The organism is Fructobacillus durionis (assembly GCF_900112405.1).
In the GTDB taxonomy this organism is placed as follows: Bacteria; Bacillota; Bacilli; order Lactobacillales; family Lactobacillaceae; genus Fructobacillus; species Fructobacillus durionis.
The window spans coordinates 55,117-108,493 of the sequence record NZ_FOLI01000004.1 but is presented as its reverse complement, the minus strand read 5'-3'; the positions used below and the strand labels follow the sequence as shown (position 1 = coordinate 108,493).

The following is a 53,377-nucleotide window of genomic DNA, read 5'->3' as shown; positions in this document are numbered from 1 at the left end:
ATTGTTTGTTACGAATTGACTTCGCAAATTTGTTAGATTTAGCTGTCAAAGCTAAATCTCGTTACAGATTTGTTTGTTCAAAGTTTTGTTCAGTTTTCAATGTGCTAACCCGATTGGGCAACTCATTTATTGTAACAGATGTTAGCAACTTGTGCAACAACTATTTTGATGAGTTTTGCTGGTGATTATCAAGCAAAACTTGATAACCGCTTGTCCCTCGCAAGGAACAATAATTAGTATACCGACATTGCACCGTTCGGTCAATGCTTTTTTTCAAGAAAATCGATGGATATTCTAAAGACGAATGAGGGTCAAAGACGAGTACAAAACGTTTGTTTTTATCCCCTTATTTCAGCCTTTTAATCAGCTTATCAATTTCTTCTTTCGTTTCATCCCAGTTATCGTTATAAATGACCTCTGCTTGCCCCTGCATTTCAACAGGTAACTGAAGATCCCGTTTAAACTCTGCTGAGTTCAACCGCTTTTCAATTGCCACTTCATCATCCCCACGTCCAACCAGACGTTTCTTTAATATAGAAGCATTTGAAACTGTAATGTACAAAAGGCAGACTTTATCACCCAGCTTTTCAAGGTATGTTTCCCCACCCTTCGTATCTAAAACGATACTAACCAAGTGGTTCTTCTGCCATCCCCGTTCCAATCCTTCCATGGATGACCCATAACGGTTACCAGCGTATTCAACTTCTTCAAGGTAATGGTTCTTTGGAAAAGTCGCAGGACTTTCAAAGTAGTAGTCCTGACCATCCACTTCGCCCTCACGCTTTTTCCGAGTCGTGTGTGTAATAACTTGCGGCACTTGCCACTTTTCTTCTATATAAGAAGCAACGGTACTTTTACCAGCACCAGCCGGTCCCATTAAAACGATCACGCGGTTTTCCATTGGCCATTCTCCTCTCAGCTTGCATCATTTTACCATTAAAATAATCGACAAGCCATTTCGTAACTGCTACAATTAAGTGATAAATTAGAAAAAAGTGAGAATTTTTAAACATGAACTTACTAAAACGAGCCTTCCAACGGGAATCCGTTGAAGGCTACCTTGAAAAAGACGGGCAGATGGCCCGTGTCCTTTCAACAAAGGACTTAATCGGTTTGGGTGTTGGAACCGTAATTGGTTCTGGTATCTTTATTCTTCCCGGCCACGAAGCGGCGAACCACGCTGGACCAGCCGTTGCCATCGCCTTTTTGCTAGCCGCACTCTTTTCAGGAATCTGTGGTATGGCCTTTGCGGAATTCTCTTCCGCCATGCCCGTTGCCGGTTCCGCTTATTCATATGGATCCGTTATCTACGGCGAAATTATCGGTTGGCTTCTTGGCTGGTCACTAATTCTAGAGTATTTCCTTGCCGTTTCAGCCATCGCGACCGGATTTGCCGCCTACATGAACTCCCTACTAGGACAAATGGGCATGCCACTTCCGACCAGTTTGCAAGTTGGCCCCGATCAAGGTGGGATTGTGAACCTCTTGGCCGTCCTCGTTATCTTGGTCTCAACCTTCATTTTATTTGCAGGTCTGTCACAGTCCAAAAAAGTCGAGAACGCCGGCGTTATCTTGAAGATTGCCATCATCTTACTCTTCATTATTGGTGGCCTTTTCTTCATTAAACCTACTAACTATTCTAACTTTTACCCTAAGCAATTCCAAACGGGTCTTTGGGGTCTGGGCGGTATTACCGCAGCTACGGCGTCCATCATCTTCTCCTTCCTTGGTTTTGACACGATTGCCGCCCACGCTGCCGAAGTTAAGAACCCAACGAAGACGATGTCACGGGGTATCTTGGGAACGGTTGTGATTTCTTCAACCCTCTACACACTCTTCGCCATTGTTTTGACGGGAATTGTTAACTACAAGAAGCTCGGTGTTGATGATCCCGCTGCCTTTGCTTTGCAAACCATTAAGCAGACACAGTTCTCCGTTGTGATTACAATCGGTGCCTTAATTGGAATGTTTACCGCAATCCTCGCCCTTATCTTTGCCTCATCCCGCTTGGCCTACTCGTTCGGTCGAGATGGATTGATGCCAAAGGGACTTGGACGTGTCAACAAGAATCACTTACCACAAAACGCCATCATCTTAGCCGTGGTAGTTGAAACGGTCCTTGCCGGATTCATCCCACTATCAACCCTAACCAACTTGATTAACATCGGTACCTTGACCGCCTTCATGTTCATCACTTTCGGGGTTCTCTTCCTACGTAAGCGTAAGGACTTGCAGCACGAAGGATTCAAGATGCCATTCTACCCAGTGCTTCCAGCACTGGCAGCCGGATTGTCACTCTTCTTGATTATCCGACTTCCAATGATTACCCTCAAGCTTTACGCAGTCTGGGTTGTTATCGGGTTGCTCTGGTACTTCTTCTACGGCATGAAGCACTCGGCCATCTCATCCAAGAAAAATAAGTAAACAAAAAAGCGATACCGTTTGGTATCGCTTTTTCTATGCTTATAATTCAACCGGATCCTGGTTAGCAACTAGTCGGGCGTAGGCCTCTGGTTCTAGTTCATTCAAGATTGGCTTAATCTTTTCAATGACTTGAGCGTAATCAAATTCTTCATCATAGAGAACTTGTGCTTCCTTCAAAGCATCACCCATCCGTACGTTTTCCACTGCATAGCGGGAAGCATACTGTAATAAGGCAACGGCTAAGTCTGCTTGTTCAGCGACGACTTTAGCCTCTTCTTTCAAGGTATCCAAATCAGATGAAACAATGTTGACCTGACGCTGGACGGCATCCAAGTCAACACGGGAAGCGTTGACCGCGTCGTCCAAGCGGGTCATCTCGTCTGACATAGCAAAGAAATGGTCCAAGAATAACTGAGGCAATCCGGGTAAATCCCGACGTTCCAACGAACGCTTCAAATCCTTTAATTCATCAATGTAAGCTAGCGAGTATTTCTTAGCCGACTTCAAGGCTGGTTGGAATTCTTCGATTTGTTTGTACAAAGCCACTTGGTCCTGGTCGAGTTCGCCCATCAAAGTCATCCACTTCTGCTGACGTTCGCAGGCATCAGAATAGGTCATCGTCTTATCAGACAGAGCAGAGGAAACTTCCTTTTGCCCAGCAACAAGGTCTTCAATTTCCTTAGCGTACTCCTGTTGCTTGCCCTCTTCATCGTGGGTCAACTGGAAGCGGCCCTTCAGATAGGCCAATTCAATCATCAAGGAGTGATTTTGTTCAGAAATTCGATCAAAAGCCTTTGTTATCAAATCCTGTTGCTTGAAGTAACGGTTATAGGCGTTTAGCTCAAATTCCAACTTATCATAGAGCGCCTGAATTTGCTTATTCAAGCCCAACTGTAAGTCCGTTGCTTCTTTGATTTTCAGATCCTTCAGCGCAGCTAAGGCCGCCATGCGGTCCGCATCGACTCGGTCCAAATCAGCCTGAATGGCTTCATCGTCGAAGACAACACCACGTGCCTCTAGCTTAGCCTTTCCATCAACAATTTCTTGTACTTGATCAAGGTACTTACCATTAATCGCGTTAAAAATCACTGGAACAGACTGAAGATAGTGCGTCATCTGACCGGCTTCCATGCCCAAAGCTTCAAATGCCTCCGATGCCTTCAGTGCTTCACCATCTTCGACCAGTTGCTTATATTCATTATATGAATCTTCGCCCTGCTTAACGAAATCCGTCAAAGCCGCGGCTGCTGGGCCAAAGTTCTCGGGTTCCTCCGCAATGCGCTTTAAGATAACATCACGTTCATCGTGTAATTGTTCAATAGCAGCGTGGTGACGGTCGTTTTGCTTATACAAGTTATCCAAACCGTCCTTAATGCTTGCCTGCACTTGCGCCGCTTCTTTAGTCAAAGCCAACAAGTGACGGAGGGCACGCTTTGTGCCCCAAACGTTCAAGCCACCAGTCTTCGATTCTGCACTGGCATGTTCTTGGTCAATCTTGGCAAAGAGCGTCTTCTTTAAATAGGAATATTGCCCTTGAATTGTTTCGTATTCCTTCAAGGCCTGCCCAGAAAGCGAAATCTTCCGCGCGTCCGCAATCATTTTTTCCACGTGTTCATTTATAAGAGCTTTTTTTGCCAGCTCAAAGTCGGCCACCTGCCCTGCTGCCTTGCGCTGCTCCAAAATCGCCCAGGAAACTGCTGCAAAGACGAGTAGTACAAGAATGATTCCGATGATGATCCACATTGGTTTTATCCTCTTCTCTTCAGTATATGCTAGTATCAACTTTACACTATTTCGACTAGCCTGCCCCTTTCTAGCCCATCTTTTAGACTTTTCTTAACTTTTCAATGGAATAAAAAGTCAATTTCGCCCCGCTTTACCAAGACATCGTTTGCCTTATCCCAGCAATCCTGCTATACTTATGAAAGTTGTTTATTGAGTAGCAGTAGGCAAAGAAGCGCGTCAACAACGTCTCGAATCGTTAGTAAGGGCATAGCTACTGTCCCTGAGAAACGTAAATTTTTGACGCTGCACGCATCTGGTGCTTACCCTTCAATGTACAGCAAAATACATTTTGGAGGACATATATTATGTCACGTTATACTGGACCAAAGTGGCGTGTTTCACGTCGTTTAGGTGTTTCACTTTCAGGAACTGGTAAGGAATTGGCACGTCGTGCCTACGCCCCTGGTGACCACGGACAAGGTCGTCGCGGTAAGGTTTCTGAATATGGTGTTCAACTTCGCGAAAAGCAAAAGTTGCGCTTTACTTACGGTTTGACTGAACGTCAATTCCACGGTTTGTTCAACAAGGCTGGTAAGATTCGTCAAGGTACTCACGGTACTAACTTCATGATCTTGCTCGAACGTCGTTTGGACTCATTGGTTTACCGTCTTGGTTTGGCAACTACTCGCCAACAAGCACGTCAATTGGTAAACCACGGCCACATCTTGGTTGATGGCAAGCGCGTTGATATCCCTTCATACGAAGTGGTACCTGGCCAAGTTATCTCTGTTCGCGAAAAGTCAAAGAACATTGTTCCTATCCAAATCGCTGTTGAATCAGTTGTTTCACGTCCACAATTCGTTGAATTTGACGCTGAAAAGTTGGAAGGTAAGCTTGTTCGTTTGCCAGAACGCGAAGAACTTGATGCCGACATCAACGAAGCATTGATCGTCGAATACTACAACCGTTTGGGATAATTCTTTATATCATTTGGTTGTACAAAAAAGCCAGTGCTTTCTGCACTGGCTTTTTTCTTTGCCATTAAATAGTTAGGAGCACAAAATGAAGAAACAAACTAGTTATCAAGACCTCTTTTTAAGTCAAGACTACCAAACAGCTTTGGCAGCCATCAAGAAAAATCACCAAGATGAAGCGAAGGTAAGGGACTTCTTTAACATTAGCTCCTACTACAAGAAACTCCACCAGGCCATTGCAGCCGGTTCAACTTCCGGTATCCACGCCCCTGTTCGTGGTAACTCCGGCAAGAGCCTTGGCGGTTTTTACTTCCACCACGATTTGGAAAACATTCGCGGTTATGAAAGCTTGAACCAATTCCAGGCTTGCTACCGCATCTTCAACCGTATGAAGGACGAACACCCCGACTACTCGGACGATGAAGCCATCCAAGCTTCTTTCCTCTGTCAGGAAAAGCAAAACATCACCCGTGTTGACCTAATCGAACACATCATTTTGCATTACTTCATCTTGAAGGAGCAAAACACCACTGCCGATGAAGTTCAACACTCAGGCTTCCAGGCACTTTGCCAAAAGTTGGATTCACTTAAGGATTCCAAGGCTCCTTATGATTTAAAGTTGAAGGCCGAAGTTGAAAAGCGTCAGGTTACAGATGACGAAATTCAACAATTGGTTCAGCAAATGAAGGACAAGCTTCCTAAGTAAGCTGTCCACCACTAAAATGAAGACACATAAAAAGTCGAGCCCACGGGTTCGACTTTTTCATTTACTTTTTACTTGTCCAAAAACTTCTTGATGGCAGCGCCTAAACGCTTCATTCCTTCACGGATGGTATCATCATCCACGTTTGAGAAGTTCAAACGCATCGTTCCAGATTCGCTGTCACCAGCATAGAATGGTTCACCAGGAACGAAGGCAACACCCTGCTTAGCACATTCGTTGAAGAGTGCCATGGTATCGATGTCTCCAGGAACCTGACACCAGATGAACATCCCACCTTCGGGGTTGGAGTGCTTAACACCAGCTGGGAATTCTGATTCAATCAACGATTGCATCAATTCAAAGCGGTGCTTGTACAAAGCAGAAATCTTTTCGATGTGCTTGTTCACATCGTTGTGCTTCAAGTAATCAGCAACCAAGTACTGTGAGAAGTTATCCGAGTGCAAATCGGCCATCTGTTTCATCAAAGTGAAGTTCACGATGAAGTCTTCACTGGCCACCACGAATCCCAAACGGAATCCAGGTGCCAAAATCTTTGAGAAGGAAGACATGTAAATGACGTTACCCGTCTTATCAAAGGCCTTCAAAGGTGGCACTGCTTCACCTGAGTAACGGATTGCACCGTAAGGATCGTCTTCCAAGACTGGTACATCGTACTTTTCAGCCAATTCGACGAACTGCTTGCGTCGTTCGACCGGCATGGTACGACCGGTTGGGTTCTGGAAAGTTGGAATTGTGTAAATCAACTTCACTTCAGGATGGGCCTTCAAAGCCTCTTCCAAGGCATCCATACGCATCCCGTCTTCATCCATTGGCACCGTCACAATCTTGGCACCGAATGAACGGAAAACATCAACTGTACAGAGGTAAGTTGGTGCTTCAACAAAGACCGTGTCGCCTTCATCGATGAACATCTTAGCGATTTGCTCGATGGCTTGCTCCGAACCAGTTGAGATGGCAATGTTCTTCACACCACCTTCGATTTGGCGGGGCTTCAAGAAGTTCTTGGCCACTTCGTTACGGAGGGCTGGCAAACCAGCTGCTTCCCCGTACTGCAAGGCTGCGGCGCCCTGCTTGTCAAAAACGCGGTTAGCCGAAGCACGAAAATCTTCGACTGGGAAAAGTTCGGCGGCAGGCAAGCCTCCCGCCAACGAAATGACTTCTGGGTTCGCTGCGGCGTCCAGAATGGCGCCCAACGTATCATTCTCAGTGTTTGGCAAGTGCGTTGAGTATTTAAAAGTCATAACATTACTTCCTTTTCCATTAGTATTATTAAATTCTAACACTTTTCTCATTTATTTCAAATGTATTTTGCAATCGTACAAATTGCTCATCCTTTGTACCCACCCCCTTTTTCCCGTATAATAGGAGAAAGATAAGACAAAGGAGACCGCTCATGGACGTGAACGAACGACTTGAACAAAACCAAAATGGATCTGGGCCAAGCTTAAAACCAGATGAAAAGCGCCTCTACTTAGGAAACTTCCGTGAGCGTGTCATTCTTGCAATTAAGGGATCACAGCTTGGATCAGACGCTAGTAAGGCTGTCCTTGAAGATAAGATGAAGGCTTATCCCGAGGCGACTTTAACAATCGACCAGGACCTAGCCGGTGCTGACTACATTGACTACTTACAGTTAGCTATCAAGGCCGGTAACCCTTACTCACTACTTTCAAACAACGAACGGTCTAAGCAGACAGCAGACCCTTACGCGATGGTCCTTGCTGCCAAAACAGCCGTTAACATCGACAACATTGAGATTTAATTCTTCCCTGACCGGCTCTTGCTGGTCTTTCTTTTATAGATTACGATTCAGAAAGGAGTTGCCATGCCAGCCCAAAAGCCACTAGCCTACCGGATGCGGCCAAAGAAAATTGAAGACATCGTCGGTCAGCAAGACTTAGTCGGTGAAAATAAAATCATCTGGCGCATGGTTGAAGCCAAACGCTTATCGTCCATGATTCTCTACGGACCACCTGGAACCGGAAAAACATCGATTGCCTCAGCCATCGCCGGGTCAACCAACTTTGCCTTTCGTGCCTTAAACGCCGCCACTGATTCGCAAAAGGATTTACAGGCCGTCGCAGCGGAAGCCGCCATGTCGGGTACCGTCGTGCTACTGCTCGATGAAATTCACCGCTTAAACAAGGTCAAGCAGGACTTTCTCCTCCCCCACCTTGAATCCGGAGCTATCATTTTAATTGGGGCCACCACGGAAAATCCTTATTTGAACGTTACCCCAGCCATTCGTTCCCGTACCCAAATTTTCCAGGTTCATCCATTATCGACAGCCGACATCAAAAAGGCCATTGACCGAGCCCTGGCTGATAAGGAAAACGGGTTGGGAAACTACCCAGTTGAAATTACGGATGAGGCCAAGGACCACTTAGCACAGGCCACGAACGGTGACCTCCGTTCGGCCTTGAACTCACTAGAATTAGCCGTTTTGTCAACAAAGGAAAACGACAAAGGCGTCATACCAGTTACTTTAGAAGTGGTCGAGGAAACCTCTCAAAAGCAGGCCCTCGTCGCTGACAAAGACGGCGATGCCCACTACGACGTGATTTCAGCCCTACAAAAGTCAATTCGCGGATCCGACGTTGATGCTGCGCTTCACTACACGGCACGGTTAATTGCTGCCGGTGACCTGCCCATCTTAGTGCGCCGGTTAACGGTGATTGCCTATGAAGACATTGGCCTCGCCAATCCAAACGCCGCCTTTCGGGCGGTAACGGCCATTCAAACGGCTGAAAAGCTGGGACTACCAGAAGCACGGATTCCGCTGGCCAATGCCGTCATCGAGCTAGCGCTGTCACCCAAGTCGAACGCGGCCTACAAGGCGATGGATGCCGCCCTGGCCCAAGCGAGTCGCTCAAAGGCACAAGCTATTCCTGCTCATTTGAAGGACGCCCACTACTCGGGTGCCTCCAAGCTGGGCCACGGAAATGACTATATTTACCCGCACGACTTTGAGAACGACTGGGTGGCGCAGCAGTACCTGCCAGACGCCATCAAGGACGACCGTTACTTCGAGCCAAAGGGTAATTCAACCTTTGAAAAGCAGCTCAAAGAGGTCAATGAAAATCTTAAGAACAAACAAAAAAAGGGCCTAAACCATAAGAAATAATCACGGTAAATTCGTACATGTCAAGACTGTTATTTACTGGATTTTTTCCCTATACTATAGACGAATACTTCGGTATACGCGTTGCCGCAATACCAGCTTTTTCCTTACAACCTTTTTATTCGGGCGGGAATCTCGACCAGTGAGTCAAGCCTTCTCATTTGGTAGGCTTTCTCTAGAGTGAACCACCCACCTCGATAATTTCGAGGAAAATCTGAGCGGCGATTAACGGTGCCAAGGAAGTATCGTAGGCTTGCCCTACGAGTCCACCTGCGGGTGGGCTTTTTTTATTGTTCTTTTCTTCTCAAATGGACTATACTAAAGAAAAAGAGGAGGATAACATTATGACACAGTTCTACCATGATATTCTTGTACCAATGGACGGCTCAAAAGAATCTGAGGCAGCCCTTCACCGTGCGATTACCTTGGCTAAAGCAAACGGTGACGATGCTAAGATTACCCTTGCCAACGTCATTGACACGCGTGCTATTCAGAACATCGCAGCCTTTGATAACTCAATGATTGATACGGTCACCGAAGATGCCCGTAAGATGCTCGAAGGCTACAAGTCCCAGGCTGAAAAGGCCGGCGTTACCGTCGACTACCGCATCGATTATGGTTCACCAAAGGCTCTTTTGGCACACGATATCCCTGATGAAATCCATGCCGACCTCATTGTCATTGGGGCCACTGGATTGAACGCCGTTGAACGTTTAGTTGTCGGATCAGTTACCTCTTACGTCACTCGCATTACCAAAGTCGATGTCCTAGTCGTCCGTGAAATGTGACCCTACTTCAAACACTCTATAAAATAAAAAGCAGACCTTTCGGTCTGCTTTTTTATTTTAAATTAGTTCTTGTTACCGTCTTTACCGTTAAAGGTTCCGACTTTTTCTTCACCCAATGATTCGAATGAGTAAGAGATTTCCTTTGACTTCTTGTAAGCGTCAAATCCATATTGGACAAGCATGTCGGCCAACTTAGCGTTGTCGATATCTGAGTAATCCCAGAGGCGCTTGAAGAGTGACATGTTAGTGAAGCCAGGCAATGTGTTTGGTTCACCCAAGTAAGGCACGTTGTCTTCATCAATCAAGAAGTCCATACGGGCTTCACCCTGCAAGTTCAAGGCGCGGTATGCACGCTTTGACATGTCCTTGATTTCTTCCGTTACGGCATCTGGCAAGTTGGCTGGAATTTCAAAGGCCACGGATGAGTTATCAACGAACTTTGAGTGGTAATCATACCAACCCTTTCCGTCACCACCTTGGTCAGGAACCTTGTGGGCCCCAATTTCAGAAACCAAAATCTTATCGTTACCAATAACGCCGACTTCTAATTCACGAGGTCCATTAACGGCTTGTTCAATCAAAACCTTGTGATCGTACTGGAAGGAATCCTTCAAAGCTGCTTCGTATTCCGCTTCGTTTTCAGCTCGTGAAATACCAACTGATGAACCCTGGTTAGCGGCCTTAACAAAGACAACAGAACCAAGTTGTTCTTCAACTTCAGCCCAAGTCAACTTCTTTTCGTCAAAGGCGTGCGTTACCAAGTACTTGGTATTCCGAACGTTGTTTTGCGTCAAGATTTCCTTGGTCAACACCTTATCGAATGATACGGCGTGTCCACGCAAAGCAGCACCAACGTATGGCTTGTCCAACAAACGGAACAAACCTTGCAAAGTACCATCTTCACCAAGGTTTCCGTGGACAACTGGGAAAAAGATGTCGATTTGACCAAGGTCTTCCAAGGCCTTAATTGGTGAAAGAATACCCTTTTCCTTCAATTCTGCCATGTATGAATCAACCAATGGTTGTTCATCTTCTTGCATCATGATCTTCATTGAACGGTCCGCGTCCAAGAAGTAACCGTTTTGCGCAATGGCAACAACGGACAAGTCATACTTACCAGTTGCTTCCAAAGCCTTGTAGTAGTTGTAGCAAGAACGCTTTGACACATCGTGTTCAGATGAGTTCCCACCAAAAAGTAATACAACGTGTTGTTTAGCCATAAGATTTTCCTTTTCTAAAACTGGTTCCAACCAGTGTTTCATGATAGATAGTTTTTAGTTGCTTGAGCGTAATTCCAAACGTCTTGAGGACTGGCATCCGGCCCAAAGGCCAATACTTGTTGGAAAAAGTCGACCCGAATGTATAACATCTGCCAGTTCGACCTATCCTGCTTAAAGGGCGTATTGACCAGGTCCTGCCGCCAAAGCTTCAATGCCAAGAGCAGGTAGTCACCGTATATTTTATGACGGCGACTCAACTGCAAAACATTACCAACCAAGCGGCCCATCTCACCCATCGTCAACGGCGTATCAATGGAACGCAGGTTCGTCATCAAGCAAGCTAACAGGTAGAGCTTGTCCGCTCTTTTCAAGGCCGGCTGCTCAAAGAGCTGGCCCAGAACATTAGCCAAGTGGGTGTAGGCGTGAATCCAACCATGCCCCTCTACAAAGCCTCGGGTATCCTTTTCCACCAGCATGTAAATGCCAAGCTGCTGAACAATATCAGACAGCAAGGCCTCGGATATAAAGGACTCGGTATTATCCGCGTTCTTACTTAGAAGCAGAGCCAGAACCGCCATCGAATAGGAACGATAGTAGGCGCCATCGTTTTCTTCCTCAAACAGATGGGAGAAGAGCCGGCTGTCATGAATTAATTCTCGGGTTAACCAGTCCAAGGTTTCCGAACTGATATGGTTATTTTGAATAGCGGACCCCAGGAAGAAGAAAGTCCCGCTGTCGCGAACGCTTTCATCTGTCGAAGAAAGTAAAGTCAAGAATCGGCGCAAGTCCTCTTCTGAAACATAAAGGATGCTCTGTTCATCGCCCTGCTTGTTCCAGTTCTCCTGGTACCAGGCCATCCGATTGATGGCCTCATCGGCTGATAAGACAGGCGTAATTGGCGTTGGCTCTTCGTATTCGACTTCGTCGCGAATTGCCCGTAGCAAATCCGGTAACGACTCGAAGAGGTCTCCTGCCCTTAATTGTCGCAGGAGAATATCCTGCTTTTCTGCAATCATGACTAACTGATCCATGATTCCCCCTTATAGTGAGAAGTCATTTGATTCGTTAAAAGTACGACTTTGCTGCTGGTAAGACATCGACATAATTAACCCAACTCCAATCATATTCGAAAGAAGTGAAGATCCACCCTGTGAAATAAAGGGCAATGGAATTCCAGTCAATGGCAACAAACCAATGTTCATTCCAACGTTTTCGAAAACGTGGAAGAGTACCATGACAACAACTCCAGTCGCAATGTAGGCGTAGAAGGAGTTACGGGCTTTAAAAGTCGCCTTAATCATCAAGTACAACAACAGGAAGTAAACGGCAATCAAGAAGGCCCCGCCGACAAAACCAAAGGACTCACCCATCACTGAGAAAATCATATCGGATTCACGAACCGGAACAAAGACTTTCATGTTACCAAAACCAGATCCCCAAAGCTGACCAGACCCAATGGCCTTCAAGTTCTGATAGGTCTGGTAACCGGTATCAGATGTATCTTGTCCAGGGTGCAACCAAGCATCGATACGTGCAAACTGGTAAGCCTGGAACCCAAAGCTACCCAAAATGGAACGTCCCAAAGATGAGGTAACTAAGAATAGGAGTAGGGAACCAAAAGCACCTGCAGCAGCAAGGGCTGGTCCCAAGATACGCCAAGTAACACCAGAAACGATGGTGATTCCACCTAATATGGCAATGAAAACAAGCAAGGTTCCCAAATCGTTTTGCAAAGCAATTAGGAAGGCAACTGGCAGGAATACCCCGACCATCTTACCAATTAACAACCAATCAGAATGAACCGTATGCTCTGGGTAAAGTCGGTTGTGGTTGGCCACAACCTTTGACAGCATCAGTATGAAAGCTGGCTTCACAATTTCTGAAGGCTGCAGGGAAACCGGCCCAAAGGCAATCCAGGACTTGGCACCAGCCGAAGCAGCTAAAGCACGGTTATAGAAAATAAGCACCCCAATCAGCAGGACAATTCCAATTCCATAGGCAACCGGTGCCAACCGCCAAAGTTGGAAGGCATCAAAGCGCATGATAAAAGCAATCATCCCTGCACCAACGCCCCAATAGAGCAATTGCATAATAATTGCTTTCAAGGCTGCTGATTTGCCGTTTCCATCGTTTAGAATGGCAAAATATAATGAATACAGTCCAATTAACATCAGCAGAATCATGACCAGAATCATTCCCCAGTCCAATTCGGATGCTGATGTACGATTTGAATGATGAGCAGCACTACGTTGCATCGTTCTCTCCTACAGTCGTTTCTATGTACAAAAACCCCTTGCCGAGGCAAAGGATTCTTCTAAAAATTAATAGTAAAGGTTATAAGAAGCTAACATTGCCTGGAGGGCTTCGTCTTCTGATTGGGCAGAAGCAATCACAACTTGCTTACCCAAGGTTCCGGCGAAAGTGCCCTGGTTTTCTTCAATTTGACCAATTTCGCGTTCGTCAACGAACACCTTGACCAAATCACCTTCTTTTTTCAATGAGACAGCAAAGCTCTGATTTTTCTTAGACATCAAAAACTCCTTAGCCCTTATCCATCATGTGCTCAAGCAAAGCACCAGTTCCCTTGGCAACGTTGTCCAATGGGGAATCAGCGATAAATACAGGCACTTCCAAACGGTCGGCCAAGAACTTGTCGATACCTTCAAGCAAGGCACCACCACCGGTCAACATAATTCCACGATCGATGATGTCAGCTGCCAATTCAGGTGGCAACTTTGACAAAGCCAAGTGGGCAGCATCGGCGATTTGTGCCAATGTTTCGTGCAAGGCTGATTCGATTTCGTTAGCGTTAACCGTAATCGTTTGTGGCATTCCCTGGAAGTTATCACGTCCACGAACGGCCATTGTCTTTGGATTATCTGATGGCAAAGCTGAACCAATTTCAATCTTGATTGTTTCAGCAGAACGCTCACCAACAACCAAGTTGTGTTCACGCTTCAAGTAGTTCACGATGTCGATGTTCATTCGATCACCGGCAACACGAATTGATTCTGAAACAACGATGTCACCAAGTGACAAGATGGCGATATCAGAAGTTCCACCACCCATGTCAATGACCATTGAGCCAACAGGCTTAAAGATGTCCAAACCGGCACCAATAGCGGCAACCTTTGGTTCGTAGTCCAAGTAAACCTTTGCACCACCAGCCTTTTCAGCAGCCTGAATGATTGCCTTACGTTCGATTTCAGAAATGTTCGTAGGCGCACAGATCATGATGTTTGGCTTTGACATGAAGCCCTTTACGTTCAACTTGTTAACAAAGTATGTCAACATCGCTTCTGTAATATCAAAGTCTGAAATAACACCGTCCTTCAAAGGACGAACGGCACGAATGTTACCTGGTGTACGGCCAACCATTCGGTAAGCTTCCGCACCAACAGCCAATACACGGTCAGTCTTGTCATCAACGGCAACAACGGATGGTTCGTTCAAAACCACACCTTCGCCTTCAACATAGATCAACACATTGGCCGTTCCCAAATCAATTCCAATATCTCTTGCCATGGTTAATTTTCTCCAAAATTTAGGTTACCTGAGAGAAGAAGAAACTCTTCCCTACAATCCTTTCGATTATACCATATTTGAAAGCCGGATATGGGAGCTTTCCCGTTAATCGCAAGCTTTTCTTAAGGAAAAAGTCCGACAGATACCCATCTCAAAAAATGCTTACCAACTATCGCGCCAGGGTCTGAGAACTCACCTTTCGAGCACCCGCCTGACGAAGGAGTTGGGCAGCGTGATAGAGTGTTCGCCCAGTCGTGTAAACATCGTCTACCAATAGAATATGCTTACCGGCAACCTGTCCTGCCATCCCGGCCTTTAGCTCAAAGGGCTGCCTCGTTTTCAAACGCTCCGAACGACTTTTAGAGGACTGATCAATCTTATGACTGGCTTTCACAGCCAGCAAATCAACCTTTTTAGCAAAAACTGGTAAGAAGGCCTCCACCTGATTAAAGCCCCGCTGGGCCATTCGTTCTTCACTGAGCGGAATAGGCAAAATCATATCAATCTTTTCCTCTTTAACACGCCGTCGAATCGCCCTGCGCATTTTTCCTGCAAAGATTGGTGCTAAACGGTAGTCGCCAATGAACTTATATCGGGCCATATAGTCCTTCATCTCCTCGTTGTATTGATACAGCGCCTGATTTTCTAACATGGCCATCCCCCGTTTCTGCCACTTCCGACAGTCTAGACAGTATCGTTTCTTCTTTTCCACCCGACCGCAACCAGAACAAAAGTAAGTGCCAATTTCTTTAAAATTCTGCCAGCAATCATTACATAAGCGCTCTTGAACCGGGACATAACCCGTCAGTAGGAGCAGCAAGTTTGGACGTACATCCATTTTCTTTGAACACAGCAAACATTCAAACATTTTCTTCCGCCTTTCGATTCAACTCTCGAATTTCCCTTTGTGCTCGCCGAATGCTTCCAGCAGGTCCGGAAGCAATCAAGAGGACCTCGCCCGTCGGTTTATCCTTGGAACGCCCCACACGACCAGCCATTTGAATTAAGGCCTCCTTCGTAAAAGTCGGATCATCGCCTCCCATAATGACAGCCTGTAAATCCGGTAGCGTTACTCCCCGTTCCAAAATGGTAGTCGTAATCAAATAGTCGTACCTTCCCGCCCGCATATCGGTCACCTTCAAAATCCGATTCGGATCAGTAGCATGGACGGTGGCCCCTCTTCCAATAGCCAACTGACTAACTTGCTTTTCAATTAGCGCCAAATCATCGACTGCCGGAACAAATATAAAAAAGGGTTTCTTTTCGGAATACCATTTTTCCAGGGATTTCTTTAGGGCCAAAGTCATCCGCTTCCGCCAACGGAAGTCATAGTGAATCGTCAATTCAGGTAATTTACCGCCATGAAAACGGCCTGGTAATTGATGCAAAACGAGTTCGCCACTTTTAGCCTGTGATAACATCTTCTTTGATGGCGTAGCAGTCAAATACAAAAAGCTGCCTTCTTTCTTTAAGGCCTGCTGTAAAGCACGCTCTAACATTCGATTATTGCGATAGGGGAAAGCATCCACCTCATCAATAATCATCAAATCAAACGCTTTATAAAAGCGCAGCATCTGGTGTACCGTCCCAATCACTAACTGACTGTAGCGGTAATGTTCCTCTTGTTCACCATACAAAACCTGGGTAAACACATCAAAGGCAGACTGCAAGCGCGGTGCTAGTTCCAATACCACGTCCACTCTGGGCGACAGCAGTGCTACCCGCTGTCTGGAAGAGAGAGCCCAATCAATCAGCGGAAAAAGCATCTCGGTCTTCCCCGCACCAGTCACTGCCCAGAGTAGCTGATTATTCCCAGCCCGCGCATGCTCAATTAAGCGCTGACTCAAAGTCTCCTGCCTCCCCGTCAACTTTCCAGTCCACCGCAGCTTACTGCCCGGCACAAAGTCGTTCGGTTCCGCCACCGTCAACAGCACGTCCAATGTCGATACCCGCCCCAGCGCCAAGCAATCTAAACAGTAACTCTCACCTTGAGGAAGTGCAGCCCGTCGTCGGCCCCCACAGCGCCGACAGCGGCCCAAATCCAAAACAGAAAGCACTCGAGCGCCTTCCGGCACCGGCCGATTCTTCGGCCAGGTATGTAAGCGGCCGTATAGTTCTTCTTGATTCATTCGCACGTCCATTCTCTTCTTTGATTAAGTGATGCCGACAGCCCGCGCAACTTCCAAAGGCAGCCAGAAACCGCTTTGCAGCTTCCCCAGGCAACCAATAAATACTCACAACTCTTAAGGGCTGTCCCAGCAATCAAAACTTAAAACTTCCCGAGGGCTCCCCCCAGCAATAACAACTTCAAAACTTCCAATCCTTCACTCTTCCCCGCCTTTCTCCCCTTGTTCGCCTCATGATATAATACGAACTATGGAAGACTTTTACTTACTCAAACCTCAAGAAGGTCACTGGCAGCAAACAATTAAAAAATCCGACTTTCTCATCTACCTTGCCCGGGTCAATAGCGAAGAAGAGGCCCAGGCCAAAATCGAGATGATTAACAAGGAACACTACAAGGCGACCCACAACGTTTTTGCCTATGTTATCGGTGATAACGACGAAATCAAACGCTACTCCGATAATGGCGAGCCCTCAGGAACAGCCGGCGTCCCCATGCTAGAAGTCCTGCAAAAGCAGGGTGTCCATAACGTCCTGGCCGTCGTGACCCGCTACTTCGGTGGTATCAAGCTGGGCGCCGGAGGCCTTATTCGCGCTTATGCTGGCACGACCGCTCAAGGACTCGATGCGCTCGGACTAGTTGTCCGCCTCAAGCGCGTTGTCCTCGAACTAACCGTCGACTACGCCAACAATGATGAGCTCACCTACTGGTTGAAGCAGGAAGATTATCCGCTCATCGACACGACTTTTGACACGGCCGTCCATCACCAAGTGGCAGTTGATCCCGCCACCGTCAAAGACTTCGAAGAAACCCTGACGAACCGCTTTGCAGGCCGCATTATCTTCAAGAAGATAGACGAGACCTACTTGGAAATCCCTAAAAAATAGGTTATAATAACAAGGTTCGCGCGGTTGGTGTAATGGATAGCACGCAAGATTCCGGTTCTTGCAATCCGGGTTCGACTCCCGGATCGCGCATGAAAAACATCTTTTCAGACAGAAAAAAGCAATCATCCTTCGATGATTGCTTTTTCTTTTGACTTACATTTTAATAGCCTTCCAACAGGCGGCCTTCAATTGTTCCTGTGCAGTAGCATCCAAATCATACTTACCGGCGAAGTAGCCTCGAATGGCATTGGCAACAATTCCCTTTACGATGTACATACAGAGAGTGGGATTCATCAAAGCAATGTTCCCCTCTTCTTGACCAGAAGAAATCACCTCATAGATATCCCGCATTCCTTCCACGTCAGCATCCCGAACTTCCTTCGAAATCGCTGGTGAATCGCTATAAGATTCAACAAAGAGCAATTCCTTTGGAAAATCCATTCCAAATTGAATCATGTTGCCAACGATGCAGTTGGACTTTTGAAAGGCAGTCGCATCCGCTGGGTACCCCTCAATCAGGGCTCCCCCCATGTGTCGCTCTGCCTGGCGGTAGATATCGTCAACCAGTTCTTCTTTATTCTTGTAATAGTAATAAAAAGTACTGGAACCAACGTTGGCTGCCTCAAAGATTTTAGAGAAAGTGATGGCCTGAATCCCCTCTGTCATGATTAATGACAAAGTCGCGTTCATAATATCTTCTTTTTTACCCATACGTTCTCTCCTTTGTCATTAACTAGAATGTTTATTCTATGATATCACGCTTTTTATTCACTATCTAGCTTGACAAGTAGAATAAAAGCAGATATCCTCTATATTTATAGAATATTTATTCCATAAACAAACAAGAGGTACATCACTATGATTCAATATAAGGGAAAGTTAGCACTTGTCACCGGTGCATCATCCGGTATCGGAAAAGAATTCGCCTACCGTCTTGCTGAAAAGGGCAGCAATGTCATTCTGGTCGCCCGTTCAACCGACCGCTTGATCACACTAGCCGATGAACTTGAAAAGCAGTACGGCATTACTGCCTATCCATTTCCGGCCGATCTTTCTGATCCAGCATCCATCAATGACCTTTACGAAAAGATTCAAAAAGAAAATCTAAGCGTCGATATTCTCGTTAACAACGCTGGCTTTGGTCTGTACGGTTCCTTTAAGGAAAATAGCGCAGATGAATACCAAAAGATGGTTGACCTCAACATCAACAGTCTCATCCGCCTGACCTCCCTCTTTCTGCCTGAAATGCAGGAAAAGAAGTCCGGTATCATTATCAACCTGGCCTCCCTGTTGGGCTTTGCTCCCTTCCCATACATGAGCGTTTACTCCGCCACAAAGGCCTTCGTTCTTTCCTTTACCGAGAGTCTCTGGGCCGAGAACCAAAAGACAGGCGTTCAAATCCTCGCCCTGGCCCCTGGCGCCACCAAGACCGACTTTTACGACGTAGCCGGTAGCTCTGCCATGCCAGGCGGTATCAACCGAACAGCAGCCGACGTTGTTACAACCGCCTTCAAGGCCCTGGACAAGAAGAAAATGACGGTTGTTGACGGCGGAAACAACAAGTTCATCGCCAAGCTGCCCCGTTTGCTTTCTCAAAAGACCGTAGTCTCACTATTTGAAAAGGTCGTTCGTGCAGCCAATGAAAAAAAGCAAAAGTAATTATACCCAACCATCATGCCAATGATGGTTTTTCTTTTGCTTTCAATTGCCTCGCCAGTAACCTTTCGACTCAAAGCTCACTCCCCCATCACCCCATGCCAAGCACAGTCCTGGTTATGACCGTTATGAATACCAACCGCCTGCAGCAGTGACTCCACAACCACCGGGCCCGTAAAGGCAAAGCCCACTGTCTTCAGTTCCTTACTAATGGTCTTTGATAAAGTCGTCGCAGCCGGTAGTTTTTCCCCAGCCGCTGGACCAATATCGATTACCTCATCCTCCGTAAAGGACCAGAGATAGTCAATAAAAGACCGTCCCTCATGGTGCCAGTCTTCAATGATCTGAAAGTCCTGTACCACCGCTTCAATCTTCCGCCGGTTCCGAATTATCCGCGGATCCGCCATCAAACGTTCCACGTCTTCCGCACCAAAAGCCGCCACCTTTGCCAAATCATAATTCTCGAAGTCTTCCGCTAAGGCCTTCCGCTTTTTCAAAATCGTCTGCCAGGACAAACCCGACTGAAAAATTTCCATACAAAGGTACTCGAGTGCTTTTTGTTCATCATGAACTGGCCGGCTATACTCTTTATCGTGGTAATCAACTAGCTCAGGCGCTAAAGAACCCGAGGTCACCCAGTGACAGCGTTTTAACATGGTATCTCTCCTTTTCTAGAAGGTTTCAGAACTTCTTATTGAATGATACGAAGGCAAACAAAAAAACGCTCCCATAAAGGAACGTTTTTTAATTCGAAATGAATTACTTGTTCATGATAGCTTCGCGAGCATCAGCTGACAAGTTGTAGAATGAGTGAACACCCTTGTACTTGGCAGTGTCACCGAGCAATTCTTCGATACGCATCAATTGGTTGTACTTTGCAATACGGTCAGTACGTGACATTGATCCAGTCTTGATTTGTCCGGCGTTAGTAGCAACAACCAAGTCAGCGATGGTTGTGTCTTCCGTTTCACCTGAACGGTGAGAAACGATAGCAGTGTAACCAGCTTCCTTAGCCATTTCGATGGCTTCCAAAGTTTCAGTCATAGTACCGATTTGGTTAACCTTGATCAAGATTGAGTTAGCGGCACCCATGCGGATTCCCTTAGCCAAGTATTCAGTGTTTGTAACGAAGAAGTCGTCACCAACCAATTGAACCTTCTTGCCAAGTTCCTTAGTGATTGCAGCCCAGTCATCCCAGTTGTTTTCGTCGATAGGATCTTCGATTGAGATGATTGGGTAACGGTCTGCCAAGTCTTCCAAGTACTTGATGAAGTCTGCAGTAGCAAATTCTTCCTTAGTTGACCAACGCAAAACGTACTTTTGCTTGTCAGCATCCCACAATTCAGATGAAGCAACATCGACAGCGATGGCGATGTCCTTACCAGGCTTGTATCCAGCCATTTCGATGGCCTTGATCAAGTACTTCAATGGTTCTTCGTTGTTAGCGAAGTCAGGAGCGAATCCACCTTCATCACCAACTGAAGTTGCCTTACCGTCAGCTTCCAACAACTTCTTCAAAGCGTGGAAAGTTTCTGAACCGTAACGTACAGCTTCGTGGATTGAAGGAGCACCAACAGGCATGATCATGAATTCTTGGAAATCAACCTTGTTGTCTGAGTGTGCACCACCGTTGATAACGTTCATCATTGGTGTTGGCATAACGTATGAGTTCATACCACCGATGTAAGCAAACAATGGCATTCCCAATTCGTCAGCAGCGGCACGAGCAACGGCAATTGAGACAGCCAAGATAGCGTTGGCACCCAACTTACCCTTGTTCTTAGTACCATCCAAAGCAATCATAGCTTCATCAATGGCACGTTGGTCAGTTACGTCGAACTTACCAACCAAGGCTTCAGCGATAGGACCGTTAACGTTAGCAACGGCCTTCAATACGCCCTTACCACCGTAAACGTTCTTGTCGCCATCACGCAATTCAACGGCTTCGTGTTCACCAGTTGAAGCACCTGAAGGAACGATTCCGCGTCCGAAACCACCAACTTCGGTGATAACTTCAGCTTCAACCGTTGGGTTTCCACGTGAATCAAGTACTTGACGTGCGATAATATCAGAAATCAAAGACATCTATTCGTTCTCCTTTTGTCTGTGGGTTATTCTCTAAATAATTCCACTTAAAGTATACCACCCTTATTTAGTAAATTGAACACTTATCTAGAAGAGAAAGTCGATATTTTCACATATTTGTGGAATAAAAAAACGCCAGCCGAATATCTCCGGCTGGCTAAAAGTGAATCTTTTGAATATCTGCTACTTAATTTGCCTCACTGCCCGTCTCCTGGGCAATGTCAATCAGCTTCAAAAAGCTCTCCGGCTTCAAGGCTGCTTTCCCAACCAGGATGCCATCGATGTCTTCCTGTGAGAGAAAGTCCGCGGCGTTCTCCGTTGTGACGGAGCCACCGTAGAGAATCCGGGTTTGATCAGCAACCTGTTGGTCATAAAGGTTGACCAGACTTTGACGAATGAATTCAGCGGATTTCTCGGCCTGTTCTGCTGAAGCCGCTTCCCCGGATCCAATGGCCCAGGTTGGCTCGTAGGCAATGGCAACATCCGCCATCTCTTCGGCCGTGATTCCCTCAAGGGCAATCTTTAGCTGCTTCAGGACAATCGTCTTCTTATCTTCCTTGGCGTAGGCTGAAAGGTCTTCATCCAAATCAACGATTGGCTTCAAACCGTTCTTCAGGGCCGCCTTAGTCTTCAAGTTCACGCGTTCATCGGTTTCGTTGAAGAGCTTACGACGTTCAAAGTGCCCAATCAAAACGTAGGAAACGCCAACTAAGGCCAAGGCCTTTGGTGAGGTCTCCCCTGTATAGGCACCATCGTCCGTCCAGTGGGCGTTTTCAGCAGCGATAGCCAAACGGCTACCAGCAGTCTCCTTGACCATCTGAGCCAAATAGAGGTCCTGTGCGGCAACCGCAACATCAGCCCCAGTATCCTTGTTCACTTCAGGGATGACCTGCTGCAAATAGGGTTCCACCTGGTCTGGGGTCATGTTCATCTTCCAGTTAGCCATGACCAATGGCCGACGCACTGCCCCGGTCATTTCTCTTCACCCCGGCCCATGAAAATAATAAAGGCCGCTTCGATCAAAATAAGCCATAGTAAGTTGGAATTACGTTCACCAACCAAAACGAGCAGTGCATACGTCAAGGCTAGGACACCCAAGCCCATTCCAATTCGGATAATGCGACGCATAAATCCTGAACGAGAAAGCTGGTCCGCCATCGCCTTGTTCTCTGCTTCCAATTCGGTAACATCGAGCTTTAAGGACTCGATTTGATCTAAGAGCTGGTCGTTTTCCATTTGCAGGAATTCCATCCGGCTCAATTCAGTTTTATCTTCCTGGTCGTCTTTTGACCAATTAAATAACTTCATCGCAATTCTCCAATCTTGTCTTAGTTTAACAAATATTTGGCCTAAGGACTAAAAAAATAGAACTTTTTTGCCACACCTTGACAAAAGTCCAAATACCCTGTAAAATTCTAAAAGTTAAGTTGCGGATGTGGCGGAATTGGCAGACGCGCAGGATTAAGGATCCTGTGTCCGCTTTAGGACGTGCGGGTTCGACTCCCGCCATCCGCATCATATAAAAAAGCAGACCTTCGGGTCTGCTTTTTTTGTGCCCTATTTTGCTATCAGACCTAAATTACTAACGCAATTTCAGACACAAAAAAAGCACCCCACCAAAGTGAGATGCTAACAGATGCCGACGAGAGGAATCGAACCTCCGACCCCAGGTTTACGATACCCGTGCTCTACCAACTGAGCTACGTCGGCGTATACTCCGAATGTCGGGCTCGAACCGACGACAACACGATTAACAGTCGTGTGCTCTACCAACTGAGCTAATTCGGAATAATACGTTTGTTGTTTCAAAACAACTATTTAATTATGCCATCTGAGGTCAAAACTGTCAACGACTTTCACGAAAAAACTTCGCTAAAATCAGACTTTTTCACCCCTACCAACCTTTTTGTTTGCACTAAAAAAGTCGCCCGAAGGCGACTCCGTTAAAATCAATTTTTAGAACTCAATGTCCTTACGGCGCAATGCTGGGATTGTCAACATAATAACGAATGAGAAGAGGTAGATGAAGGTAAAGAACATCATCACGTGTGTCAATGAGAACTTGTCCATCAACAAACCAATGATTGGTGGGAAGAATCCACCAAGCAACTTACCAACTGAAGCAACAACAGAGTTTGCTGTTACTCGGTATTCCGTTGGGTATAGTCGTGAAACAACAACCCCAAATCCACCGTACATACCGTTTGAGAAGAATCCAACGACCATCATGATAATCAACAATGAAGTTGCATCACGGGCAGCAAGAATCAAGTAAACCGTTGCGGCAGCCAAAACCAAGAAGGCACCGAATGACAAACGTGGGCCAAAGCGGTCCAAAATTGAACCAAAGGCGTACATACCAAGTGACATCCCAATGATTGTCACAATCATCCAAAGGGATGATGATGAAATTGACAAGCCCAATTGCTTTTGCATGATCTTTGGCAACCAGTTCATCAACCCGTAGTAACCACCGGTCTGAACCATCATCATCAAGATCAAGGCAATCGTTTGGTAAGCCATGGCAGGCGTCTTGAAGACGGCAAGAACAGGTGCCTTTTGAGCAACTGTTTCCTGCTTCTGCTTACGGCTAGCCTTAACAGCTTCGAAATCGTCTGATTCACCAACGTGACGACGAACAACGAAAGCAAAGGCAACTGGCAACAAACCAACCAAGAACAAAGCGTTCCAACCAAAGGCTGGGATAATCAAGGCTGAGGCAATGGCTGCCAGGATTCCACCGAACTGTCCACCAATGTGGGCAACTGACGTCAACTTACCAATCTTCTTGTTGGCAAAGTTTTCGGCAATTAGCGTCACACAGGCACCATATTCGGCTCCGGTTCCAACACCGGCAATGAAACGGAAAGTATAAACTAACCAAATGTTATGGGCGAAGTAAATCGCTCCAGTGGCAAAGGCCACGATGGCAAGCGTCCAAGTAAAGATCTTGACACGACCAACACGGTCGGCCAACATTCCAAAGACGATACCACCAATCAGAGTTCCAAACATTGAGAAGGTTGAAATCAACCCTCCACCGAAGTTTGAAATTCCCAATGACTTAATGATTGAGGACATGGCGAAGGAAATAAAGAGGGCATCCATGTGCTCCAATCCAAATCCTGCGGCCGTTGACCACAATGTCATCTTCTGGTTCTTAGAGAAGTCGCGGTAGTGCAAGTGTTCAACACTTTGCTCTGTTTCTGCAGACATTATATTTTCCTTTCAAAATCGACGCTCACGGGCGTCAGTTATTTCGTGTGCAATCATTTTCATAATTGACCCTTTGATAATATACAGAAAAGAACACCATAAAGCAAGGAGAATTGACATATTAACAACCTCACAGACTTATAATTGAAACAAAAAAGGCCACAGACAAGTCTGTGACCTTTTTCAATACTCCGAATGTCGGGCTCGAACCGACGACAACACGATTAACAGTCGTGTGCTCTACCAACTGAGCTAATTCGGAATGATTAGTGCTTAACTAACTCAATTAGTATACAAAGAAAAGTTAAGCACGTCAATATCTTTTATTAAAAAAATTATGGGCGCATCGTTGGGAAGAGGATAACGTCACGAATTGTGTTCGTATCCGTTAGCAACATGACCAAACGGTCGATACCGATACCCAAACCACCTGTAGGTGGCATACCGTATTCCAAGGCCTCTAAGAAGTCTTCATCGATACCTTCGGCTTCATCATTTCCGTTATCGCGTTCAGCAGCTTGTGCTTCAAAACGGGCACGTTGGTCGATTGGATCGTTCAATTCAGTAAAGGCGTTGGCGTATTCTGAACCCATGATAAAGAGCTCGAAACGGTCTGTGAAACGTGGGTCATCGGCGTTCTTCTTAGCCAATGGTGACACTTCCACTGGATGACCGTAAACAAAAGTTGGCTCTTTCAGCGTTTCTTCAACGAACTGTTCGAAGAATTCGTTGATGATGTGGCCAACAGTCCAGTATTCTTCATACTTAACCTTGTGGTCATCGGCCAACTTACGGGCTTCTTCAACGGTCATTTCAGGCCAGAAATCAACACCAGTGCGGTCCTTAATCAAATCAACCATGTGCTTACGTGCAAATGGCTTTGACAAGTCGATGTCCGTTCCCTGGTAGTTCAACTTCAATGATGGGTGGACAGCGGCAGCAGCAGCCTTAAAGATACCCTCTGTTTCATCCATGACGTCGTGGAAGTCCCAGTATGCCGCGTATGATTCAAGTGAAGTGAATTCAGGGTTGTGCTTAGGGTCCATTCCTTCGTTACGGAAGATACGACCGATTTCATAAACACGTTCCATGCCACCAACAATCAAACGCTTCAAGTAAAGCTCAGTGGCGATACGCATGTACATGTCAATATCCAAGGCGTTGTGGTGTGTCACGAATGGACGGGCAGCGGCTCCACCAGCTTGCGTTTGCAAGATTGGTGTTTCCACTTCCATGAAGTCCTGCTTTTCCATGTAAGCACGGATAGCAGAAATAATCTTTGAACGCTGTTGGAAGCGTACGAATGATTCCTTGTTGGCAATCAAATCGAGGTAACGCTTACGGTAACGCGTTTCAACATCTGAAATACCGTGGAACTTGTCAGGCATTGGGCGCAAAGCCTTTGACAAGTGCGTGAGGTGTGAAACCAAGACAGTCAATTCCCCTGCCTCAGTCTTCATCATCGTACCTTCGATACCGATGAAGTCACCCAAGTCGGCACGCTTGATAATTGGGTAGTTATCACCCAAATCGTCACGACGAGCGTAAATTTGGATTTGACCTGAACGGTCACGGATGTCGGCAAAGATGACTTTACCGGCCCCACGCTTGGCAACCATACGTCCGGCAATAATTACCTTAACTGGAGTTGCTTCAAGTTCTTCCTGACTCTTGTCATCGAACTTTTCGTGGAGGTCTGCGGCCAACGAATCACGATCGAAACGGTGGCCGAACGGATCGATTTGGAGATCATTTTGCAACGCTTGCATCTTTTGACGACGCGCGCGCATCTGATCATTAAGGGCTTTTTCTTCAGCCATGAATCATTACCTTCCTGTCGGCGATTTACTCGCATTTTCTCTACTAATCAGTATAGCAAATGCAAAGGTAATAAAAAAGTCGGCCAAAGCCGACTTTTTAGAATCTTATTTTTTATCATCCGCAGAGTTTGATGCGTCAGAATCGTCTTCTTCGGCCTCTTCCTTTTTCTGCGCCGCTTCACGTTTCAAGACATCTTGCAAAATAATGTCTAATTCGTGGGCGGTAAAGTGGTGACGCTTACCGGAGAACTTACCGCGCACTTCGGCCCCACCATCTTCGTCAATCATGCCTTGAAGTTCGCGGGATGGCAAAGTCGCCAGCTGCGCTGCGTAAGCATCCTTTGAAGGTTCCGCCGCTAATCCGATGCCCAGCGACTGTAGCTTGCTGTAATTGTTCTCCCCGATGATGGCATCGAGAATTGCCAGAGGGCCCTTCTTGTTGCCCAAAAGAGTGGCCAATGCAGGCATCTTCTGCAACTTTTCGTTCAAATCTTCGAGTTGGGCGTCTGTGGCCCCTGGCAAAGCTTGGACAAGGAATCCCCCTGCCGCCTTAACCGTATTATCAGGGTTCATCGTGACACCGACTCCAATCACAGAAGGAATCTGTTCAGAGTGCGTGAGGTAGTAAGTGAAGTCATCGCCGATTTCACCAGAAACCATAATGGATTGTCCGATGTATGGGTTTGAGTATGGCGCAAACTTTGTTACCTGGAAGGAACCGTTGTTTCCAACAGCCCCAGCCACGTTCAACTGGTTATCATCGTTCACGATTGGTTCGATATCAGGGTTTGATACATAACCACGAACAGCCCCGTGGGTGTCGGCTTCCGTTACGATTTGGCCAATTGGTCCACGGCCAGCCATCTTCACGTTCAAGCGTTCCTCACCCTTCAAAGTGGCCTGAGCCAAAATCTCAGTGGCCAAGAGGGCCCGGCCTAAGATAACCGTGGCCAAACGGGAAGTTTCATGGGATTCGGCTGCCGCTTCCACCAACTTTGTTCCATCAACGGCAAAGGCACGGAATGCCTCGTCCTTTGTAATGACCTTAATTAATTGATCTGCCATAATGTCTCCTTTCAAGAAAAAAAGCTGGCCGAAGCCAACTTTTTCATACGCTTATGCCTTTGAATCGTCATCAGATTCAGGGGCGTCATCGGCTGATGCTGGCTCTTCAGAATCATCTTCCAAAGCCTGATCAGGATTCTTGTCACCCTTTTCTTCTGCCTTTTCAACTTGGTCTTCCTTGTTATCCAAGGCAGCCTTTGCTTCGTCATAAGACTTGGCGTCATCTTCGTCTTCTTCACCCTTCTTTGTAAAGTGACCAGTTTCGTAGATGTCTTTAATTTGCTTTTCATCAAGTGATTCGACTTCGAGCAAGGCGTTGGCGATTTCTGCCAACTTGTCCTTGTGTTCCGTCAAAATCTTAGTTGCTTCTTCGAAGGCTTGCGTTGTGAATCGACGAACTTCTTCATCAATCAAAGCCGCAGTTTCTTCTGAATAAGACTTGGCACCGCCACCTTCGTTGTATGAAACAGAGGCGTTTCCTTCAAGTTGAACCATGCCCAACTTGTCAGACATACCGTAGGCCGTCACCATTTGACGGGCCAAGTTGGTTGCCTGCTGGAAATCGTTTGCAGCACCGGATGATGCTTCGTTGAACGTTGCCAATTCAGCAGCACGTCCACCCATCAAACCAGCTAACTGCTCCAATGCTTCTGAGTAACGAATGTTGTAACGGTCCGTCTTTGGTGTCATCAAGGCGTAACCACCAATGCGTCCACGAGGAACAATGGTAACCTTTCGAACAACGGAGGCGTTGGACTTCACCAAACCAACCAAGGCGTGACCAGCTTCGTGGTAGGCCGTTGTCTTACGTTCAAGTTCAGACATGGCCTTGTTTGCCTTAGCAGGTCCTTGGAAGATACGGTCTTCGGCTTCATCCAAGTCCGCTGAATCAATTTGCTTCTTGTTACGACGAGCTGCCAACAAGGCGGCTTCGTTCAACAAGTTTTCCAAATCGGCACCAACGTATCCAGGCGTTTGGTGTGCAATCGCACCCAAATCAACTGAGTCAGCCAATGGCTTGTTCTTTGCGTGGACCTTCAAGATGGCTTCACGGCCCTTAACGTCAGGAGCACCAACCATGATCTTACGGTCGAAACGACCAGAACGGAGCAAGGCTGGATCCAAAACGTCAGAACGGTTAGTAGAAGCCAAGATGATAACACCTTCAGAGTTATCGAACCCATCCATTTCAATCAGGATTTGGTTCAAAGTCTGTTCACGTTCATCGTTTCCACCACCGATACCAGAGCCACGACGGCGTCCAACGGCATCAATTTCATCGATGAAGATGATGGCTGGCGCAGCCTTCTTGGCTTGGTCAAAGAGGTCACGAACACGGGAAGCACCGACACCAACGAACATCTCCACGAAGTCAGAACCTGACATTGAGAAGAATGGTACGGAAGCTTCACCGGCAACGGCCTTAGCCAACATTGTCTTACCAGTTCCTGGAGGTCCCTCAAGCAAGACACCCTTTGGAATACGGGCACCCATTTCGGTGAACTTCTTTGGTGACTTCAAGAATTCAACAACTTCAACAAGTTCTTCCTTCTCTTCGTCAGCACCAGCAACGTCAGTAAAGCGGGTCTTGTTATCCTTTGGATCAGAAGGCTTAGCCTTTGACTTACCAAAGTTACCCATCATGCCGCCCTGGCCACCCTTACCGGCTGACTGTGACATCATCAAGTAGGCAATACCCAAAATCAAGAGCATTGGAACGATTGAAATCACAAGGTTCAACCAGAAGCCAGAAGAAGCGGCTGGTTTCGTCGTCATCTCAGTGTTGGACTTCTTGGCTGCTGCCGTGATGTCCTTAATGGATGAGTCGTTTTGCAAGACAGAAGTCTGGAACTTTGTCGTTGATGATTGCTGGGCAATCAAAGCGTTCAAACCTGAGTTTGAGCTCTTCTTTGAGCTTTGGCTCTTCTTGTAGTTTCCAGTAACGGTGTAAACATCGTTTCCAGGCTGGATGCTAAAGGAATCAATTTCCTTATCAGAAAGTGCCTTTACAAATTCCGACTGAGAGAGAGTCTTTGTTGACCCGTTGGAACCACCCATAAAGGAGTAGATTCCGGCGATTACAGCCAGGAAGATGATGACATACAAGAAGGAGCTTTTGAAAAAGCCGCCATTTTTATTTTTCATCTGAATTCCTCAATCTTTAAAAATTTACTATCTGAACTGACTAATGAGTCATTCAAACCGGCAGATTTAAGTTCTGCTTACTTATAAATACTTTGCTTCAAGATACCAACGTATGGCAAGTTACGGTACAAGTCCTTGTAGTCCAAGCCGTAACCAACAACGAATTCGTTGCGAACGTCAAAGCCAACGTAGTCAGCCTTGATATCAACCGTACGGCCTTCCTTCTTATCCAAGAGGGTTGCCACACGAACTGAGTTGGCACCGCGGGAAAGAATGAGGTCCTCCAAGAATTGGAGTGACTGACCAGTATCCACGATGTCTTCCAAAATCAACACATCGCGACCCTTTACGTCAGAATGGATGTCTGTTACCAATGAAATTTCATTTGATGATGAAACACCACCATGGTAAGACGAAATCTTAATGAATTCGAGATCAACGTACAAGTCAATCTTACGAATTACATCCGCCGTCCAGAGGTAGGCACCCTTCAATACTGAAAGGACGAGGGGCTTTTGCCCAGCATAGTCTTTGGTGATTTGTGCACCTAAGCGGTCTGCAGCCTCTTGGATTTGCTTTTGGTCAAATAATACTTCTTCAATATCGTTATCCACTAGTTTTCCTCAATTCGCCATACTAAGCATTGCTTGCCACTTGGTCGATCCTTTGGCCAGTTACGGGTAAAATACCACTGTTTCTGTCCTAAAAAGACCGCCAAAACATTCTTTTCTTGGTCCAAAAGGAGGTAGGTTTTTGCCCGTTCCTCCGCTGGAATTTTCTCGTCGATTAAGAGCCGTCGAACCGTTTTATGACCACTACTCAAAGGAATCCGGTCCCGGCTTTTCGCCAAAACCAATTCCAACCGACCATCCAAGTTATCCGGTAGGGGTAGGCACCCCGTATCCGGTTCACTTGGTCGATTTGATTGGACTCTGACCCTTAAATCTGTCAAAAAATACCATTGGTCTAATTCTAACACAAGAATGTCAGACTTTTGGCCGTCTTTCAGCAATTTTTTCGAGCTTTTTACGTCGTTTGGATTCTCTCTAAAAATATCAACCGTTTGGTAGGACTTTTCGAAGTAATAGCCATCGGAAAGAGTAATTCGGCCGTTCGGCTTCGACGTCTGTCGCATCAAATCGACAACGTCTTGTATCTGGCTTTCCTTCAAATTGTAGAGCCCCGCTCGCGTCGCAATCAACTTCAAACATGGGAACCACCAAAGTCGTGGCACATCGTTATAGTTTTTGTAGAATGGCTCCAAATAGCGCTTGGCCTGCCCCTCAATCAGCAACTCCTCACGGGAAAGCTGTTCCGCCAGCTGGATGATATGTTCCTGGGCCCGTCCGTTCACTTCGTTTAGGGCCGGTAAAACAATGTTACGAATCTGATTCCGTTTTGTATAATCCGGATCCTGGTTCGTTACGTCTTCCCGCCAGGTTAACTGGTGTTCACGGGCGTATTCAGCCAAGTCCGCCTTCTTAAAGTTCAAGAAGGGACGTAAATAGTGTCCACTCTGTTGGTTCATCCCAAACTTGCGTTGGAAGACTCCCCCTCGCACAATTTGCATCAAGATCGTTTCGGCTTGATCGTCCTGGTGCTGGGCCAAAATCACAACGCCTGCACCAAGTTCCTTCAAGAGCCCCTCGAAGAAATCAAAACGAATCAACCGAGCCTTTTCCTCAACGCCCTGCTTTTCCTGGGATAAATCCGCGACTTTCTTATAGAAAGGCAGTCCGCGCTCCTCAGCAAAATCCTGAACGAAGTCAGCATCCCCCCGACTCTCCTCACGAAGACAGTAGTCCACATGGACAACCGAAACCGAAACGTCTGAACGGTAGCGGCAGAGGGCGTCAACTAAGACCGTTGAATCCAGTCCACCTGAGCAGGCGACGAGGACACGTTTTGGTAGGGCTAAATTTTCAATTGTTTCCTGGATTGTCTCAAACATTTTATTTCATCGTACTTCTTAAGAATGTTTTTTCTAGAAAAAGCCACCCCAGAGGGTGGCTTTTCATCCTGCCTAGTTTGGCAAGTTATAAATCGTCTCGTTCTTCTTCGAGTATCCGTAGCGATCACGTAGGATTTGCTTCAAATAGTTTTCATCCTGCAGTTGCTTGGATTCTTTTTTCAACGAGTCGTTTGACTTCTGGACAGCAACCAATTGGTTTTCAGATTTCGTTAAGGCCTTATTGGCGGCATGTAAACGAACCTGTCCAAAAATTAACTGGACCATGAAAACCGACGCAATGGCCAGCCCCACAATCACAATTTGCTTTCTACGACGACGGTGAGCACGGGCATAATGCTGACGTGTGGCCTCACGCTTGGCATCGGATGCGGCGATTTGCTGAGCAATACGCGCATTCAGTGGTCGAATATTTGATTGTAAACGACTACTATCTGCCATCGTCATATCTCCTTAATCTCATTTTTACACATTTTCAATTAAGTTACAAGTTGAAGTCAGAAAGTTTGCTAAAGCTTAAACTTCGCTATTGTAGTCCCTTTGGTACTCCTCGGAGACTACCTCGTACAAATCCTGTGCTTCGTCCTTCTTCACAATGTCTTGCAACTTCAAGACTTTAAAAGTCGAAGTCTTATTTCCAAAGCGAATCTCCACTTCATCATTAGTACCAACGTTGGCTGATGACTTAGCGACTTTTCCGTTAATGGAAATCCGGCCTTGGTCGGCCAATTCCTTGGCAACCGTCCGACGCTTAATAATTCGTGATAACTTCAAAAACTTATCAATCCGCATTTTCTTCATCCTTTTCTGCTACAACTTCCTGGCAAGCGGCCAAGAAGTCTTTGACAGCATTCAGCCAGTAGGCCGATTCTTGTTTCAAATCAATGGTTAGAGTGACGGCCATTTGGGCGGACTTACCGTCCACCACCGCCTTGTAAGGAACGTCCTTTAAGGCCATGAAGATTTCTTCACCGGCTAACTTCTGAGACATTTCCTCGTTGAATCGTATTGTAACCTTGTCCTTTTGACGGCGAATCTGAGTCACTTCGGTCTCGTCGGCCATCGTCTTCAGACGGGAAACCAGAATCAATCGAGCGGCTTCATCTGGTAGTTCCCCAAAGCGGTCGGTCAAATCATCTTCCACCTGGTCAAAGTCCTCGTCGGTCTGTGCCCGACGAATCTGCTGGTAAAGGTTAACCTTCTGCGCGTTGTCTTCGACATAGTCGTCTGGCAAGAAGGCCAGAACGCCCAGAACCAACTCGGCGTCGGTCTTGTGCTGCACCTCTTCCGGCTTTTCCTCACCCTGCTTCTTGGCAACGGCTTCCTTTAGCATCTGCGTGTACAAATCATACCCAACGGAATCGATGAAGCCGTGCTGCTGCTTACCAAGCAAATCGCCGGCACCACGGATGGACAGATCACGCATGGCAATCTTGAAGCCAGAACCCAATTCCGTGAAGTCACGAATAGCTTCCAAACGCTTCTCCCCCTCTTCTGAAGGCGTCCGCGTAAATGGATAAGTGAAGTAGGCATAGGCCAAACGGGCCGAACGACCAACACGGCCACGAAGCTGGTAGAGCTGGGAAAGGCCCATGTGGTCCGCGTTATCAACAATCAGCGTGTTGGCATTCGGAATGTCCACACCCGTTTCGATGATGGTCGTGGTGACCAAAACGTCATACTCCTGGTTCAAGAAGTCATAAAGAATCGACTCCAACTGCACCTCGGACATCTGGCCGTGAATCACGGCTACCCGGGCATCGGGCACGACGTCTTCAATCTGTGAGCGAATGTTTTCCAAATCCGCCACGCGGTTGTGCAGGTAGAAGACCTGACCATTTCGGGCCAATTCCTTCTGAATCACATCGCGTACCAGTGTCCAATCCAATTCGACAACGTAGGTCTGAATTGGGAAACGGTTCAATGGTGGCGTTTCGATAACTGATAGGTCACGAGCTCCCACCATGGCCATGTTCAAGGTACGAGGAATTGGTGTGGCCGTCAAAGTCAACACATCGATGTTGGCCTTCAACTGCTTCAAGCGCTCCTTGTGCTTAACCCCAAAACGCTGCTCCTCATCAATGACCAGTAGGCCGAGGTCGGCGAACTGAACATCCTTTGACAGCAAACGGTGGGTTCCCACCACGATGTCAATCTCGTGCTTTTCGAGGGCTTCAATCGTCTTCTTGTTCTCCGCCGCCGTTTGGAAACGGGACAAATGACCGATTCGAATCTCTGGAAAGTCCGAGAAACGTTCTAGCATGGTCTCATAGTGCTGCTGAACCAGAATGGTCGTTGGCGCTAGCAAAGCGACCTGCTTCCCGGCATGGGCCGCCTTAAAGACGGCACGCAGGGCAACTTCGGTCTTCCCAAAACCAACATCCCCCACCAGCAAGCGGTCCATTGGCCGCTTCTTTTGCATGTCGACCTTAATTTCTTCAATCGAACGAATCTGGTCCGGCGTTTCAGGGTACGGAAAGGCCGTGTCAAACTTCAACTGGGCCTGGTCATCGGCGGGGAAGGCATAACCCTGCTTGGCCTCACGCTCGGCGTACAAGGCCAAAAGGTCGTCGGCAATGTCTTCAATCTTGGCCTCAACCTGTTTCTTGGTCTTCTGCCACTCGGTACCGCCCAACTTGTTAATCTTAGGGCGCTTACCAGCATCGGACCCACCGATGTACTTCTGAATCAAGTTCAGCTGGGTAACCGGTAGGAAAATCTTGGCGTTTTTTTGATAGGCAATGACCAAGTAGTCCTGCTTACCACCGTTTGACTCAATCGATTCCAGTCCCTGATACTGACCAATTCCATGGTTAATGTGCACGACGTAATCGCCCACGGATAGTTCGTTGTAGGACTTCAAACGCTCGGCGTTCTGCAGCTTCTTCTGCTTACGGGCCACCGGCTTGCGGGCCTTGGCAAAAAGCTCCCGCTCCGTCAAAACCGTCAAGTGAGCCATTGGCCACTCAAATCCAGCCGACAAGTTTCCGATGACAACCTGGACCTGGTTGTCTTGAATCGTTTGGTGGATGGGCACCTGCACGTCGCGGGAGTCCAAGGACTCAACCAAACGGTCAGCCCGCTCCTGCGAACCAACCAATAATACCCAGGTCATCCCCCGCTCTTTTGCAAAAGTCAGGTCAGGCATCAAGGCGTCTAACTGCCCAAAGTACTGCTTAGCCGGACGGGAAGTCCATTCTAATAAGTGGTTAAAAGTTAGCTGGTTCAGGCCCCGCTTCAGATTAGCCAAATAGGTTTGCGCCTGAGAGACGTCAGACAGACGGTCCCCAAGTTCAGCCCGCAAGGCCAAAGGCGGAATCAACTGGTTGTTTTTAACTTGCAAATCAAACCAGTCATTATCTAAACCAGTCTGCGTCAGCAAGGATTCCTGTAAACGGGCGTATTCATCGATAATTACTAGACCATCTTTGGGCAAATAGTCCTGAATCGTCTGCTTATCTGGATAGAAGTAAGACAGATAAGGCAAGATTGCCTCATCACGCCGGCCTTCATCCAAAGCCCGTTGCGTTGGGGCAAAGCCTTCGGTCACGTGCTTCTTTTCCACACCAGCCGCTTCCTTGCGGTAGTCGGTAAAGGCTGTTTCCAAAGCAGCCTTTCCAGCCGCATAGGCCGCTTCGTCCATAATTAAATCAGAGGCTGGTAAGATGTTAGCCGTCTGAACCGTCCCCGTTGATTTCTGACTAATTGGATCAAAGGTCTTCATCTGGTCCAGTTCATCATCAAAGAAATCCAAACGGAAGGGTTCGTCCTGGTCAGCAGGATAAACATCGATAATCGAACCACGCTGGGCGAACTGGCCAATCTGTTCAACCTGGGGCGTGTTCACATAGCCCAGTGTGACCAAACGGCCCTTCAATTCGGCAAAGTCGTACTGTTCGCCAACCTGCAGCTGCAAACAGGCCGCCCTTAAGGCGTCAGCCTTTGGCTCATAACGACAAAAAGCCGCAGAATTGCTCAGGTAGATACCTGGATTTTCTTCGGCAAGGGCCACCAAGGCAGCCACACGGTCGGCCACGTGACTGTTTGATGAAATGGCCAGCTCGGTCGCCACGGCCTCTTCGGCCACGAAACGGTAAACTTGATCAGCACCTAGCAAATCCGTTAGGTCCTGGGCCAGTTCTTCCACGTGGGCGACCGTGTCGGTCAACAAGAGGATTGGCCGTGGGCGACTTTGGAACAAGGATACTAATCCGGCCGCCTTGGCTGCACCATTTAGTCCCAGCAGTAACTGTCGTTCGCCTGGCTTCTCCTGTTCAGCAAAAACCTGAAATTCTTTTTCTTTTTGTAAGTAATCCGCTAAAACCATTCTTATCCGTTGTAGCGGTTGCTTAGAGCCGCTGCATCTGCTCCCTTAATCCAATCGAGTAATGCTTGGTCCGTCTTTTCAAAGGTCTGTTCCCATTCGGCTAAATCTTCCTTTGAGAACTTTCCCAAAACGTAGTTCACCACCGCTTCGTGCGTGTGATCTGGGTGTGAAATACCAAACTTCAAACGCAAGAAATTCTGTGTACCAGTGTGAGCCATAATGGACTTCAAACCGTTGTGCCCACCGGCTGAACCCTTGGCACGAAAACGCAACTTGCCAAAGGGTGAGTCCAAATCATCGTTCAAAACCAAAATATCGTCGGCCTTACCACCGTAAAAGTCCAAGAAGGCACGGACGGATTGCCCTGAATCGTTCATATAAGTTGTGGGCTTTACCAACCAAACGGTCTCCCCATCAACATTCAACTTGGCCGCCTGGCCAAAGAGTTTGGTTGGGGTAAAGTCAACGCCCTGGCTGGCCGCAAAATGGTCCAGCGCCATGAATCCAATATTGTGTCGGGTCTGATCGTACTTCGCCCCAATATTTCCTAAACCAAAGATGAATTTCATGCTTTTCCCCTCCAAAATGTTCGTTACTATAATCTTAACATGTAAAAGAGTCGAATTTCCCCAAAAGTATGCTAGGATATAGGAAAGAACGTACGTTTAAAAGAGGTTTCTAATGTTCCCCAAGTCAATGATTATCAAAAAGCAAGATTTGCTGACCGTGACCGAAGACACCACCATTGGTGAAGTTTATGACATCTTCGAAAACCAGAAGGAAGGTCAGCATCTCCGGACCATCCCCATCCTAGATGCCACCGGCCATCTCTTCCGTGGAAACGTCTACCGTCAACACGTCTACGAGTTCGTCGCGAACAAGGGCGACCTCAACCAGAAGGCAACGTCGATCATGCGTAACTCGACGAAGTTCATCTCCACCAAGGCGGACTTCTACGAACTCTTCTTCGCCATTCGCGATTTGCCATACATCGCCGTTGTAGATGACGGACACCACTTCGTTGGTATCCTAACTCACGCCGCTTTGATGGATCTTTTGGCCAAATCCTGGTCACTTGCCAAGGGTGGCGTTGCCATTGCCGTTCGTGATCGGCAGCGTCGTGGTGATCTTCAACGCATGGCCCGCATCATCACCCGCTACACTAACATTGAATCAGTCTTGTCACTCCAAACGCAGAGTCAGGGCGGCCCACTTGCCGTGCTTTTCACCTTGCCTTTGACTGCTGATTCACCAGTCCTACGTAAGATTATTACGAAGTTGGAACGCAAACGTTTTACAGTTGTTGCCCAAGAAGACCTCTCACAATTCATGTAATCAAAAAGCCAACGAAATTTCGCTGGCTTTTCTTTTATCTTTCTTTAGGTCAGACTTTCGGTCTGGCCTTTTTTGATGGATATTTCCTTTAAAGTAAGGATTACGACAACCCTATAACACCCTTACCAAACAAACAGTCCCGCCATCGCAGCTGAAATCAGAGAAACCAGAATTCCAGCAACTAACATGTAAGGCACTCGGGCAGAAATATAGTCGTTCTTTTCAGGAGAAACCAGTCCCTTAAAGCAGGCAACAATCATTCCAATCGTTCCAAAGTTGGCAAAGGAAGTTAGGAAGACGGAAAGAACAATTCGAGCGTGGTCGTTGGCAAAGAGTCCCTTACCAGCCATCATGTTCTTTGATACTTCCCCCATTACCACGAACTCATTGGTCACCAACTTTGTTCCCATGTACTGCGCCAGCTGGAAGGCATCCCCAACGGAGAATCCCAGCACCCAGGCGAATGGGAACATAATCACACCAAAGATGTTCTCCAGGGTCAGCCACTTCAATCCTGCTAAGCCCAAAATCTGATTAATCAGCTCACCCAAGGAAACAAAGGCAATGACCGTTGCAGCGATAATCAGCACCATTTTTCCGGCACCTAAAATTGATCCACTCAGGAAGGAGAAGAAAGGCTCCCGCTTCCCGCCGTCATCGCTCACCTGCACAATCTCATCGTCCTTTGCCGACACCTTCGTTGGATTCAACAAGGCCGCCACCGCAATGGCGCCCAGAATGTTCAAGGGAATGGCGGTCAGCACATACTGCCCCGGAATCATCTGCGTATAAGAACCAATGATGGCCGCCGAAACACAGGACATCGACATGAGGGCCAAAGTCATGTTCCGCCGTGCTGACATCTGGTTCAACTGGGCCTTGGAAACAGCCAAAACCTCGGTGTTTCCAAGAAACATCATTTCAATGGAGAAGAAAGCCTCAAACTTTGGCTGGCCCGTAATCTTTGATAGGCCCCGTCCAACCCACTTGATAATCCAGGGAAGAAAGCGGAAATAGGCCAGAATATCAAAGAGCGGAATGACCAAGAGCATAGGCAACAGAGCCGCCGTCACAAAGTTCGGCCCGCCATGGTTGGCGGTTAACCAATCCGGGAAGGCAAAGGCAATCCCCTTCCAGGCCGCAGCAACCAACCAGTTAAAGCCGTCAGCTGCGGCCATAACGGCCTGCCGACCAGCCTTAAAGTTCGTAAAGAGCCAGGCCAGCAACAACTCCAAGCCCAAAACAATCGAAACCGACCGCCACTGAATCCGTTTACGGTCATTCGATAGTAGGTAAGCAAGAAAAATAAAAAGCGGAATACTCAAAATATTGACAACAAGAAGCATAATCGACCATCCTTTTCTCTCTTCTAATACGGTCTTTCACTACTAGCCCAGCGGGCTTTTCTACTGTTAGTCAATCAGATAAAAATCAATCCGGCTAGTAAAGTCGCAAACATTTGTTATTTAAGCTAAATTACTACCCTCTTTTGCCACCAGCCTTACGCACGCGCGTAACCCTCCCATAAAATTAAAGAAAACACCCGGAGGATTTCATCATGAAGAGCATTGTAGTGATTGGTAGTTTGAACGTCGACGTCTTGCAGAAGATTGAACGTCTCCCTCAGCAGGGCGAGACTTTAAGCATCGAAAACAAATCCAGCAACTTTGGCGGCAAAGGCGCAAACCAAGCCGTGGCGGCAGCCAGACAGGGGGCCATCGTTTCCTTCATCGGAGCGGTCGGATCGGATGCCGAAGGGCAGACTTTTCTTCAACTATTAGAACAAGAGGGCATCAACACCCGCTTTATCCAAAGTAAAAAGGGACCAACTGGAACGGCCTACATCATGCTCGAAAAGGACGGTCACAACACCATCCTAGTTCACGGCGGTGCCAACGCTGAACTCACAATCGAAGACGTCGAGAAGGCCAAGGACGTGATTACCATGGCCGACGTGGTGGTCGCCCAACTCGAAGTACCCCGCCCCGTTATCCAACGGGGCTTCGAACTAGCGAAAGAGGCTGGTGCCATGACCATTCTGAATCCAGCTCCAGTTACCCAGCGCATTGAATCGGCCATTCTCGAACACACCGATCTCCTGGTCCCAAACGAGACGGAAGCGGCCGCCCTGCTCAACCTACCAGCTAGCACGGACTATAAGACGCTCAAGGACCGCCTCCCCCTCTACCGGGAGCAACTAGGTATCCATAACTTAATCATTACCTTAGGGGAAGACGGCGCCTTCTTTGCCATCGACAAGCAAATCGGCCCCGTCAAGAACTTCAAGGTCGACGTTCAAGACACAACCGCTGCCGGTGACACCTTCATCGGTACCATCGCCACCACAATTGAGCCAGACCTCAGCAACATTGAGCGAACCCTCCAACGCGCCTCTGCCGCTTCGGCCATTGCCGTTTCGCGTCCAGGCGCCATTCCTTCCATTCCGAGCTCGGAAGAAATCGCCCGCAAACTCGCTCCAATGGCCATGTCATAGGAGGTAACAATGAACGCAACAGAGCAAAAGCAACGGGCTGCCCTTGCAGCCGTGAACGAAATCCAAGACGGGATGGTCGTCGGCCTCGGAACCGGATCAACCGCCGCATTCTTCATCCGCGCCCTAATCGAAAAAGCCCATGCCAACGGTTGGCAAATCACCGGTGTTGCCACTTCCAAACGGTCCGCCGAACTAGCCCGAACGCTCGGCATGGTCGTCAAAGACATCGACGAGGTCAACGCCATCGACGTCACCGTGGACGGCGCCGATGAATTTGACAGCTACCTAAACGGCATCAAGGGCGGTGGTGCAGCACTCCTATACGAAAAGGTCGTCGCACTCCGCTCCAAGAAGAACATCTGGATTGTCGACGAATCCAAGCAGTCCAACCGACTGGGCTCCTTCCCCCTACCAGTTGAAGTAATTGAGTTCGGTGCCCAGCAGGTCGCCCTCACACTCCAGCACATGAACCTGCATCCCCGCTTCCGGATGAAGAACGAGCGAGAGCACCTCCTCACCGACTCCGGCCACAACATTATCGATGTTGATATCTCTCATATAACCGATTTAACAACTTTGGCCGATCAACTGAAGTCCATTACCGGTGTTGTCGAACACGGCCTCTTTATCGGCATCTGCGATAAGGTCATCATTGGAACCACCCCTGTTCAGGTCCTGTCCAAGAACTAGCAAGGCTAAGCGTCGTTCAAAGGCTCAACGCCACTCAAGGGATTCACACCCTTCAACCCTCTAAAATCTCCCCGTGGGGGCCAGCCCACTACCCTTCCCAGGGCGAATACCGACCACTCAACCCTTCCTTCGCCCTACTAACATATCCTGGCCCCCGCGCTCATCCCACACAAAAAGCCCTCTCACAGAAACCTGTGAGAAGGCTTTTTCCTATTACAAATGAATTAAAACTCAAATCTTACTTGCGAACCCCATCGTATGGCGTCAAACGAATCTTACCTGACAGGTACTCGCCAATAAAGATATCCGAAATACCCTTGTAGCCCTGTTCAACCACCTGTTGGGTCAACCAGTCCTCATCCTTTTCAATAGCAACCAACACATCTTCGTTGGCTTGACCATCGTAGATGATTGGGTACTTAGGTGATTCATCCCCGTACTCGATCACCGTCAACTGACCGTTTTGTTCTAGCACGGCACGCTTAACCTTGGAAATGTCGTAAACTTCCTGTTCACGCAACTTGAACATCAAGCTCGAAGCCGACTGTCCCGCAGCAATGACCGCGTGAACGTCAACCTTTCCACGGTTAATCAAAATCTTAGGGTTTCCATCAAGCAGGGCCTTGGCATAACGGTTGTGCTCCTTGGCAAACTTCAGCACCAGCACCAGCAGCGTCCAGATAATCATAACCATCATGAACTGGAAAACCGTAATGGCATCGGAGTAAATCGTTCCACCGATAATACCACCAAGCACGTAGTTCTGAACCTGATCCAGGGCGTTGGTTGGCGCCAGGTTTCCCTTACCAAAGATGTTAATCTGGAAGATGATGACTACCAGGCCAATCCCCAGCTTTAAGAATATTGGTAAATAAACAGCCATTACTTTGCCACCTCCGCCTTTGCATTAATGAGATAAACCTGGGTCCGACTGTATGATTTCTGGTCCTTGGACAGGGTAATCTGGTAGAACTTGTTCCCCTCCTTGGCAATCATGCCGTCTTGCAGGGTCGTCGAGTTAAAGGACAGTTCGGACTTCTTCGCCTTCTGGTCCTTGGCGTAGCCCTTGGCAAAGGCCGCCATCTCGTTTTGCTGCGAGTTCTGCGTCTGCGTGTTTTGCAGGTTGTTATAAGTCAAACCGGCAAAAAAGAGGAAGGCCAGAAAGGCGATGATGGTTAGGTCACGGTAACGCATGTTGAAACGATGCCGGAATGAGGCAATCAGCCCGATACCAACAGCGATAAAAGTGACAATCAACAGGGTCAGGTAGACCTTGTTGGTGATGTTGTTTTGATGAACTAAATAATCTAGGGAATAAAATGTCATAAGCCCCTCCACGTTTGTTATTTTAGCACAATGGGCCTTTTTTTCGACAGTTTTTCTAAAAAAAGAAGCGCACCGCAGTGCGCTTCCACCGCCGTTTATGAGAGAAACGGCCTCTTCATTTTTACATCATACCCGGCATGCCAGCTTGTCCGCCCATTGCGGCAGCGCCAGCATCATCAGCCTTTGGCGCTTCGGCCACAACGGCTTCCGTCGTTAAGAGCAAAGCCGAAACAGAAGCGGCGTTTTGCAAGGCCGAACGAGTGACCTTGGTTGGATCAACAATTCCGGCTTCGACCATGTCAACCCAGCGGTCAGCCTTGGCATCGTATCCGGTACCTTCTGGCTGTTCCTTGAGCTTGTTGACGATGACGGAACCTTCGTAACCAGCGTTCTCAGCAATCTGACGAACGGGTGCTTCCAAGGCGGCTACAACCGTCTTCACCCCAGTGGCTACATCCCCTTCGGCTTCCACAGAGGCGGCAGCGTCCATGGCGTTAACCAAGGCCGTTCCACCACCAGCAACGAAGCCTTCTTCAACGGCCGCGCGGGTCGCGTTCAAGGCGTCTTCGATGCGGTACTTGCGTTCCTTCAACTCGGTTTCGGTTGCCGCACCAACGTTGATGACGGCCACGCCGCCAGCCAACTTGGCCAAGCGTTCTTGCAACTTTTCCTTGTCGAATGATGAAGTGGTTTCCGCAATCTGCTTCTTAATCGTTTCAACACGGTCCGCAACCGCTGCCTTGTCGCCAGCTCCTTCAACGATGGTTGTGTTGTCCTTGGAGATGTTGACCTTGTTAGCTGAACCCAATTGCTCAACCGTCACATCCTTCAAGTTCAAACCGAGGTCGTCGGTAATGACCGTACCACCGGTCAAAACAGCGATATCTTCCAACATGGCCTTGCGACGGTCACCAAATCCTGGCGCCTTCACGGCAACCACGTTGAAGGTGCCACGCATCTTGTTCAAGACAAGGGTTGGCAAAGCTTCACCGGTGATATCATCGGCGATAATGACCATTGAACGGCCCTGCTCCACCACTGCCTGCAAGACTGGCAAAATGTCTTGGATGTTACCAATCTTCTTGTCGGTAATCAAGATGTATGGGTTGTCCAAGTTGGCTTCCATCTTCTCGTTGTCGGTCACCATGTACTGGGACATGTAGCCGCGGTCAAAGGACATTCCTTCGACAACCTTCAAAGTCGTCTCGATTCCCTTTGATTCCTCGATGGTAATGACACCGTCGTTACCGACTTTTTCCATGGCGTCCGCGATCAACTTTCCAACTTCTTCGTTAGCCGCTGAAATTGAGGCAATTTGCGCGATTTCATCCTTAGTTGAAACCGTGTGTGACATCTCGTGGAGCTTCTTCACAGCAGCTGCCGTCGCCTTCTCGATTCCAGTTCGGATGCCGACAGGGTTCGCACCGGCCGTCACGTTCTTCAAGCCTTCGCCAACGATGGCCTGGGTCAAAACCGTGGCCGTCGTGGTTCCGTCACCGGCGATGTCGTTGGTCTTTGAGGCAACTTCGGCCACGAGCTTAGCGCCCATGTTCTCGAAGTGGTCTTCCAATTCGATGGCCTTGGCGATGGTTACACCGTCGTTGGTGATGGTTGGTGAGCCGTAAGATTCTTCCAAAACAACGTTGCGACCCTTGGGCCCGATGGTTGTCTTCACTGTGTTTGCGAGCTTATCGACGCCGACCTTCATCTTGGCCCGTGCGTCTTCAGCAAATTTCAATTCCTTTGCCATGTCTAAAACTCCTTTTAAAAATCTTTTTTATGGAAAAGACCGTCCGGCCATCCCGCCGACTGGTCCCATCAAATCTTAATCCAAGATGCCGATGACATCTTTTTCGTGCAAGGCCAGGTAGTCCTGCCCATCGACTTCGATCGCCTGACCGGCGAACTTGTCGAAGAGGACCGTGTCCCCCGCCTTAACCGTCATCGCCAGGGTTTGTCCCGCGTCGGTTACCCGACCAGGTCCGGCTGCAACGACCTTACCCGTCACCGGCTTTTGCTCCGACGCCTGGGCAATGACGATGCCACCAACCTGCTGTTCACCTGTTTCTTCAACCTGGACAATAATCCGGTCTGCTAATGGTTTCAACATCACAATGACCTCCATGAATTCTTTTTAGCACTCGTTTATAAGGACTGCTAATTTCATATCTAGTATAACCCATCCTTGTTACAAAGCCAATAAAAAAGACCGCCTTTCGGCAGTCTGCTAAATCAGTAATTACTTTAAGTTCAAACCCTTATCCATTTTGTACTTCGACAAACGTGGGTCAGGCTTAATCATGTTAAAGAGCTTGGCGTTGTGCTGCGTCCAAGTGGTGTCTTGGCCACGGTCTGCGTAGTAGTCCTTCATGGTCTTGTCGTAGTCTTTAACGGCCGCTTCGACCTGACCCTCATCATACTTGCCTGCCATCACTGATCCTGACAAAGGCAGCTTTGGCTTAATGCCAGGGTTCTGGTCAGGGTAGCCGACGGAGAAGCCCATGATTGGCTTAACGTACTTTGGCAAATCCAATTCCTGTTCGTACAATTCAAAGGCGCCCATGACACCGGCCATGGTCACTGTTCCCAAGCCGAGTGATTCAGCAGCCACTTGGGCACGTCCCAAGGTAATGGAAGCCGAAACAATACCACCTTCCAAGTACTGGTAGTGTTGAATGCGGTCTTCAATGACCTTCTTGTCTTCTTCTGACTGACCAATCAAATCGCGGTTCCAGTCCACGCAAACAACGTAGAAGCGTGGTGCTGATGCAATGTAGCCCATGTGGACCGTATCCGTAATCTTCTGCTTCAAGGCCTGGTCCGTTACTTCAATGAAGGTAACGGGTTGGTAGTTTTGCATGTTTGGTCCGGCAAAGGCCGCTTCGAAGATGGTGTCCATCGTTTCATCGGACACCTCCTTCTCCTGAAAGGCACGAATGGACTCGTGTTCACGCAATTGTTTTAAGACTTCATTATCAACCATGACAACCTCCTGCTTTCGTTGTATACTTATATATTTGGGTGGCTCTACAGCCATTTTACGCTTTCAAAAAATAGATATCTAGGAGAGGTAATGAATTTTTTCCACGTTCACATTGGTTTACGAACCTTTAAAACTGGCCTAACCGTCATGCTCGTCATGCTCGTTTACCATTTCATCGACCGACCCGCCTTTGTTCCGGCCCTTGCCGCCGTCTTCGCCCTACGCGAAAACTGGGACAACACCATGGCCTTTGCCAAAGTCCGTGTCATCTCAAACGTCGTTGGTGGTGGACTCGCCATCATCTACTACCTCATCCGGCAGTACACACATAACGCCGACTGGGTTTCCATCATCTTGGTTCCCCTGCTCATCATGCTCGGCATCATCATCCACAACAAGCTCGACCAAAGCGTCGGCATCGTTGGTGGTATGGCAGCCTTCCTCATGATCGCCCTGACCATCCCCATGGATGCCACCATCGACTACGTCTTCCTTCGTGTTCTCGACGTCTTCGTCGGCGTTCTCTTCGCCATGGTCGTCAACCGCTTCGCCATGCCCGACGAAATCAAAAAGGTCGAAGTTGCCGCCGAAAAAGTCGAAACCGACGTCAAAAAAGCAGTACATAAGATTGATTCAAAGCATCATCAGGATTGATGAGAAAAGGCACCTTTACGGGTGCCTTTTTAAATTACGTATAAATCATACGCAGAATATTAAATTATAGGTGATAAAACTTTAAAATAAGTGTCCAATTCAATTGCGTATACTATTTTTGCATTTCTACTATAATTTTATTTATGGCATCATCAATCTCTTTTAGGGAAAGTACAAACCACTCTCTCGGTTTGATTAGAGTTCCATTTGGCGCTAATATTTCAACCTGTAATTGTGCTGGTGCTAAAACATGGTGTAATACTGTTTCAAATTTATGCGCATCAACGTTCATCACTTGATAATCTCTAACAATTTTCACTGGTGCATATAAATATGTATCTTCGTTCTCTGCATTAGCAACTCGATGTCGAACCGATTCACTAGTATACCCGACTTTATATAGATTATCGATTTTAGAAATCTCAGGGTTACTGGACAGACTCTTCACTACATATATTGATCCTGAACAAATATCATTTTTTAACTCAACGGTTCCTGATTCAATGTCAGTAATAATTTTTCCACCACGAGAGTACATAGAGGCTCCAAAGGCTCTTCTCAACATTTGGCTTTCCGTACCGTTTTCAAAGATAACTCTCATTCGTGCATTAGGTTGATTATCACTTCCTTGAAATTCTTCACCAATTACCTCGATATAACAGATTAAACCTTTTAGAATATAAAATCTTCCAGCATGAATATCATAATTCTTAAATTTTATAATTTTTCTTTGTCCACTAGCGATTTCCTTCTGAACCTTTTCAAACATTGATTCATATTTAGCAAATTCTTTTGAAGCAATCCGTGTTCCCACGTGCTTAGGAGATTTAATCGGTTTTTTTACCTGACTTATATCAAAAATTTTTTTAGATATTTCATTAATATCATCATCTTCTTGGAAGAGGGAAGATACTCCTTTAAGTGCATCATCAAGGCTATCAAAATGATCAGGAATAACAGTATCTTGTTCAATACCGCCGTTGTTAAAATTCTCTGTATTCAGCAAGTTATAAAGATCATATTTAGCAAGTGCCGATTTTCTATTTCCACCTTTATCGTTTCGAATACCAGCCAATTGGTTATAAAGTTTTCTCTCTTCAGATCCAACTTCAGCCTTAGTTGGTTCTTTCCCATTTTTCTCAAACCATGCATTCAAAGAAATTATCTTATCAATATCTGGGTTTTCAGGATGTTTTTTCGATGAATTGTTTTTTTCCCCTTGTTCATCTAAAATATTTTGAAAATCTTTATCTAAAAAAATGTCATCTAAGCTATGAAACATCTTATTCATTATTAACGCCTCGTTTAGCTTTTATCTCTTGCAATTTTGCCAACGCATACGCATAACGGACTTCCATTTCATCAGAACTATTTTTACGGGGCAAGTACCCGTTTTCCTGCTTAAATTGTAAAATTTTTGGGGCCAAATATACTAATTCATCATTATCAAAATGATACTTATCTGCATCAATAGCATTTTGAATAATCTTTAAAGTTGGCACATCAATTGCTCTCGACAACACTTCGTATGCTTTATCAAGTGGATTTATTTGGTCAATAAGATTTATATCAAGTTCATCCACCTTAATAAACTTCTTCCCCATTTTAATGAACTTTTGTTCATCACTTTCCGAACTATCTGGGTTGCTATTTGTTTCAAATTTAGCATTGCGCATCACCATATCCGCAACAACATGCTGACGCACTGTCTCGACTTCATCAGATGATAAATTAGGATATTGTGCCTGAATCACTTTTGGCACAAGAACTTGATTCATTATTTGAGCACTATTCGGAATATTTAGTTTCATCGACTGCTGCACACTCTTATCTGATAGTATTTTTTCTTTTAACTCAACTAAATCTGAACTCAAAATATTTTTTACTGCAGTAGTTGTTGGCTCTTTAATTCCTTTAACAAACAGCTCGCCTGTCAAATCTGACTTTTGTGTTTTGTTTCTCCTAGGTTTAAATTTAAAGTCCGGAGCCAAAACCTGTTCCATAAGTAAGGATGCCGTGATAGCCTTCAACATAGTGTTAACCGTATAATTCACTTCATCATCTTTCGCATCAGGTTGAGCAATCAAATTAGTAAACTGTGCATGCGTTTTATTTGGACTATCTCTCGTAACTCTTCCGATAATTTGTACTATTTCAGTCAGAGAGCCTCGATACCCAATTGTTAATGCATATTCAGCCCATGGCCAATCAAACCCTTCCTTAGCCATTCCAAGTGCAATTAATATATCTAAATCATCTACAGAATTTACTTTTGTCCTTAGATATTCTGCTACCCTGTCTCGGCCTTCAACAGTAACTAAATCAGCAATTTTAAGAAGTTTCCCATTTGTTTTACTTCGAACAAATATTATTCCAGTTTCATCATCAACACTCTCAACGTCACCAATAGTGTCAATAATTGAGTCTACCTCATTCAATTTATCCTTCGAAGATTCTGAAGAATTAACATTAGGAATATGGATAATCATTTTTTTATTCACATCAATTACATCAGCAATAGAGTCCGTATATTTTCCTTGATAAAAATTATAACCAATACCAAAAGATTTCAAATACTGATACCCATCTAATTGTTCATAATACGAATACGTTACTTTATCAAATTTATCTTCATCCTCAGGTGATAGGATAGGAGTATCATCTCCTCTAAAATAAGAACCAGTCATCGCTAAAATATGAGCCGAAGAATTCTTCATGATATTTCTAAGAGCTTCACCTAAAACGGAATTCTCTGCAGCTGAAACATGATGAAACTCGTCAATCGCAATTAAACAATCATCAAATACAGAGTCATTTAGTATCTCCTGATACGCAAATCGCAATGTTGCATGTGTCAATACGAGTACTTGATCATCTGATTCCATAAAACGAATAACAGATTTCACCTTCCCCTTATCGCTACCGGGAGCGGTTAAATTATTTTGTGGTTTTATCTCCCAATCCTCATAAAATCCATATTTTTTTAAATTGGTTGTCTTAAAACTAGAACCAATAGACTTTTCAGGAACAGCAACGATAACCTTTTTTATTCCCTGATTTTTTAACTTATCAATTGCCACAAACATCAATGCACGTGATTTTCCGGAAGCAGGAGGAGCCTTTACTAGCAAATATTTACTATTTCGTTTTTCATATACCTTAGCCTGCATTTCACGCATTCCAAGTTTATTTGTATTTGTACTTTTACCAGTAGCATGATAATCTACATCAACTATATTTTCAGTCATTTATTTTCTTAAAAGCTCCATTTTTTCATTCCAGCACAATACCTATAGATATTATTTAGACATATCTTCATATAAATCTAATAATAAGCTTAGCCTATCTGAATCATCTTCAAAGGGTCGTTGACGATAAGCTCGTTCAACAATGCCATCTAATTTTTTATGTAATTTTTTCAAATCTGCTGGCATTGTCTCTGAATTATAAAGTTCTGCTAAACTTGTCCCATACTGATCTCTTAAGTCTAGGATTTCTTCCATAACCTCACTCATCATATTTTTTCTTTGAGTAGAAATTGCAGGTACTGGGAAAGTATTATAAACAAGGACTTTAGAATATCGGTACCTAGTTTCCAATTTTCCACCTATGGCTTTCAACCAAACCATATGAATATTTGATTCTAACAAAGCCAATACCCACAATGGTGCATCAAAAATAACCATTGCAGAATCAGACACTACTGTTTCCCCACTCACATAACCAAAAGGAACATAATCTCTTTTTTCTGAAGAAACTCTCGGAACAATGATATTCCGTTTAAAACCTTTTTCATCCGCCTTAATTTGGTTTCCCCTTTGCTTAAAGGCCCAAGGGTACTTCGCCGCCTCACGTGTTGATTCAGCTTTTGAATTCTTTCGAAAATCTCGAACCGCATCAATACGCTCTTTAATAAAAGGTATTCCCTTATATTCATCGTACACTTCTTGGTTAGGGAGCCATATTACAAAACGCTTTGTACCTTTAATATATTCAGCTGATCCCGTGTAGGGACGTAATATATTTTTAACCTTAGGATACTGATCAACCATTTTAAGGTACATTTCTTCACTCACACTAAAGGCACCACCATCTTTTGGCATGCTACCCAGATCCATCTCAGGTAATTTGGATAATGGTTTATTTTTTTTCTGCACAATAACATCATTCCCAGCTGTCAAGTAAGCATTGATATGATCTACCTTTTCTACTAATCCATCTTTATATATTCTTGGTTGAATATTTTTCATGTTTCCACTCTCCATTCCAACAATAGTAACCGTCACACCTGCAACTCCTCTAGCAGAATTTTTCCATTTAAAGGAAGGATAAACAAAACTAATTACATTATTTTTTAATAACAGCGGCCATAACATTTCTACCTGTTCTCCCTGAGAAATAGAATTCGTAGAAACGAAAGCCATTTTAGCATTTGAATTAGAAATATACTGGCTCCCCAAAAAGAACCATCCTGAAATATAGTCCATATTTTTCCAGCCTTTCACCAAACTAGAAAAAATATTTTTCATATCCTCTTTTTGACTCTTCCCTTGTTTTTTTCCACCCAAATATGGCGGATTTCCAAAAATATAAACTTCATCATTCAATTCATGGGGCAATAATTCTTGCCAATCAATTTTCAGTGCATTACCAAGTTTAATATCTCCTACTGTTTGTAATGGTAGTGTAGGACGAACCGCATATGGTATCACCTTGGATAATTCGACGTTCATCTGATGCTCTGCTATCCACAAAGAAAGCCTAGCAACTTCATGAGCAAAAGAATCAATTTCAATACCATATAACTGTCCCATGTGTACAGTATTTAATTTATCTTTATGAAGTAAATTAATTTCATTAATTGAATCTAATATTTCCCTAATTTGTCTTGATTTATTTTTTTCTTTTAAATCACTGCTTTCAATTAAATGTATTTGTTGCTTTATAATATTAATTTCAAGTTTTCTCAACTCTTTATATGCGATAATCAAAAAATTACCTGAACCACATGCTGGATCGAAAAGTTTAATTTGTGCAATACGAACTTGTAATTGTTTTAATCTTTTTTGTTGCTCATGCCTATCTGTTAACTGAATAATGTCATGGTATTTATTCGTTAATTCATCTAAAAACAATGGACGGATTACCTTCATGATATTTGGAACACTTGTATAGTGCATTCCTAGATGACTACGATTATCCTCACTAGCCACAGACTGAACCATGGATCCAAAAATATCAGGATTAATCTCTTTCCAATTCAATCTGTTTCCAGCCTCAATAATCATTCTTCGTGACTTTGCACTAAAATTAATTTTTTCATGAGGATTAGTAAATAATTGGCCATTAACATAAGGAAATTTTTCAAGCCATGTTGGTACATTTTCACGGTTTTTATTATCAAGTAAAGAAAAAATATCTGTAATGACTTGATTCATATCAGATCCATCTTCAGCAGTCATCCGCTGAATAGAATCGGTGAATAAAGAAGGAGGGATGATATTTGTATCTTCAGCAAATAACATAAACAAGATACGTATCAAAAAGATATTAAAATTTTCTTCCTGCTTTTCTGACAGATTAGGATTATCTTTTTGTAACTGCTGATAAAGTTTCGCAAATCGTTCCGCAGCCTTTACGTCTGCTGGATTTTCTTTATCATGATCGATTTTTTCAATCCCTTGCCATGGTAAAAAGAAATCATAATTAAAAGGCAACTGTTGAATATCATCAAGAAATAGTGTATCCATCGTCTTATTATCTTTAGCTAAAAAAGATTTGTAATTTGTTATAATAGTAAATCTTGGAATATTCTTATAGTCTTTTAATAGTAATTCAGCCTTTTTAAACTCTTCCCAAACGTTTTTTTCAGTTAACCTATAAAACACCTTATTTTTTATAAATAAATTATCATGTTCTTGATTGCTTTTCTTAGCACGACTTATCGTAGCTTTAGGTATCCCCATTATTTCTGTAAAGTCGTATATAAACTGATTAGGTTTATCAGTTCGTAATAATTCAATTAATTTATCTTCCAATTCAATTAATGACATACTGCTCTTAAACTCCTATTTAAATACATACTTTTATTTTATCATTGCCCATTTTCAAAAATCGTTGCATACGCTCTATTAATAAACATCTAGTAGCTTTAGTTTAGTAACAATCATAGATTATTAGATTTTAAAAATTTAATCTTTTGACAATTTCTTGTTGAACAATACAACATTTAATTTATTTTATTCTACACCCCATTTCGTATAATTAAATAACAAATAGCGCTTTTCTTCCTAGTTTTGTAGCCTATTAAACATCTATATTTTTAATTAGAATTATTTTCTAATTTAAGGCATCATTTTCTGAAATGTTTTTTAAATAAACATAGTTACCTTCATAAGTCCTATCCCCACCACAGTGCTATACTATTCACGAATAAAAATCCATTTAATTGGAAGTAAGAAGGAGAATATGATTTCAAAAGCAGGTATATTAGGCATTGCCGGTGCCGTCATTATTGCTGGGGCTGGTGGTTTTTATTTCGTGGGTGCTAACCACTCAAGCTCTTCAAATAACAGCAGTTCTTCGGCCAAGGTCACCAAGACGAAGACATCAAAGTCTAGCGACAAGAAGAGTAAGGCGATGGACATTCAGGCCATTAAGTCTGGGAACTTCTCATCTGTTGTGGGGACTTGGAAGAATAGTAAGGGTGATAGCTACACTTTTGATAAGAAAGGGCTAGTATCAGCCAACTACACGAGTAGTGGGACAACCAATAGCCTAGCTGTCTACACGAAAGCCGTGGGATCAATGACGCCACCTGCTATTAAAGACGGCGTTTTCAAGACAGATGTTGGACCAAAGGATGGCAATCTAGATGGCCCATCAGCAGCTACACCATTTGTCTTTATTCCTAAGGGGGCTTCAACCGATTCATTCCCATCAGAATCAAAGGATCGCATCTTCTGTGGACAAAGCATGGGTGATGAAAACTACTTCTATAAAGTAGCTGATTCATCTACCTCTACTTCACAATCGAACAGTTCTCAAACTAAGGATGATAGTTCTAGCGTTGATCAGCTTTCTCTTAAAGAGAAGCAGGCCTTAGCCTTGCTCGGTATGCCTAGCGGATTCCAGTCTGACTGGGGAGCAACCAGCCCAGACGATTTGATTAACGGGAAGGCACATCCAATCGTTAACGATAACCAAAACTACGTGCCAAAGGATACGACTTTCCATGGCATTAAGTTGGAACAGCAAAATAGCAAGTACATTCTACGTTTGCAGAACATCCCATCTGGCACTGAAAACCAGTCCGATGTTCGTGGTGTTTTCTACATCAACGGGGACCAAGTGACCTACAAGAAGGAAGGAACCCTAGTTGAAGGTGCGGAGCAAGAGGCAGATGCCGAAACACAAGGTACCGCTTCTCTATCTGCTCTCTACAAGCAGTATAAGAACAGCGACAAGTTGAAGCAGATGGAAAATATAATTCAGGATTAATAATTAAAATTAAAAGGCCACCAGATGATCTGGTGGCCTTTTTGTTGTGATGGATTTTATCCTATTCTAATCCGACATTTTGACGCATTTTTTCATTTGTTAGTGCCGAAATATACCCTAAGACAATATCAAACTCTTCCTGACTAGCTTTAACCTGTAATTCAGCATAACTATTGTGATATTTATTGGCGATAGATTTAGCCAGCATTTCATTTTTCATTGAGCAACTCCTCCATTTCCTCAAACGTATAATTTCTAGGTAATTTAAAATCCAGATCATCGACGTCTGTTTTTATTGATGAGTACTGTCTTAATTCCTGCTATTAGTTAAACAGGTAGGGGCCACAGGAGCAAGAAAAAGAGAGAACATTGGTTATTTAAGAAATGAATACAACCTGTTTTGACTTTTTCATTTACAAATTGATTAGTTAGCTAGTCTTAGTCCACACAAAAAGCCGTCAGCTTTTTCAAGCTAACAGCTAAAATAGTTAATAAAAAGAATTCTTATCGCTTGAAGCGATCATTCATCTCGTTCAATGTACGATTCGTGTCCGCGGCAATGTCGTTGCTTTCACGTTGAGCAGCAGCAACTTCCCGGT

General features: G+C 45.7%; 49 protein-coding genes and 5 tRNA genes (1 of these 54 cut by a window edge). 15 read left to right on the top strand and 39 right to left on the bottom strand.

Annotated elements, in window-relative coordinates; translation table 11 throughout:
* Positions 1-346: 346 nt before the first annotated feature.
* Positions 347-901, bottom strand: a complete 555-nt coding sequence (locus tag BMZ93_RS04610; protein ID WP_091502635.1) for a guanylate kinase — start codon at positions 899-901, stop codon at positions 347-349.
* A gap of 110 nt (positions 902-1,011) precedes the next feature.
* Between BMZ93_RS04610 and BMZ93_RS04605 the strand changes: the two genes are divergently transcribed.
* Positions 1,012-2,424: an APC family permease gene (locus tag BMZ93_RS04605; RefSeq protein ID WP_091502633.1), complete on the top strand. Its 1,413-nt coding sequence runs from the start codon at positions 1,012-1,014 to the stop codon at positions 2,422-2,424.
* A gap of 39 nt (positions 2,425-2,463) precedes the next feature.
* On the opposite strand, the gene BMZ93_RS04600 is transcribed toward BMZ93_RS04605, so the two are convergent.
* Positions 2,464-4,167, bottom strand: a complete 1,704-nt coding sequence (locus BMZ93_RS04600) for a septation ring formation regulator EzrA (protein WP_091502632.1) — start codon at positions 4,165-4,167, stop codon at positions 2,464-2,466.
* A gap of 347 nt (positions 4,168-4,514) precedes the next feature.
* On the opposite strand from BMZ93_RS04600, the gene rpsD reads away from it, so the two are divergent.
* Positions 4,515-5,126, top strand: a complete 612-nt coding sequence (gene rpsD / locus BMZ93_RS04595) for a 30S ribosomal protein S4 (protein ID WP_091502630.1) — start codon at positions 4,515-4,517, stop codon at positions 5,124-5,126.
* 85 nt (positions 5,127-5,211) lie between these two features.
* Positions 5,212-5,829, top strand: a complete 618-nt coding sequence (locus BMZ93_RS04590; protein WP_091502628.1) for a hypothetical protein — start codon at positions 5,212-5,214, stop codon at positions 5,827-5,829.
* A gap of 68 nt (positions 5,830-5,897) precedes the next feature.
* Here the strand turns inward: BMZ93_RS04590 and BMZ93_RS04585 are convergent, their stop codons facing one another.
* Complete coding sequence (locus tag BMZ93_RS04585) at positions 5,898-7,088, bottom strand: aminotransferase-like domain-containing protein (protein WP_091502626.1); 1,191 nt, start codon at positions 7,086-7,088, stop codon at positions 5,898-5,900.
* 152 nt (positions 7,089-7,240) lie between these two features.
* Here BMZ93_RS04585 and BMZ93_RS04580 point away from each other — a divergent pair, with 152 nt between their 5' ends.
* From BMZ93_RS04580 to BMZ93_RS04570, 3 genes are all read left to right on the top strand, one after another.
* The gene (locus BMZ93_RS04580) at positions 7,241-7,609 is read left to right on the top strand and encodes a DUF1694 domain-containing protein (RefSeq protein ID WP_091502624.1); all 369 of its coding nucleotides are present in this window, start codon (positions 7,241-7,243) and stop codon (positions 7,607-7,609) included.
* Positions 7,610-7,672: 63 nt separating this feature from the next.
* Positions 7,673-8,971, top strand: a complete 1,299-nt coding sequence (locus BMZ93_RS04575; protein WP_091502623.1) for a replication-associated recombination protein A — start codon at positions 7,673-7,675, stop codon at positions 8,969-8,971.
* Between the two features lie 341 nt (positions 8,972-9,312).
* Positions 9,313-9,756, top strand: coding sequence for a universal stress protein (locus tag BMZ93_RS04570; protein ID WP_091502621.1), 444 nt, complete (start codon positions 9,313-9,315; stop codon positions 9,754-9,756).
* A gap of 62 nt (positions 9,757-9,818) precedes the next feature.
* Here the strand turns inward: BMZ93_RS04570 and BMZ93_RS04565 are convergent, their stop codons facing one another.
* From BMZ93_RS04565 to BMZ93_RS04535, 7 genes are all read right to left on the bottom strand, one after another.
* On the bottom strand, positions 9,819-10,976 hold the full coding sequence (locus BMZ93_RS04565; protein ID WP_091502639.1) for a D-alanine--D-alanine ligase family protein: 1,158 nt from the start codon (positions 10,974-10,976) through the stop codon (positions 9,819-9,821).
* 38 nt (positions 10,977-11,014) lie between these two features.
* The gene (locus BMZ93_RS04560) at positions 11,015-12,007 is read right to left on the bottom strand and encodes a DUF2785 domain-containing protein (protein WP_091502620.1); all 993 of its coding nucleotides are present in this window, start codon (positions 12,005-12,007) and stop codon (positions 11,015-11,017) included.
* 9 nt (positions 12,008-12,016) lie between these two features.
* The gene (locus BMZ93_RS04555) at positions 12,017-13,231 is read right to left on the bottom strand and encodes an FtsW/RodA/SpoVE family cell cycle protein (protein WP_091502618.1); all 1,215 of its coding nucleotides are present in this window, start codon (positions 13,229-13,231) and stop codon (positions 12,017-12,019) included.
* Between the two features lie 66 nt (positions 13,232-13,297).
* On the bottom strand, positions 13,298-13,507 hold the full coding sequence (locus BMZ93_RS04550; protein WP_091502616.1) for a DUF2969 family protein: 210 nt from the start codon (positions 13,505-13,507) through the stop codon (positions 13,298-13,300).
* Positions 13,508-13,517: 10 nt separating this feature from the next.
* Positions 13,518-14,501 (bottom strand): rod shape-determining protein, encoded by a 984-nt coding sequence (gene mreB / locus BMZ93_RS04545; RefSeq protein ID WP_091502613.1) that lies wholly within the window; start codon positions 14,499-14,501, stop codon positions 13,518-13,520.
* Positions 14,502-14,670: 169 nt separating this feature from the next.
* A complete protein-coding gene (locus tag BMZ93_RS04540; RefSeq protein ID WP_091502612.1) occupies positions 14,671-15,369 on the bottom strand; it encodes a ComFC family protein in 699 nt (232 codons plus the stop codon).
* A complete protein-coding gene (locus tag BMZ93_RS04535) occupies positions 15,362-16,630 on the bottom strand; it encodes a DEAD/DEAH box helicase (RefSeq protein ID WP_091502637.1) in 1,269 nt (422 codons plus the stop codon). The genes BMZ93_RS04540 and BMZ93_RS04535 overlap by 8 nt, the downstream gene beginning before the upstream one ends.
* A gap of 247 nt (positions 16,631-16,877) precedes the next feature.
* Here BMZ93_RS04535 and BMZ93_RS04530 point away from each other — a divergent pair, with 247 nt between their 5' ends.
* Both BMZ93_RS04530 and BMZ93_RS04525 read left to right on the top strand, forming a co-directional pair.
* Positions 16,878-17,513, top strand: a complete 636-nt coding sequence (locus BMZ93_RS04530; protein ID WP_091502610.1) for a YigZ family protein — start codon at positions 16,878-16,880, stop codon at positions 17,511-17,513.
* An 18-nt stretch (positions 17,514-17,531) separates the two neighbouring features.
* A tRNA-Arg gene (locus tag BMZ93_RS04525) sits at positions 17,532-17,603 on the top strand.
* Positions 17,604-17,666: 63 nt separating this feature from the next.
* Here BMZ93_RS04525 and BMZ93_RS04520 read toward each other — a convergent pair.
* Positions 17,667-18,224, bottom strand: coding sequence for a TetR/AcrR family transcriptional regulator (locus BMZ93_RS04520; protein ID WP_091502608.1), 558 nt, complete (start codon positions 18,222-18,224; stop codon positions 17,667-17,669).
* Positions 18,225-18,371: 147 nt separating this feature from the next.
* Here BMZ93_RS04520 and BMZ93_RS04515 point away from each other — a divergent pair, with 147 nt between their 5' ends.
* Positions 18,372-19,172, top strand: coding sequence for an SDR family NAD(P)-dependent oxidoreductase (locus tag BMZ93_RS04515; protein WP_091502606.1), 801 nt, complete (start codon positions 18,372-18,374; stop codon positions 19,170-19,172).
* 77 nt (positions 19,173-19,249) lie between these two features.
* Here BMZ93_RS04515 and BMZ93_RS04510 read toward each other — a convergent pair whose 3' ends face one another.
* The 4 genes from BMZ93_RS04510 to BMZ93_RS04495 form a co-directional block, all read right to left on the bottom strand.
* On the bottom strand, positions 19,250-19,825 hold the full coding sequence (locus BMZ93_RS04510) for a DNA-3-methyladenine glycosylase I (protein ID WP_091502603.1): 576 nt from the start codon (positions 19,823-19,825) through the stop codon (positions 19,250-19,252).
* A gap of 103 nt (positions 19,826-19,928) precedes the next feature.
* Complete coding sequence (gene eno / locus BMZ93_RS04505) at positions 19,929-21,254, bottom strand: phosphopyruvate hydratase (protein WP_091502601.1); 1,326 nt, start codon at positions 21,252-21,254, stop codon at positions 19,929-19,931.
* A 187-nt stretch (positions 21,255-21,441) separates the two neighbouring features.
* Complete coding sequence (gene tpiA / locus BMZ93_RS04500; RefSeq protein ID WP_091502600.1) at positions 21,442-22,230, bottom strand: triose-phosphate isomerase; 789 nt, start codon at positions 22,228-22,230, stop codon at positions 21,442-21,444.
* Entirely contained in the window at positions 22,227-22,562 is a 336-nt protein-coding gene (locus BMZ93_RS04495; protein ID WP_091502598.1) for a hypothetical protein, read from the bottom strand. Before BMZ93_RS04495 ends, tpiA begins: the two co-directional genes overlap by 4 nt.
* A 121-nt stretch (positions 22,563-22,683) precedes the next feature.
* On the opposite strand from BMZ93_RS04495, the gene BMZ93_RS04490 reads away from it, so the two are divergent.
* Positions 22,684-22,769: transfer RNA gene (locus BMZ93_RS04490), tRNA-Leu, on the top strand.
* 122 nt (positions 22,770-22,891) lie between these two features.
* Here BMZ93_RS04490 and BMZ93_RS04485 read toward each other — a convergent pair.
* From BMZ93_RS04485 to pth, 13 genes are all read right to left on the bottom strand, one after another.
* A tRNA-Thr gene (locus BMZ93_RS04485) sits at positions 22,892-22,964 on the bottom strand.
* A 5-nt stretch (positions 22,965-22,969) separates the two neighbouring features.
* Positions 22,970-23,042, bottom strand: a tRNA-Asn gene (locus BMZ93_RS04480).
* A gap of 168 nt (positions 23,043-23,210) precedes the next feature.
* Positions 23,211-24,470 (bottom strand): MFS transporter, encoded by a 1,260-nt coding sequence (locus tag BMZ93_RS04475; RefSeq protein WP_091502596.1) that lies wholly within the window; start codon positions 24,468-24,470, stop codon positions 23,211-23,213.
* A 189-nt stretch (positions 24,471-24,659) separates the two neighbouring features.
* Positions 24,660-24,732: transfer RNA gene (locus BMZ93_RS04470), tRNA-Asn, on the bottom strand.
* 73 nt (positions 24,733-24,805) lie between these two features.
* A complete protein-coding gene (gene lysS, locus BMZ93_RS04465; protein WP_091502594.1) occupies positions 24,806-26,290 on the bottom strand; it encodes a lysine--tRNA ligase in 1,485 nt (494 codons plus the stop codon).
* Between the two features lie 105 nt (positions 26,291-26,395).
* Positions 26,396-27,355, bottom strand: a complete 960-nt coding sequence (gene hslO / locus BMZ93_RS04460; RefSeq protein ID WP_091502592.1) for an Hsp33 family molecular chaperone HslO — start codon at positions 27,353-27,355, stop codon at positions 26,396-26,398.
* Positions 27,356-27,406: 51 nt separating this feature from the next.
* Positions 27,407-29,500 carry an ATP-dependent zinc metalloprotease FtsH gene (ftsH, locus tag BMZ93_RS04455; protein WP_091502590.1) on the bottom strand — a complete coding sequence of 698 codons (2,094 nt, stop codon included), beginning with the start codon at positions 29,498-29,500 and terminating at the stop codon, positions 27,407-27,409.
* Between the two features lie 77 nt (positions 29,501-29,577).
* A complete protein-coding gene (hpt, locus tag BMZ93_RS04450) occupies positions 29,578-30,114 on the bottom strand; it encodes a hypoxanthine phosphoribosyltransferase (RefSeq protein WP_091502588.1) in 537 nt (178 codons plus the stop codon).
* Entirely contained in the window at positions 30,114-31,451 is a 1,338-nt protein-coding gene (gene tilS, locus BMZ93_RS04445) for a tRNA lysidine(34) synthetase TilS (RefSeq protein ID WP_091502586.1), read from the bottom strand. Before tilS ends, hpt begins: the two co-directional genes overlap by 1 nt.
* Positions 31,452-31,523: 72 nt before the next feature.
* Entirely contained in the window at positions 31,524-31,910 is a 387-nt protein-coding gene (locus BMZ93_RS04440) for an FtsB family cell division protein (protein WP_091502585.1), read from the bottom strand.
* A gap of 75 nt (positions 31,911-31,985) precedes the next feature.
* Positions 31,986-32,261 carry an RNA-binding S4 domain-containing protein gene (locus BMZ93_RS04435; RefSeq protein WP_091502584.1) on the bottom strand — a complete coding sequence of 92 codons (276 nt, stop codon included), beginning with the start codon at positions 32,259-32,261 and terminating at the stop codon, positions 31,986-31,988.
* On the bottom strand, positions 32,251-35,796 hold the full coding sequence (gene mfd / locus BMZ93_RS04430; RefSeq protein ID WP_091502582.1) for a transcription-repair coupling factor: 3,546 nt from the start codon (positions 35,794-35,796) through the stop codon (positions 32,251-32,253). The genes BMZ93_RS04435 and mfd overlap by 11 nt, the downstream gene beginning before the upstream one ends.
* Positions 35,797-35,798: 2 nt before the next feature.
* Positions 35,799-36,365 carry an aminoacyl-tRNA hydrolase gene (gene pth, locus BMZ93_RS04425; protein ID WP_091502580.1) on the bottom strand — a complete coding sequence of 189 codons (567 nt, stop codon included), beginning with the start codon at positions 36,363-36,365 and terminating at the stop codon, positions 35,799-35,801.
* Between the two features lie 112 nt (positions 36,366-36,477).
* Here pth and cbpA point away from each other — a divergent pair, with 112 nt between their 5' ends.
* Positions 36,478-37,131 (top strand): cyclic di-AMP binding protein CbpA, encoded by a 654-nt coding sequence (gene cbpA / locus BMZ93_RS04420; protein WP_091502578.1) that lies wholly within the window; start codon positions 36,478-36,480, stop codon positions 37,129-37,131.
* A gap of 122 nt (positions 37,132-37,253) precedes the next feature.
* Here the strand turns inward: cbpA and BMZ93_RS04415 are convergent, their stop codons facing one another.
* On the bottom strand, positions 37,254-38,477 hold the full coding sequence (locus BMZ93_RS04415; protein ID WP_091502576.1) for a NupC/NupG family nucleoside CNT transporter: 1,224 nt from the start codon (positions 38,475-38,477) through the stop codon (positions 37,254-37,256).
* Between the two features lie 212 nt (positions 38,478-38,689).
* Between BMZ93_RS04415 and rbsK the strand changes: the two genes are divergently transcribed.
* Positions 38,690-39,625 carry a ribokinase gene (gene rbsK, locus BMZ93_RS04410; protein WP_091502574.1) on the top strand — a complete coding sequence of 312 codons (936 nt, stop codon included), beginning with the start codon at positions 38,690-38,692 and terminating at the stop codon, positions 39,623-39,625.
* Between the two features lie 9 nt (positions 39,626-39,634).
* On the top strand, positions 39,635-40,315 hold the full coding sequence (gene rpiA, locus BMZ93_RS04405) for a ribose-5-phosphate isomerase RpiA (protein WP_091502572.1): 681 nt from the start codon (positions 39,635-39,637) through the stop codon (positions 40,313-40,315).
* A gap of 238 nt (positions 40,316-40,553) precedes the next feature.
* Here the strand turns inward: rpiA and BMZ93_RS04400 are convergent, their stop codons facing one another.
* The 5 genes from BMZ93_RS04400 to BMZ93_RS04380 all read right to left on the bottom strand — a co-directional run bounded on the left by BMZ93_RS04400 (position 40,554) and on the right by BMZ93_RS04380 (position 44,624).
* Positions 40,554-41,198 (bottom strand): DUF421 domain-containing protein, encoded by a 645-nt coding sequence (locus BMZ93_RS04400; protein ID WP_091502570.1) that lies wholly within the window; start codon positions 41,196-41,198, stop codon positions 40,554-40,556.
* Entirely contained in the window at positions 41,198-41,641 is a 444-nt protein-coding gene (locus BMZ93_RS04395) for a DUF3290 family protein (RefSeq protein ID WP_091502568.1), read from the bottom strand. The genes BMZ93_RS04400 and BMZ93_RS04395 overlap by 1 nt, the downstream gene beginning before the upstream one ends.
* Positions 41,642-41,762: 121 nt before the next feature.
* Positions 41,763-43,391 carry a chaperonin GroEL gene (gene groL, locus BMZ93_RS04390; RefSeq protein WP_091502566.1) on the bottom strand — a complete coding sequence of 543 codons (1,629 nt, stop codon included), beginning with the start codon at positions 43,389-43,391 and terminating at the stop codon, positions 41,763-41,765.
* A gap of 75 nt (positions 43,392-43,466) precedes the next feature.
* Positions 43,467-43,751, bottom strand: coding sequence for a co-chaperone GroES (groES, locus tag BMZ93_RS04385; RefSeq protein ID WP_091502565.1), 285 nt, complete (start codon positions 43,749-43,751; stop codon positions 43,467-43,469).
* 129 nt (positions 43,752-43,880) lie between these two features.
* The gene (locus tag BMZ93_RS04380; RefSeq protein ID WP_091502563.1) at positions 43,881-44,624 is read right to left on the bottom strand and encodes a nitroreductase family protein; all 744 of its coding nucleotides are present in this window, start codon (positions 44,622-44,624) and stop codon (positions 43,881-43,883) included.
* 90 nt (positions 44,625-44,714) lie between these two features.
* Between BMZ93_RS04380 and BMZ93_RS04375 the strand changes: the two genes are divergently transcribed.
* A complete protein-coding gene (locus BMZ93_RS04375; protein WP_091502561.1) occupies positions 44,715-45,278 on the top strand; it encodes an FUSC family protein in 564 nt (187 codons plus the stop codon).
* A gap of 112 nt (positions 45,279-45,390) precedes the next feature.
* Here BMZ93_RS04375 and BMZ93_RS04370 read toward each other — a convergent pair whose 3' ends face one another.
* From BMZ93_RS04370 to BMZ93_RS04360, 3 genes are read right to left on the bottom strand one after another with little or no spacing between them, the layout of a single operon-like run.
* Entirely contained in the window at positions 45,391-46,569 is a 1,179-nt protein-coding gene (locus BMZ93_RS04370; protein WP_091502560.1) for a GIY-YIG nuclease family protein, read from the bottom strand.
* Positions 46,562-48,526, bottom strand: a complete 1,965-nt coding sequence (locus BMZ93_RS04365) for a DEAD/DEAH box helicase (RefSeq protein ID WP_091502558.1) — start codon at positions 48,524-48,526, stop codon at positions 46,562-46,564. Before BMZ93_RS04365 ends, BMZ93_RS04370 begins: the two co-directional genes overlap by 8 nt.
* Before the next feature lie 51 nt (positions 48,527-48,577).
* Entirely contained in the window at positions 48,578-51,331 is a 2,754-nt protein-coding gene (locus BMZ93_RS04360) for a class I SAM-dependent DNA methyltransferase (protein ID WP_091502556.1), read from the bottom strand.
* A gap of 415 nt (positions 51,332-51,746) precedes the next feature.
* Here BMZ93_RS04360 and BMZ93_RS04355 point away from each other — a divergent pair, with 415 nt between their 5' ends.
* Positions 51,747-52,778: a DUF6287 domain-containing protein gene (locus BMZ93_RS04355; RefSeq protein ID WP_091502554.1), complete on the top strand. Its 1,032-nt coding sequence runs from the start codon at positions 51,747-51,749 to the stop codon at positions 52,776-52,778.
* A 61-nt stretch (positions 52,779-52,839) separates the two neighbouring features.
* Here the strand turns inward: BMZ93_RS04355 and BMZ93_RS06585 are convergent, their stop codons facing one another.
* Both BMZ93_RS06585 and BMZ93_RS04350 read right to left on the bottom strand, forming a co-directional pair.
* Positions 52,840-52,998 (bottom strand): hypothetical protein, encoded by a 159-nt coding sequence (locus tag BMZ93_RS06585; RefSeq protein WP_159427787.1) that lies wholly within the window; start codon positions 52,996-52,998, stop codon positions 52,840-52,842.
* Between the two features lie 284 nt (positions 52,999-53,282).
* On the bottom strand, positions 53,283-53,377 hold the 3' portion of the coding sequence (locus BMZ93_RS04350; RefSeq protein ID WP_091502552.1) for a TDT family transporter. 1,285 nt of this gene lie beyond the right edge of the window; the window shows 95 of its 1,380 coding nt (coding positions 1,286-1,380); its start codon lies off the right edge, out of view; it ends in the stop codon at positions 53,283-53,285.

Excerpts from the sequence above, each read along its gene's own strand:
- BMZ93_RS04535 (WP_091502637.1), bottom strand. The coding sequence starts at position 16,630 with ATGAATCAAGAAGAACTATACGGCCGCTTACATACCTGGCCGAAGAAT.
- BMZ93_RS04400 (WP_091502570.1), bottom strand. The coding sequence starts at position 41,198 with ATGGCTGTTTATTTACCAATATTCTTAAAGCTGGGGATTGGCCTGGTA.
- lysS (WP_091502594.1), bottom strand. The coding sequence starts at position 26,290 with ATGGCTGAAGAAAAAGCCCTTAATGATCAGATGCGCGCGCGTCGTCAA.
- BMZ93_RS04530 (WP_091502610.1), top strand. The coding sequence starts at position 16,878 with ATGGAAGACTTTTACTTACTCAAACCTCAAGAAGGTCACTGGCAGCAA.
- ftsH (WP_091502590.1), bottom strand. The coding sequence starts at position 29,500 with ATGAAAAATAAAAATGGCGGCTTTTTCAAAAGCTCCTTCTTGTATGTC.
- mfd (WP_091502582.1), bottom strand. The coding sequence starts at position 35,796 with ATGGTTTTAGCGGATTACTTACAAAAAGAAAAAGAATTTCAGGTTTTT.
- groES (WP_091502565.1), bottom strand. The coding sequence starts at position 43,751 with ATGTTGAAACCATTAGCAGACCGGATTATTGTCCAGGTTGAAGAAACA.
- BMZ93_RS04580 (WP_091502624.1), top strand. The coding sequence starts at position 7,241 with ATGGACGTGAACGAACGACTTGAACAAAACCAAAATGGATCTGGGCCA.
- tilS (WP_091502586.1), bottom strand. The coding sequence starts at position 31,451 with ATGTTTGAGACAATCCAGGAAACAATTGAAAATTTAGCCCTACCAAAA.
- eno (WP_091502601.1), bottom strand. The coding sequence starts at position 21,254 with ATGTCTTTGATTTCTGATATTATCGCACGTCAAGTACTTGATTCACGT.
- BMZ93_RS04520 (WP_091502608.1), bottom strand. The coding sequence starts at position 18,224 with ATGGGTAAAAAAGAAGATATTATGAACGCGACTTTGTCATTAATCATG.
- BMZ93_RS04435 (WP_091502584.1), bottom strand. The coding sequence starts at position 32,261 with ATGCGGATTGATAAGTTTTTGAAGTTATCACGAATTATTAAGCGTCGG.
- BMZ93_RS04560 (WP_091502620.1), bottom strand. The coding sequence starts at position 12,007 with ATGGATCAGTTAGTCATGATTGCAGAAAAGCAGGATATTCTCCTGCGA.
- rbsK (WP_091502574.1), top strand. The coding sequence starts at position 38,690 with ATGAAGAGCATTGTAGTGATTGGTAGTTTGAACGTCGACGTCTTGCAG.
- pth (WP_091502580.1), bottom strand. The coding sequence starts at position 36,365 with ATGAAATTCATCTTTGGTTTAGGAAATATTGGGGCGAAGTACGATCAG.
- BMZ93_RS04375 (WP_091502561.1), top strand. The coding sequence starts at position 44,715 with ATGAATTTTTTCCACGTTCACATTGGTTTACGAACCTTTAAAACTGGC.
- BMZ93_RS04395 (WP_091502568.1), bottom strand. The coding sequence starts at position 41,641 with ATGACATTTTATTCCCTAGATTATTTAGTTCATCAAAACAACATCACC.
- BMZ93_RS04590 (WP_091502628.1), top strand. The coding sequence starts at position 5,212 with ATGAAGAAACAAACTAGTTATCAAGACCTCTTTTTAAGTCAAGACTAC.
- mreB (WP_091502613.1), bottom strand. The coding sequence starts at position 14,501 with ATGGCAAGAGATATTGGAATTGATTTGGGAACGGCCAATGTGTTGATC.
- BMZ93_RS04550 (WP_091502616.1), bottom strand. The coding sequence starts at position 13,507 with ATGTCTAAGAAAAATCAGAGCTTTGCTGTCTCATTGAAAAAAGAAGGT.
- BMZ93_RS04365 (WP_091502558.1), bottom strand. The coding sequence starts at position 48,526 with ATGACTGAAAATATAGTTGATGTAGATTATCATGCTACTGGTAAAAGT.
- BMZ93_RS04565 (WP_091502639.1), bottom strand. The coding sequence starts at position 10,976 with ATGGCTAAACAACACGTTGTATTACTTTTTGGTGGGAACTCATCTGAA.
- cbpA (WP_091502578.1), top strand. The coding sequence starts at position 36,478 with ATGTTCCCCAAGTCAATGATTATCAAAAAGCAAGATTTGCTGACCGTG.
- tpiA (WP_091502600.1), bottom strand. The coding sequence starts at position 22,230 with ATGACCGGGGCAGTGCGTCGGCCATTGGTCATGGCTAACTGGAAGATG.
- BMZ93_RS04585 (WP_091502626.1), bottom strand. The coding sequence starts at position 7,088 with ATGACTTTTAAATACTCAACGCACTTGCCAAACACTGAGAATGATACG.
- BMZ93_RS06585 (WP_159427787.1), bottom strand. The coding sequence starts at position 52,998 with ATGAAAAATGAAATGCTGGCTAAATCTATCGCCAATAAATATCACAAT.
- BMZ93_RS04515 (WP_091502606.1), top strand. The coding sequence starts at position 18,372 with ATGATTCAATATAAGGGAAAGTTAGCACTTGTCACCGGTGCATCATCC.
- rpiA (WP_091502572.1), top strand. The coding sequence starts at position 39,635 with ATGAACGCAACAGAGCAAAAGCAACGGGCTGCCCTTGCAGCCGTGAAC.
- BMZ93_RS04510 (WP_091502603.1), bottom strand. The coding sequence starts at position 19,825 with ATGTTAAAACGCTGTCACTGGGTGACCTCGGGTTCTTTAGCGCCTGAG.
- groL (WP_091502566.1), bottom strand. The coding sequence starts at position 43,391 with ATGGCAAAGGAATTGAAATTTGCTGAAGACGCACGGGCCAAGATGAAG.
- BMZ93_RS04540 (WP_091502612.1), bottom strand. The coding sequence starts at position 15,369 with ATGTTTGAATGTTTGCTGTGTTCAAAGAAAATGGATGTACGTCCAAAC.
- BMZ93_RS04555 (WP_091502618.1), bottom strand. The coding sequence starts at position 13,231 with ATGCAACGTAGTGCTGCTCATCATTCAAATCGTACATCAGCATCCGAA.
- rpsD (WP_091502630.1), top strand. The coding sequence starts at position 4,515 with ATGTCACGTTATACTGGACCAAAGTGGCGTGTTTCACGTCGTTTAGGT.
- BMZ93_RS04440 (WP_091502585.1), bottom strand. The coding sequence starts at position 31,910 with ATGGCAGATAGTAGTCGTTTACAATCAAATATTCGACCACTGAATGCG.
- BMZ93_RS04570 (WP_091502621.1), top strand. The coding sequence starts at position 9,313 with ATGACACAGTTCTACCATGATATTCTTGTACCAATGGACGGCTCAAAA.
- BMZ93_RS04575 (WP_091502623.1), top strand. The coding sequence starts at position 7,673 with ATGCCAGCCCAAAAGCCACTAGCCTACCGGATGCGGCCAAAGAAAATT.
- BMZ93_RS04605 (WP_091502633.1), top strand. The coding sequence starts at position 1,012 with ATGAACTTACTAAAACGAGCCTTCCAACGGGAATCCGTTGAAGGCTAC.
- hslO (WP_091502592.1), bottom strand. The coding sequence starts at position 27,355 with ATGGCAGATCAATTAATTAAGGTCATTACAAAGGACGAGGCATTCCGT.
- BMZ93_RS04600 (WP_091502632.1), bottom strand. The coding sequence starts at position 4,167 with ATGTGGATCATCATCGGAATCATTCTTGTACTACTCGTCTTTGCAGCA.
- BMZ93_RS04360 (WP_091502556.1), bottom strand. The coding sequence starts at position 51,331 with ATGTCATTAATTGAATTGGAAGATAAATTAATTGAATTATTACGAACT.
- BMZ93_RS04475 (WP_091502596.1), bottom strand. The coding sequence starts at position 24,470 with ATGTCTGCAGAAACAGAGCAAAGTGTTGAACACTTGCACTACCGCGAC.
- BMZ93_RS04355 (WP_091502554.1), top strand. The coding sequence starts at position 51,747 with ATGATTTCAAAAGCAGGTATATTAGGCATTGCCGGTGCCGTCATTATT.
- BMZ93_RS04380 (WP_091502563.1), bottom strand. The coding sequence starts at position 44,624 with ATGGTTGATAATGAAGTCTTAAAACAATTGCGTGAACACGAGTCCATT.
- BMZ93_RS04370 (WP_091502560.1), bottom strand. The coding sequence starts at position 46,569 with ATGAATAAGATGTTTCATAGCTTAGATGACATTTTTTTAGATAAAGAT.
- BMZ93_RS04610 (WP_091502635.1), bottom strand. The coding sequence starts at position 901 with ATGGAAAACCGCGTGATCGTTTTAATGGGACCGGCTGGTGCTGGTAAA.
- BMZ93_RS04415 (WP_091502576.1), bottom strand. The coding sequence starts at position 38,477 with ATGCTTCTTGTTGTCAATATTTTGAGTATTCCGCTTTTTATTTTTCTT.
- BMZ93_RS04495 (WP_091502598.1), bottom strand. The coding sequence starts at position 22,562 with ATGAAGTTATTTAATTGGTCAAAAGACGACCAGGAAGATAAAACTGAA.